This window comes from Clavibacter michiganensis, from assembly GCF_021216655.1.
In the GTDB taxonomy this organism is placed as follows: Bacteria; Actinomycetota; Actinomycetes; order Actinomycetales; family Microbacteriaceae; genus Clavibacter; species Clavibacter michiganensis.
The window spans coordinates 845,484-903,154 of sequence record NZ_CP080437.1 but is presented as its reverse complement, the minus strand read 5'-3'; the positions used below and the strand labels follow the sequence as shown (position 1 = coordinate 903,154).

The following is a 57,671-nucleotide window of genomic DNA, read 5'->3' as shown; positions in this document are numbered from 1 at the left end:
CGCCCCCGACGAGCTCCGCGGCCGCCGCGCGCTCGTCACCGGCTCGTCCCGCGGGATCGGCGCCGACACGGTCGCGTACCTCGCCGAAGCGGGCGCCGACGTGGTCGTCAACTACCGCAACAAGGCCGCGCGCGCCGAGAAGCTCGTCGCGAAGCTGGTCGAGGGCGGCACGAAGGCCATCGCGGTCGGGGCGGACCTCACGGATCACGAGTCCGTCGACCGCCTCATGGAGACCGTCCGCGCCGAGCTCGGCGGCCTCGACGTGCTCGTCCTGAACGCATCCGGCGGCATGGAGAGCGGCATGGCCGAGGACTACGCCATGACGCTCAACCGCGACGCGCAGCTGAACGTCCTGCGCAGCGCGCTGCCGCTCCTGACCGAGGGCGGCCGGGTCGTCTTCGTCACGAGCCACCAGGCCCACTTCATCCGCACCACCGAGACGATGCCCGAGTACGAGGCCGTCGCGCGCAGCAAGCGCGCGGGGGAGGACGCCCTGCGTGAGCTCATCCCGGAGCTCGACGAGCGGGGCATCGGCTTCGTCGTCGTCTCCGGCGACATGATCGAGGGCACCATCACCGCCACGCTCCTCAGCCGCATGAACCCCGAGGCCATCCAGGAGCGCAAGGAGGCGTCCGGGGGTCTCTACAACGTCTCGCAGTTCGCGGCCGAGGTCGCGCGCGCGGTCGTCGACCCGATCCCCGCCGAGCACCTCCGACTCGTCGGCGACACGAGCAGCTTCCGCCCCGAGTGACCCGGGGCCGGGCGACGACCCGGGGCTAGGCTCGATCCGATGAAGACCACGGATCTCGACCTCCTCACCTCCGTCTCCCGCCCCGCCGTATCGCCCGACGGCCGCCTGGCCGTCGTCTCGGTGACGCGCCCGCGGGTGCACGCCGACGCGTACACCGGCCAGCTGTGGGAGGTGACCACCGACGGGTCCGCGCCGCCGCGACGCATCACGCGCGGCTTCCGCGACACTGCGCCGCGGCTCTCGCCGGACGGATCGGTCATCGCGTTCCTCCGCGCGGAGCCGAAGGGGCCGCCGCAGCTGCACGTCGTCCGGTCGACCGGCGGCGAGCCGGTCGCCCTCACCGACGAGCTGCTCGGTGTCGGCGCGTTCGACTGGTCGCCCGACGGCTCGCGCATCGTCTATGCCTCGCGCGTGGCCGAGCCCGGGCGGTACGGGAGCGTCGAGGGCGTGTCGGCCGCGGCGGAGCCCGCCCGCCGCATCGCCACCACGAAGTACCTCGCGAACGGCCTCGGCTGGTCCACGGACCGGCACACGCAGCTCTTCCTCGTGGATCTGCCCGCGCTGGACGCGGAGCCCTTCGTGGCCGCGGTGCCGTCCGGCTACACGGATGCCGCGGATCCCGCCGTGCGCGGCGACGGCGTCGACGCGAAGTCCTCCGCCGCCGAGCGCGCGGGTGTCCCGCCGGTCGTCCGCCTCACCGACGAGCCCGTCGACCACGACGCGCCGCGCTTCTCCGCCGACGGGTCCGAGGTCCTGTTCGTGGCCTCGCGCCACGACGGCCGTGACGACGACCTGCTCTCGGGTGCCTACGCGGTCGCGGTCCCCGCTCGCGGTGAGGCCTCGAGCGGCGTGCCCGAGGTCCGCACCGTGGTGTCGCACGAGGCCGGGCTCGGCATCGCGGAGGTCGCGTCCGTCGAGGGCGGCCGGATCTACCTGCTGGCTCAGGACCTCGGGGAGTCGGGCGTGGACTTCGTCGCCCGCAACACCGCGCTCTACGTCCTCGACGCCGACGACGCCGCGCCGCGCGTCCTCACGGACGCCGAGACCGTCGACCTCGGCGGCAGCGGCATCACGGTGGAGGACCGCGACGCCGTGCTCGTGCTCAACGGATCGCGCGGCACCGTGCAGCTGCTGCGCGTCACCGCGGATGGCGCCGTCGAGGCGCTCGTGGACGACCAGGTCGAGATCACCGGGGTCGGCGTCGGGGGAGGGGCCGTCGTGGTCGCCCTCACCGACCCGCGCACGCACGGCGACCTGGCGCTCGTCCGCGCCGACCGCCCCGCCGACGCCGGTTCCGCGCTCGTCCCGCTCACGGACTTCTCCGCACCGCTGCGCGACGCGGGGATCCGACCGCTGCACGAGCTGGTGGTCGAGGGCCGCGACGGCTACCCGGTGCACGGCTGGGTCGTGCTGCCGGAGGGGGAGGGGCCGCACCCGGTCGTCCTCGTGATCCACGGCGGGCCCTACGCCGCCTACGGCGTGCACCTCTTCGACGAGGCGCAGGTCTACGCCGACGCCAGCTACGCGGTGCTGCTGTGCAACCCGCGCGGCGCCGCCGGCTACGGCCAGGAGCACGGCCGCGTCATCAAGGAGCGCATGGGCACGGTCGACATGCACGACGTGCTCGACTTCCTCGACGGCGCGATCGCGGTGCACGACACCATCGACGGGTCCCGCGCCGGCATCATGGGCGGCTCCTACGGCGGCTACCTCACCGCGTGGACCATCGCGCACGAGCACCGCTTCCAGGGCGCCATCGTCGAACGCGGGTTCCTCGACCCGGAGCTGTTCACCGGCACGTCCGACATCGGCACGTTCTTCGGCGAGGAGTACACGGGCCACGACGAGGAGACGCGTCGCGCGCAGAGCCCGCAGGCGTTCGCGCACCAGGTGCGCACGCCGACGCTCGTCGTCCACTCCGAGGACGACCTCCGCTGCCCGCTGTCGCAGGCCGAGCGGTACCACCTGGCGCTCGTGCGGTCGGGGGTCGAGACCGAGATGCTCGTCTTCCCGGGCGAGGACCACGAGCTCAGCCGATCCGGTCGGCCGCGCCACCGCGTGCAGCGCTTCGAGGCGATCCTCGACTGGTGGGCCCGGCACCTGCCGGTCGACGGCGGCGGGCGATGAGCGACGAGGCCGTTCGCCATGTCCGCGACACCGCGCGCATCCTGCTGGTCGACGAGCGCGAGCGGCTGCTGCTGTTCCTCACGAACTACTCCGTGGACGTGGACCTGCCGCCGCGCTGGCTCACGCCCGGCGGCGGGATCGACCCGGGGGAGTCACCCGCCCAGGCCGCCCGCCGCGAGCTCTTCGAGGAGACCGGCCTGCGCGTCGAGTCCGTCGGCGAGCCGGTCTGGGAGCACGACTACGCGCGACAGCGCATCGACGGCGACCTCGACACCGGCCACTCGACGTTCTACCTGGTGCGCACCACGGCGTTCGCGCCGGTGTCCGACAACTGGATGCCCGACGAGTTCGACGACATCCATGCGCACCGCTGGTTCACGCTCGACGAGCTCGCTGCGACGGCGGATCCGTTAGAGCCGGCGGAGCTCGTGGAGGTCACGCGCGAGGTGCTGTCGCGGAAGCCGTGAGGGCCTTCCATCGGGGCTTCCCTCGACTATCGGCTATGCGCCGATAATCGACGTTATGTCATGTAGCTGATGCGGAGCGGCTCTCGTCGCGCCCCTCCGAGGCCAGGAACTCCGCCAGGCTCACGGGCCGGCGACCGAGGACGCGCTCGACGTCGCCGCTCACGTGCGCCATCTCGCCGGCTGCCATGGCCGTGTACGTGCTGATCCAGGCGTCCAGCTGCCACTCGGGCGCCTGCCACACCGCACGTGACGCGCGCGCCTCCTCGAGGGTCTCGTCCCGGTACGTCACGGTCCGCTGCCGGGCTGCCGCGACCGTCGCCGCGATCTCGGCCATGGTCAGCGCCTCCGGCCCCGTCAGCTCGTAGGTGGCACCCGCGTGGGACTCCGGATCCCGCAGGATCGTCGCCGCCACCTGGGCGACGTCGGCGCGCGTGACGGCGGCCACCCGCCCGTCGCCGGCGGGGCCGCGGATCACGCCGTCGTCGCCGACGAGCTGGCTGACGAAGTCGATGTAGAAGGCGTCGCGGAGGAACGTCCAGGCCATGCCGGACGCGCGGATCCGGTCCTCGGTCGCGTGGTGGTCGCGCGCCAGCGTGAAGGTCGCGTCGGGGGCCGCGCCCTGGAAGGACGTGTACACCACGTGGCGGACGCCGGCTTCCGCCGCCGCGTCGACGAACGCGACGTGCTGCGCGAGCCGGTGCTCGTCCTCGGCGGCCGACACCATCAACAGGATCTCGACGCCCGTGAGCGCCCGGAGAGTCGCCGCGCGATCCCCGTACGTCACCTCGTGCACCGTGGCGTCGGCCAGGTCGGGCGCGCGCGACGGCGTGCGCGCGAGGAGCCGCTGCGGGAGCCCGGCGTCGGCGAGCTGGCGGGCCACCGCTCCCCCGATGGCGCCGGTGACGCCGGTGACGGCGACGAGGCGGGTCTGCGTGGTCATGGTGGTCTCCCTCCGCGCGGCGGCTGCCGGTCCAGGCGGGACACGTGCTGTCGCGCGATCCTCCGACAGTATCCCGGCGCGTGCCGCAGCCCCCCGTCCGGCGAGGTGGCGGGGCCGTCGTGACGTGCGTCAGCCCGTTACGATCCGGCGCGCGTCACGATCAGGTCGAATGCGGTGGTGCGGCTGTTGCCGGCGCGGTCCTTCGCGGTGCAGGTGACCGTCCTCATCTCGCCGGCGGGCAGTGCCCTGCACGCGATGATCCCGGCGTCGAACTGTGACTCGTGCGCCTCGTGGACCGCTCGTGACGCGCGAATCCTCCGAGGAGCTCCTCCCGGTGCGTGACCGTCCACCGTCCACCGTCCACCGTCGGCGTCGGCGTCGGCGTCGGCGTCGGCGACCGCGGCCGCGATGTCCGCCATCGCCAGCGCCTCCGGCCCGGTCGGTTCCTGGTCGGCCCGGCGTGCGGCTCCGGATCCCCGGGGATCCTCGCCGCCACCTCCGCCCCGCTGGCGCGCATGATCACATCCCTCGACCGTCGCCGACGGACCCCACGTCACCTCGCCCACGAGCTGGATTCCGAGTCCCTCCCGATCGTGGTGGCGATCCGATGCTCGGGCCATTCCCTCGTGCTCCCGTTATCTCCCGGTGTCGGTCACGCGCACACCAGCCTCAGGGCTTGTCGGCAGAGTGCCCCGGCTGCTACACATGGGATTCCCATGGGAGGTCCATGGCTCGTCCCTCAGGAGTGCACATGTTCAAAGCGAGCATCTGGAGAACCGCCACCACGCTGGCAGTCGCCGGAGCGTCCATTCTGGCAGGCGGCACCGCCGCGAGCGCCGCCACGATCTCCAGCCCCGATGCCGTCGCGGCCGCGGCCTACACGCCGTATTTCGAGATCTACTACGGTCCCAACTGCGCCTCGGCGTCGCGCGTCTACACGGGGGTCAATCGCGGTGAGGCGTGGATCAACGACACATTCAACAACACGGAGACCGGCACCGCCGGCTATGGCCAGAAGATCCGGAACAACGCGGCGTCGATCAGGACCTGGAACGTTCAGTCAGTGAACATCAAGGGCAATGACGGCACTTACATCGCCTTCTCCAGCCAAGGTGCGTGCGTACCGCTTGACTCTCGTTTCGGAAATCGCCGGAACAACAACATCGGGTGGCAGACCGTTCCGCTGGGTGGATTCAGCAACTAGTACGCGCACATCCGTCGTCTCGATGTCGAGAGTGCCCCGACATTCATGTCGGGGCACTCTCGGTCCACGTCGCAGCCCAGTCCGTCGTCTCCGCCAGCGGAAGCGCCGTGTGGCCGCTCGGCCTCACGTCCCCAGCCCGCGGCCTCATCTCCACGCGCGACGCTCATGTCTTAGCACCCAGCAGTGCGGCTTTCCGAATACCGAGGATCATCGTCAGCTCCTCGAGGTGCCGTCCGGCAGGATGCGCAGTTCGACGAGTGCGCGCTCGTCGCGACAGCAGAACCCACGCCTGAGTGGAGGGGCGCTGGCCCTTCGTATGCCGAGCGCACCCGACCAGACGCTGCATCTCGCAAAGAGCGTCCCGTTCGCTCGAGCCCCACGACTCGTGACGTATCGGAATGCGATCGCCACGTGCGACGCAACTGGGGCCGGGTCTCGTCGTCGGAGCCCAGCAGCCGATTCTCATCGCGATGCAGGGAGTGCCACTCGAGTCGGGTGCTGCGCTTCGCCGGATCGACGTGCTGTCGCGGGCGGCCCTGCTGATGGATCGGCGATGGATGGAATGGTCTCCGGGCGATCGGCATCGCGGGTACGTCCATGCGATCGCGATTCCGGTCGCCTTGGGTCGGCTACCGGATGCCCTGCCCGCCTTCGGGTGGCTCGGTCACGTGAACCGGCCGGTCTCTCCTTCGGCGCCATCACGACGACGGCGGCCGAGGCGGTGCCGTCCTCTCGCTTCAGCGCCGCAGCATGGTCAGCATTCTCCCCTGATGGTCGCCGGCGAGCTGCTGGCTCCCACCCGAGCGCGGAAGCGAAGAGCGGATCTGACGCCCTGGGGGTGCCAACCCGAGCGACACGAGGTGACGTGCACCTCATCCCCCACGTGACGTCCGACACGGCCCGCCACTCGACGCGGCCCCCGTCTCGCGAGGAGGCGGGGGCCGCGTCGGGCCGGCGTCAGCGCATCACGAGCCGGCGCGCGTCACGATCACGTCGAAGGTGCTCGTCCGGACGTTGCCGGCGCGGTCCTTCGCGGTGCAGGTGACCGTCGTGGTGCCGACGGGGAAGATCCCGCTGCGGGGCGGCGCGCAGACGACCCGCACGTTCCCGTCCCGGGTGTCGATGGCCGAAGGCAGCGCGTACGGCACGCGCACGCCCGCGGCCCTCGTCGCGACCGCCGTGATGTCATCCACGTCCGCGATGCGCGGCGCCGAGAGGTCCGCGGGACGCGCCGGGAGCTGCCTCGGATCCACGATGCCCCAGTAGGCGGGAGCCGCCTGCAGGTCGTCGTCGAACGGCAGCGGCTGCTCCCACGGACGCGCGATCGGCCACGTGCGCAGCCAGCTGCGCGCGTTGCTCACTCCCCAGAAGGTGACCGAGTCGATGGATGCCGCCTGCTGGCGGATCATCTGGAAGAGGTCGCGGTAGTAATAGCCGACCTCGGCTCCCGCCTGCGCATCGTCCGCGTAGACCGGCGTGTACGGATCCTGCGGCGCGCCGCTCACGTCGGCGCCCTCGTTCTGGTTCGACGCGTTCACGTCGAGCTCGGTGATCGCCTGCAGCAGGCGCGGGTCGATGCGCTCGACCGCGCGGATCGAGTCGCGCAGCCACGAGACCGGCCGGGCGAAGTCGACGTGCGCCTGGTGGCCCACCCCGTCGATCGGCACGCCGCGGGCGACGAGCGCGGCGATCAGCTCGAGGTAGTCGGCGCGCTTGGTGGGCAGCTCCGTGTTGTAGTCGTTGATGAACAGCTTGACGCCCGGGAAGTGCGCGCGGGCGAGGCGGAAGCCCTCGTCGACGAACCCCTCCCCCAGCACCTGGTACCAGCGGCTGTCGCGCATGTCGTGCGCATTGTCGTTGGGACCGTCGTCGATGACCTCGTTGACGACGTCCATCGCCCAGATCGGGCTGTTCCCGTCGGGGTAGCGCGCGGCGATGTGGTCGGCGATCCCCGTCACGTGCGCCTCCATGCGCGCCTTCAGCAGCGCCTGATCCGCGGGGCTGTCGGTGAGGGGGCGGTCGCCGTCGAGGAAGAACCACGCGGGCGTCTGCGAGTGCCAGAACAGCACGTGGTAGTACACCTCCGTGCCGGTGCGGTCGGCGAAGTCGAGCAGCTGGTCGAGCTGCGTGAAGGTGAAGCGCCCCTCCTCCGGCTGGACGCTCTCGGGCTTGCCGGCGTTCTCCGGCGTGAACGCGTCGAACTGGCGGCTCACCAGATCCGCTCCCGCGCCCACGGTCTCGCGACCGTCGATGGCGACGCCCACGTGCTCGATGCCGCGGGCGCCGAGGACGTCCTTGAGCGCCGGGATGTCGGTCTGCACGGGCGTGGCCACCGCCTCGCCGAGCTGGAAGTCGTCGAGGAGGAAGTCGGCGCCGACGGTGCCCTCGACGTAGACCTGCGCCCTGTCGACCGGGCCGCCGAGCGTGTACGTGCCGGTGAGCTCGGTCCACGCGTCGGCGGTGACCCGCGCCGCGGCTCCCGCCACCCCGTCGTATCCGCTGCCGCCGCCGGTGTCGCGCTGCACGGAGACCTTGAGGGACGCGGGCTCCTCCCCCGCGGCCAGGCGCGCCCACACCGTCACCTCGACCTGCTGGCCCACGGCGAGGGCGCTCGTCACGTCGAGGGCTGCCCCGTGCCACTCCTGCGTGCGGTCGGTCACGAGCAGGCTGCCGGATCCGGTGCGCGCGATCGTGCTGGGCGCGATCGCGACGCCGTCGCCGCGCGGGGCCCAGCCGTCCGTGCCGGACTCGAAGTCGGATCCGATGCGTGCGGGAGCGGCGGCGTCGGCGGCCTGTGCGGACGGCGCGGCGAGGGCGCCTGCGCCCACGACGAGGCCGAGCGCCGTGATCGCCGCCATGCCCCGGCGGCGGGCGGGACGGGCGCCGACGGCGCGGCTGCCGGCGGACCTGCTGCGGTCCAGGCGGGGCGGGCTGACGTCCGCGGACGCGGACGCGCTGGTGCGGGGAATGCTCATCGTCGAACACCTCTCATGTGTTCCGACTTCGGTGTCGGATGCTCGCACCGTAGGCACCCTCCCCTACGGCGGGCAAGGTATTCGAAAACCTTTGTTGTGTGTGGCAACGAACGCAGAGCGGCCCCCATCCTCGAGGAGGACGGGGGCCGCGGTGGTCGCTCGGGCGGTGATCAGCCCTTCGGCAGCGGCGGACGCGGCGGGAGCAGGTCGGGCCTCACGATGCCCCAGTACGCGGGCATGGCCTCCTGATGGGTCCCGAACGGGAGCGGCTGGTCCCACGGCTGGTCGATCGACGGGCTGTGCAGCCAGGTGCGCGAGTTGTCGGAGCCCCAGAAGGTGACCGACTCGAGGTTGCCGGCCTCCTGCCGGATCATCGTGAACAGGTCCTTGTAGACCCAGCCCACGGCCGCGGCGGTGTCGTCCGGGTTCGAGTAGATCGGCGCCGTGTGGTTCCGGTTCTCGCTGTTGCCCGTCGCGGCGGCCTGCAACGCACCGACGTCCAGCTCGGAGATGGCCTGGAGGAGGTTCGGGTCGAGGGCCTTCACCGCGTGGATCGTGTTCCTCAGCTCTTCGATGTCGCTGCGGAGCCCGATGTGGCTCTGCTGCGACACGCCCTCGACCGGGATGTGCCGCTTCAGGAGGTCGGAGACGAGCCCGAGGTAGTCGGCGCGCTTGCTCGGCGAGTCGGTGTTGTACTCGTTGATGAAGAGCTTGACGCCCGGGAAGTACTTCTTCGCGAGCTGGAAGGCCTCGTCGACGAAGCCCTCGCCGAGCACCCGGAAGAAGGGCGTGTCCTTCATGTCGTGCGGGTTGCCGTTGGGGCCGTCGTCGATGACCTCGTTGACGACGTCCATGGCCCAGATGGGGCTGTTCCCCTTCGGGTAGCGGGACGCGACGTGGTCGGCGATCGCCTTCATGTGGGCTTCCATGCGCGCCTTGAGCAGCGCCTGGTCGGCCGGGCTGTTCGTCAGCGGTCGGCCGTTGTCGAGGAAGAACCACGCGGGCGTCTGCGGCTTCCAGTAGGGGACGTGGAAGTACATCTTCATGCCGTGGGCGTCGGCGAAGTCGAGCAGCTTGTCGATGCCCGAGAAGTCGAATCGGCCCTCGACGGGCTGGATGGCGTCGGCCTTGCCCTCGTTCTCCGGGGTCATGGCGTTGAAGTGACGGGCGATGAGGTCGGCCGAGGTGCCCTGCACCTCGCCGCTGCCCATGGCCACGCCGACGTGCTCGATGCCGGCGTCGCCGAGGACGTCCTTGAGAGCGGGGACCTGCATGCCGGGGACGGGCGTGCTGGGCGCGGCGGCGGATGCCGAACCCGCGGGGACGCCGATGGCGACCGCGGTGAGGACGGCGGCGGCCGATGCGAGGGCGGCGAGGCCGCGACGGGGGCGACGGCGGGCGTCGCGGTCCGGGAGGGACGGCGCCGTGCGGACGGACGCGCGGGGACGGCGTGGGATGAGGGTCATTGGTGGCTCTCGTAGGTGGATGGGACACCGCGACCCTAGGGAGGACCGTCCGGCCGCCGAGCGGGTTGTGGACAGGAGACAACGAGGTCCGCGGCCGGTTGCCGGACGGTCCGCGCGTCATCGGGCCTCGGGACATCGGGCCGATAGCTCAGCGCGGATGTCGGCCGGTCACGACCCGTGTGCCGTCGTCCTCGTCGTCCTGCACGGGTGCTGCGAGCGGGTCGGCTCGCGCCTCGAGGCCGGCGGTCGCGAGCGCGTCGAGGGCCGCGGCGAGCTGTTCGTCCGCGACCTCGACGAGGAGGAGCCCGTCGGGGGCGAGCCAGGATCCGCTCCCCCGTGCCACGCGTCGCAGCACGTCGAGCCCGTCGGCCCCGCCGTCCCGCGTGGCCTCCGGCTCGTGGAGACGCGCCTCCGGCGGCATGAGCGCGAGGCCCGCGCTCGGTACGTAGGGCACGTTGGCGACGAGGACGTCGATCCGGCCGCGCAGCGCCGTGGGCAGCGCCTCCATCAGGTCGCCCCGATGCACCGCGACGCCGCGCGGGATGAGGTTGGCGGCGGCGCAGGCGACCGCGACCGCGTCCACGTCGGCGGCGTGCACGACCGCGCCGGGCACGTCGTCCGCGACCACGGCGGCGATGGCGCCCGATCCGCAGCACAGGTCGACGACGGTAGGGGCATCCACCTCCCGCGCCGCGTCGACGGCGGCCCGGGCCAGGCGCTCGGTGCGTCGGCGCGGCACGAAGACCCCGGGTCGCACGATGATCCGCCGCCCCGCGAACGCCGCCCAACCGAGGACGACCTCGAGGGGCGCCCCGTCGATGCGGGCCGCCGTCATCCGCTCGAGCTCGTCGGCGCGGTGCGCTCCCCCGTCGCCGGGGCCGGCGTCGGGCTGGCGGTCCGCCGCCTCCGCGACGAGCAGCGCGGCCTCCTCCTCGGCGAAGACGCAGCCGGCCGCCCGCAGGCGCGCGACGATGTCGTCATCGAGGCCGTCGCGGGTCGGCCCATGCCCGCTCAGATGTCGTCCGTGGCGCGCAGGTGCTCGAGCAGCGCGGCGGCGCGCAGGAGGTCGTCGCCGTGCACGGGCGGCCGGGCCTGCCTCGCCGCCTGCTCGAGCCACTCGGCGCGGGCCGTCCGGACGCCCAGGAGGAGCGCCCGTCCTCCGTCGGAGAGGTGCAGGTAGGGCCCGGTGGGGTCCTCGGACTCCAGCACGAGGCCCTTCTGCATGAGCGACGCGAGGCTCGGCACGGTGGCGGCGCGAGCGGTGCGGGTGTCGAGCGCGAGGGACGCCCTGTCCATCCGCTCGGTGCCGGAGAGCCGCCGGAGGATGAGGATCTGGACTCCGGTGAGCCCGTCCCAGCTCGCGTCGACGGACGCGTCGATGCGCTCGGACACGGAGCTGAGCGCATCGGCGAGGCGGGAAGGCGGGACGGTGGGATCGATCACGATGCTCCTGACGGTGAGGCCGGCTCCGGCGGGCTCCGGCGGGTCCGAGGCTCTCGCCTCCGGCCTGAGGGAGCGTCGTGCCGCTCACGCTAGACCCCTCGCGCCCCCGATACGAGCGCGATGTCATGCGGCGGTGCCGACGCGACGACGCCCGCCGCGGCGAGGAGCCGGGCGGGCGTCGTGCTGCCGGCACGTCGGCGGGTGGGTCAGGACGGGAACTGCGTGAAGTCCGCCGTCGCCGGGTCGGCGCCGAGGCGCGTGCCGGTCTCCAGGGTGTCGATCTCGGCGAGCTCCTCGACCGTGAGCTCCACCTCGATGCTCTGGAAGTTCTGCACGATGCGCTCCGGCGTGACCGACTTCGGGATGACGATGCGACCCTGCGCGAGGTGCCACGCGAGCACGACCTGCGCGGGGGTGGCGTCGTGCTCCTTCGCGAGGCGCGTCACGATCTCCGACTCCAGGTCGGCGCCCTGGCCGAGCGGGCTGTACGCCTCGACCTCGATGCCGCGCTCGACCGAGAAGGTGGAGAGGTCGTGCTGCTGGAACGTCGGGTGCACCTCGATCTGGTTCACCGCGGGCACGACGTCGCTCTCGGCGGCCAGCTTCTCCAGGTGCTCCGGGAGGAAGTTGGAGACGCCGATCGCGCGGATGAGGCCCTCGGCGTGCAGCGCCTCGAAGGTCTTCCAGGTCTCGACGTACAGGCCGTGCTTCGGGTAGGGCCAGTGGATCAGGTAGAGGTCCACCGCGTCGACGCCGAGCTTGCGCCGGCTGTCCTCGAAGGCGCTGCGGGCGCTGTCCGCGCCCTGGTCGCCGTTGCGGAGCTTCGTGGTGATGAAGAGCTCCTCGCGCGGGATGCCCGTCGCCTTGATGGCGGCGCCCACGCCCTCCTCGTTGTAGTAGCCGGCGGCGGTGTCGATGTGGCGATAGCCGGCCTCGAACGCGCGCTCCACGGCCTGCTGCGTCTCGGCGGGCGGGGTCTGGAAGACGCCGAAGCCCAGCTGCGGGATGGTGACGCCGTTGTTCAGGGTGATGAGGGGGGATGCCATGTGCTCTCGTCTTCTTCGTCTCGATGGTCACGGGGTGCGGCGGCGCCGAGGTGCGCGCCCTACCGCTGCCTCCCACCGTACGCCGGGGCCGACACCGTGCCGCCCGTCGGGGACGGCTCTCCGCGGAGGGCGAACAGCCGTTCGGCGGACGGACCTCCGGCCGGCCGCGCGACCGCCGCCCGGACGACGGACGGGCGCCGCCCTCTCGCGAGGTGCGGCGCCCGTCGTGGTCGAACCGGTGGAGCGGGTCAGCGGCCGGAGGTCTCCAGCACGTAGCCCTCCTCGCCGTGGACGATCGTGTCGATGCCCGCGATCTCGTCCTCGTTCTTCACCCGGAAGCCCATGGTCTTCTGGATGATCGTGCCGATGACGTACGAGAGCACGAACGAGTAGATCAGCACCGCGAACGCGGCGAGGGCCTGCTTGCCGAGCTGCTCGAGCGAGCCCGAGTAGATGAGGCCGACGTTCGTGGCGAAGATGCCGATGTACAGCGTGCCGATGAGGCCGCCGATGAGGTGGATGCCCACCACGTCGAGCGAGTCGTCGAAGCCGAGCTTGAACTTCAGCTCGATCGCGACGGCGCAGACGGCACCGGCGATGAGGCCGAGGACGATGGCCCAGGTCGGCGAGAGCGCGGCGCACGCCGGGGTGATCGCGACGAGTCCCGCGACCGCGCCGGAGGCGGCGCCCACCGAGGTCGGCTTGCCGTCGCGGATCTTCTCGACCACGAGCCAGCCGAGGATCGCGGCGGCCGGGGCGGCGATGGTGTTGAGGAACGCGATGGCCGCGATGCCGTCGGCCGCGAGCTCGGAGCCGGCGTTGAAGCCGAACCAGCCGAACCAGAGGAGGCCGGCGCCGAGGAGCACGAACGGCGGGTTGTGCGGCACGTGCATGCCCTTGGCGAACCCGACGCGCTTGCCGAGCACCAGCGAGAGGGCGAGCGCCGCGGCACCCGCGTTGATGTGGACCGCCGTGCCGCCCGCGAAGTCGATGGCACCGACGTTGTAGGCGATCCACCCGCCGTCGACGGTGGCGCCGTCGGCGAGCGTGAAGTTGAAGACCCAGCTGGCGACCGGGAAGTAGACGACCGTGGCCCAGACGCCCGCGAACACCATCCACGCGCCGAACTTGGCGCGGTCGGCGATGGCCCCGGAGATGAGGGCGACCGTGATGATGGCGAACGTGGCCTGGAAGGCGGCGAAGGCGAGCGTGGGGTACGCCGACGTCTGGTCGCCGAGGGCCGCGGTGTACGCGTCGCCGAGGCCGAGCTGGCCGAGGTCGATGCCGAGGACGCCGTCGATGCCGACGAAGCGCGGGTTGCCCGCCGCGCCGTCTGGCCCGTTGCCGAACGCGATGGCGTAGCCGTACAGGACCCAGAGGAGCCCGATGAGGCCCATGGCCCCGAAGCTCATCATCATCATGCTGATGACGCTCTTGGCCTTGACGAGCCCGCCGTAGAAGAACGCCAGACCCGGCGTCATCAGGAGGACCAGCGCCGCGGCGATCAGGAGGAAGGCGGTGTTGCCTTGATCCATGGTGTTTCACCTCTCGTAGATCGTGCAGGGGGTCGCACCGGACTGGAGGCGAGCGGCCGCCCGTGTGGTCGGGTGGTTCGGCGCGAGCCGGATGCCGGGTACGCGTCCAGTGTCGGGGGGCGAGGTTTCGCCGGCTCGCCGGACGTGTTTCCGGCGCGTTACACGGGTGGCGCGCGTGTGAACATCGTGTTTCCGCGCGCGGCGGGGATGCCCGCGACGGCCCCCGATCCAGGGACGTCGGAGCGCGGTGGGCTAGATGTCGCGTCCGGCCGCGGTGAGCGAGATGAGCCGCGAGATCGCGCGCAGGTACTTCTTGCGGTAACCGCCCGCGAGCATCTCGGCCGAGAACGCCTCGTCGAACGGCGTGCCCGACGCGAGCAGCGGGATCTGCGCGTCGTAGACCCGGTCCACGAAGGCGACGAAGCGGAGCGCGTCGGTCTGGCCCTGCAGCTGGGTCACGTCGCGGAGCGCGATGGCGTCGACGCCCTCGATGACCTTCACGTACTTCGAGGGGTGCAGCCGCGAGAGGTGCGCGACCAGCTCGGGGAAGGCGTCGACGGTCACGGCCCGGCCGCCGGCCTGCGCGGCATCGGCCCGTGCGTCGAGGTCGTCGGCGTCGACGGTGACCGCGTGGCCTTCGAAGGCGCGGCGCCGGTAGTCGAGGCCGTCGATGCGGATGGTGTCGAACCGGTCGCTCATGGCCTGGATCTCGCGGAGGAAGTCGGCCGCCGCGAAGCGCCCCTCCCCCAGGGCGTTCGGCGGCGTGTTGCTCGTCGCGGCGATGCGCGTGCCGTCGGCCACGAGGTCGGACAGCAGGCGCGTCATCATCATCGTGTCGCCCGGGTCGTCGAGCTCGAACTCGTCGATGGCCACGAGCGTCGCTCCGCGGAGGATGCCGACGGCGCCCTGGTAGCCGAGAGCCCCGACGAGCGCCGTGTACTCGATGAAGGTGCCGAAGTACTTCGGTCCCGGCATGGCGTGCCAGAGCGACGCGAGGAGGTGCGTCTTGCCGACGCCGAACCCGCCGTCGAGGTAGACGCCGGGCTTCAGGGCGGGCGCCTTCTTGCGCGAGAACAGGCCGCCGCGGGATCCGGCCCTGTCGCCCGAGAACGCGCGCAGCACCTCGACGGCCTGCGCCTGAGTGTCGTACTCGGGGTCGGGCCGGTAGGTGTCGAACCGCGCGTCGTCGAACTGGCGTGGCGGCACGAGGTGCGCGGCGATCTCCTGGCCGGTGATGCTCGGCGAGCGGCCGACGAGCGCACCCGGTGCCGTGCCCTCCGCGTCGTGGCTCGGCGATCCGATCTCGGCGTTCGTCACAGGTGGGTCTCCGGCTGTCATGTGGCGGTGCAGGGAAGTCCCGCGCGGGCCGAACCGTTACCGTTGACGGTGGTCGACGCGCGGCGCTTGGTGCCCGCGGAACACCCACCAGACTAATCCGCGTCCCACCCAGCGCGGCCCCTCCGGCCGCGAGATCAGGAGAGCCCCATGGCCGTCGAGCCGGACACCACCCCCAGGTTCGCCGAGTACGCCCACCCGGAGCGACTCGTCAGCGGCGACTGGCTCCAGGAGCGCCTCGCAGACGGCGCCCTGACGCCCGGTCTGGTGGTCGTCGAGTCCGACGAGGACGTGCTGCTCTACGAGACCGGCCACATCCCCGGCGCGGTCAAGCTCGACTGGCACACCGACCTCAACGACCCCGTGCAGCGCGACTACGTCGACGGCGAGCGGTTCGCGCAGCTCATGTCCGAGCGCGGCATCGCGCGCGACAGCACGGTCGTCATCTACGGCGACAAGAGCAACTGGTGGGCCGCGTACGCCCTCTGGGTATTCACGCTGTTCGGGCACGAGGACGTGCGCCTGCTCGACGGCGGCCGCGACAAGTGGATCGCCGAGGGCCGCCCGACCACGACCGACCGGCCGGCGGTCACCCCCGTCGAGTACCCCGTCGTCGAGCGCCGCGACGAGGAGATCCGCGCGTTCAAGGACGACGTGCTCGCGCACCTCGGCAACCCGCTCATCGACGTCCGCAGCCCCGAGGAGTACACCGGCCAGCGCACGACCGCGCCGGCATACCCCGAGGAGGGCTCGCTCCGCGCCGGCCACATCCCCTCGTCGAAGAACGTCCCGTGGGCGAAGGCCGCGGCCGAGGACGGGTCCTTCAAGACGCGCGCCGAGCTCGACGCGGTCTACCGCGACGGTGCGGGCCTCGGCGACGGCGATGACGTGGTGGTGCTGTGCCGCATCGGCGAGCGCTCGAGCCACACGTGGTTCGTCCTGACGCACCTGCTGGGCTTCGAAGGCGTCCGCAACTACGACGGCTCCTGGACCGAGTGGGGCTCCGCCGTGCGCGTCCCCATCGTCCAGGGCGCCGAGCCCGGGGAGCTGCCCGCCCGATGACCGGCACGCCCGAGCTGCCCGCGGCGCTCGCCGAGATCCGCGACGACTTCCTCGCGCTGGAGCAGCGGGACCGGCTCCTCCTCCTGCTCGACTTCAGCAACGAGCTGCCCGAGCTGCCGGCACGGTACGCCGACCACCCGGACCTCCTCGAGCGCGTGGAGGAGTGCCAGTCGCCCGTGTTCATGTTCGTGGAGGTCGTGGACGGCGACGTGCACGTGCACGCGCAGGCGCCGGCCGAGGCCCCGACGAGCCGCGGGTTCGCGTCGATCCTCGCGCAGGGCCTCGACGGGCTCCCCGCCGACGTGGTGCTCGCCGTGCCCGACGACTACCCGTCCACCATCGGGCTCGACGCCGCCGTGTCGCCGCTGCGCATGCGCGGCATGACGGCCATGCTCGGGCGGGTCAAGCGGCAGGTGCGCGAGCGGCTCGCCGGATGAGGATCACGCGGGTCCTCCCCGTCGCCGGTCCGGCCGACGCTGCTTCCTCGCACGTGCTGGACGACGCCGGCACGAGGACGTGGCTGGAGGACCTCTACCGTCCGGGATCCGCCGACCACGTCCGCCTCAACTTCGTGGCGTCGGTCGACGGCAGCGTGGTCGGCGCCGACGGCACGTCCGACAGCCTGTCGAGCGTCGTCGACCGGCGGATCCTCGGCGTCATCCGCGAGCTCGCCGACGTCGTCCTCGTCGGCGCGGGCACGGTGCGCGCCGAGCGCTACGTCCTCCCCCGTCGGACGCCGCTGGCAGTCGCCACCTCGTCGGGCGACCTGGAGGGTCACCGCTTCGACCCGGACGCCGCGCAGGGCCGCCTCCTCGTGCTCTGCCCGCCGGAGGCGCGCGACCGCGCCGTCGCGACGCTCGACGGCGTGCCGGCGGAGATCGTGACCGTGCCCCTGGGCGCTGCGGCCGACGGGCGGATGTCCGGCGACGTCGTCGTCGACGCGCTCCGCGGACGCGGCCTGACGCACGTGGTGTGCGAGGGCGGGCCGGCGCTCGCCGCGTCCCTCGTCTCCGCGGGCCGGGTCGACGAGCTCTGCCTGACCACGTCGCCCGAGCTCGCGACGCCGCTGACGCCGCTCGTCCCGGCGGGCTCCGGCATCCACGCGCCGATGCGGCTCGACCAGCTGCTCGTCGACGACGACCACCGCACCTACGCGCGCTGGGCGATGCGGCGGGGCTGATCCCCTGATCGCGCGGTCATCGAGGGCGGCGCCCGCGCGTCGACGCCGCGGCGTGGCTCCCGGCGCGTCGACCGGCGGACCATAGTCTGCACACGTGGTAGAGACCCGTGACAGTGCCGAGGATCCACCCGAGTTCCGCGCGGCGCTGGACGCGCTGCGGCGCGCGACCACGAGGTCCGAGCTCGTGCTGACGGAGATCCCCTCGCCCTCGAGCAACCTGGCGCCGTACGCCGTGGCGCTCGCCGCGGACGTCTCGCCCTCGGGCCATGCCTCCGACTCGGAGCTCGGCACCGGCCGCTTCATCCTGCTGCACGACCCCGAGGAGCCGGAGGCGTGGGGCGGCGCCTTCCGCGTCGTCTGCTTCGCGCAGGCACCGCTCGAGACCGACATGGGGACGGATCCGTTCCTCGCCGACGTCGCCTGGTCATGGCTCGTCGACGGCCTGGCATCGCGCGGCGCCCGCTACTCCTCGCCCTCCGGGACCGCCACCCGGATCATCTCGACCGGCTACGGCGAGCTGGCCCGCCAGGGCAGCGGCGCCAAGATCGAGCTGCGCGCCTCGTGGACGCCGGCGGACGCCGACGTGACCGCCCATGTGGAAGGCTGGGGGGAACTACTGTGCATGCTCGCAGGGCTCCCTCCCGCGGGCGAAGGAGTGACACTGCTATCAGCGCGACGCACCCGGACGTGAACGCCCCGTCCGACACCCCCGACCCCGACGCGACCGGCGGCGATGCTCCCGTCCCGTCGACTCCCGCCGGCCTGAGCCGCCCGGCCATGGGCCCGTCCCTGTTCTCCGACGTGCCAGGATCAACCGCCACCGACGCGGTCGTCGCCCGGAGCCGGACGGGCACCCGGCGGACCGCGGCCGCCCCGGCGGCCCAGTCGGCGCCCGGCTCCGCGTCCGGCGACACGCCCGCCCTGGCGCGGGTCGCGGAGACCGACGCCCCCGCGCCCAAGCCCCTCCGTGAGGCCGCCGCGACAGGCGACCTCACCGTCATCGACACCCGGGAGGAGTACCTCCGCGCCGTCGAGGCGATCGCGGCCGGCACCGGTCCCATCGCGGTCGACGCCGAGCGCGCGTCGGGCTTCCGCTACAGCCAGCGTGCGTACCTCATCCAGGTGTTCCGCCGCGGGGCCGGCACGTTCCTCTTCGACCCGCCCGCGGTGGGCGGCTTCTCGGAGCTCGACGCCGTGATCCGCGACGTCGAGTGGGTGCTGCACGCCGCGAGCCAGGACCTCGCCTGCCTCCGCGAGGTGGGCCTCGACCCGCAGCGCATCTTCGACACCGAGCTCGCCTCGCGACTCCTCGGCCTGCCCCGCGTGGGCCTGGGCACGGTCGTGGAGGAGCTGCTCGGGATCCACCTGGCCAAGGAGCACTCGGCCGCCGACTGGTCGACCCGCCCGCTCCCCCGCGCCTGGCTCGTCTACGCCGCGCTCGACGTGGAGCTGCTCGTCGACGTGCGCGACGAGATCGCCCGCCGCCTCGAGGAGCAGGGCAAGACCGGCATCGCCGAGCAGGAGTTCGCCGCGACCATCGCCAAGGAGGCGAAGCCCGCGCGGGTGGAGCCGTGGCGTCGTCTGAGCGGCCTGCACGGGGTCCGCGGCGGACGCAACCTCGCGGTCGCGAAGGAGCTGTGGGAGGCCCGCGACGCCTACGCGCGCGAGGTCGACACGAGCCCCGGACGCCTCGTCCCCGACGGGTCGCTCGTCGCGGTCGCGCGCGTCCTGCCGCAGACCAAGCGCGACCTCGCCGCGGTGCGCGAGTTCTCGGGCCGCGCGAGCCGCAGCGAGATCGACCGCTGGTGGGCCGCCGTGGAGCGGGGCCTCGCCGCGACCGAGTTCCCGCAGCTGCGCGGCACGGGCGAGACCATGCCGCCGCCGAAGGCGTGGGCCGACAAGGACCCCGCCGCCGACCGCCGACTCAAGCGCGCCCGCGTCGCCGTCCAGGAGGTCGCGACCGCGATGGGCGTGCCGCAGGAGAACCTGCTCACGCCCGAGGTGCTGCGTCGCGTCGCGTGGACGCCGCCCGACGACCTCGCGCCCGAGGCCGTCGCGACGGCCCTCGAGTCCTGGGGTGCGCGCCCCTGGCAGGTCGAGGCGACGGCCGCTCCGGTGGCGGCGGCCTTTGTCGATGCCGGCCAAGCCGACGACGTGACCGACGACGGGGCCTCGTAGGAACAGTCAACGGATTCGGCTCCCGTCCGGCTTCTTCCTAGGGTGGGGGAAATCGATGCGAGGAGGCGTCAGTGGTCGAGAGAGCCGAAGTCCATTTCGTGGACGGGGTACGCACCCCGTTCGGACGAGCGGGTGAGAAGGGCATGTACTGGCGGACCCGCGCCGACGACCTGGTGGTCAAGGCCATGATCGGGTTGCTCGAGCGGAACCCGCAGGTGCCGAAGGACCGGATCGACGAGGTCGCCATCGCGGCCACGACCCAGACGGGCGACCAGGGCCTGACCCTGGGCCGCACGGCCGCGCTCCTGGCCGGCCTCCCGCGCTCGGTGCCCGGCTACGCCATCGACCGGATGTGCGCCGGCGCCATGACGAGCGTCACCGCCACCGCGGGCGGCATCGCGTTCGGCGCCTACGACCTCGCGATCGCGGGCGGCGTCGAGCACATGGGCCGCCACCCCATGGGCTTCGACGCGGACCCGAACCCGCGCTTCCTCGCCGAGCGCCTCGTGAGCCAGGACGCCCTCAACATGGGCAACACGGCCGAGCGGATCCACGACCGGTTCCCCGCGCTCACCCGCGAACGCGCCGACCGCTACGCGCTCGCGAGCCAGCAGAAGACCGCCCTCGCGTACGCGAACGGCGAGATCCAGCCGGACCTCGTGCCCGTCGCGACCCGCTCCGAGAGCGGCTGGGGGCTGGCGACGCGCGACGAGGCCATGCGCCCCGAGACGACGCTGGAGGGACTCGCCGGGCTCCGCACCCCGTTCCGCCCGCACGGCCGCGTCACGGCCGGCAACTCGTCGGGCCTCAACGACGGCGCCACGGCCGCCCTGCTCGCGAGCGGCGATGCCGTGAAGGAGCTCGGCCTCGCGCCGAAGATGACCCTGGTGTCCTTCGCGTTCGCAGGCGTCGAGCCCGAGATCATGGGCATCGGCCCCGTGCCGAGCACGGAGAAGGCGCTCCGCAAGGCCGGCCTCTCGATCGACGACATCGGGCTCTTCGAGCTCAACGAGGCGTTCGCCATCCAGGTGCTCAGCCTCCTCGACCACTTCGGCATCGACGACGACGACCCGCGCGTCAACGAGTACGGCGGCGCCATCGCCGTCGGCCATCCGCTCGCGTCCAGCGGCGTGCGGCTGATGAACCAGCTCGCGCGCCAGTTCGAGCAGCACCCCGAGGTCCGCTACGGCCTCACGGCGATGTGCGTCGGCCTCGGCCAGGGCGGCAGCGTCATCTGGGAGAACCCGCACTTCACCGGCAAGAGGAAGAGGACCAAGTGACCGACACCAGCCGCTTCCGGGAGCTCGTGGCGCTCGATCCCGACGAGGTCGTCACGCACTCGCTCGTCCGCGACGTGCCGCTGCCCTCCGGCGGCGTGCTCGCGCTCGTCACGCTCGACAACGGCCGCGACCACACGCGGCCCTCCACCCTCGGGCCGGCCACCCTCCTGGAGCTCGCGGACGCGCTCGACGGCCTCGCCGCCCGGGCGGCCGCCGGGGAGATCCGCGGCGTCGCGATCACCGGCAAGCCGTTCATCCTCGCCGCCGGCGCGGACCTCAGCAAGGTCGGCGAGATCCCCAGCCGCGAGGTCGGCCGCCAGATGGCGCAGCTCGGGCACGACACCCTGGGCCGCCTGCACCGCCTCGGCGTGCCGTCGTTCACCTTCATCAACGGGCTCGCGCTCGGCGGCGGGCTCGAGATCGGCCTGAACTCCGACTACCGCACGGTCGACGAGTCCGTGCCCGCCGTGGCGCTGCCCGAGGTCTTCCTCGGCATCATCCCCGGCTGGGGCGGGGCGTGGCTGCTGCCGAACCTCATCGGCATCGAGAACGCGCTCAAGGTGATCATCGAGAACCCGCTCAAGAACAACCGCACGATCAAGGCGGCCGACGTGATGGAGCTCGGCATCGCCGACGCGTCGTTCCCGTCCGCGTCGTTCCTCGAGCAGTCGATCCGCTGGGCCGACGGCGTCATCTCCGGCGCGGTCGAGGTGAAGCGCCCCAACGCTCCGGGCCGCCTCGAGCGCATCGCCAAGTGGGACATCGCCATCGGCATCGCGCGGAAGTCGCTCGAGCAGCGGATCGGCACGGTCGCCCAGTCGCCGTACCGCGCGCTCGACCTGCTGAAGGCGGCCAGGAACACGACGCGCGAGGAGGGCTTCGCCGCCGAGGACGAGGCCCTCGCGGACCTCATCTCGGGCGACCAGTTCCGCGCCAGCATCTACGCGTTCGACCTGGTGCAGAAGCGCGCGAAGCGGCCAGCGGGAGCGCCCGACAAGGCGCTCGCCCGCAAGGTCACCAAGGTCGGGGTCGTCGGCGCCGGCCTCATGGCGTCGCAGTTCGCCCTGCTGTTCGTGCGCAGGCTCCAGGTGCCCGTGGTCATCACGGACCTCGACCAGACACGCGTCGACGCGGGGGTCGCCGGCATCCATGGCGAGATCCGGAAGCTCGCCGAGAAGGGGCGCATCTCCCCCGACGAGGCCAACCGGCTGACGGCGCTCGTCACGGGCACGACCGACAAGGCCGACTTCGCCGACGCGGACTGGGTCATCGAGGCCGTGTTCGAGGAGCTGAGCGTGAAGCAGCAGGTGTTCGCCGAGATCGAGCAGCACGTCTCCGCGACGGCCATCCTGGCGACCAACACGTCGAGCCTGTCCGTCGAGCGCATCGGGGAGCGGCTCGCGAACCCGGAGCGCCTCGTCGGGTTCCACTTCTTCAACCCCGTGGCCGTGATGCCGCTCATCGAGGTCGTGCGCACGCCGCAGACGACGGACGAGACGCTCGCGACGGCGATGCAGGTCGCGAAGACGCTGAAGAAGAACGCCGTCATCACGCGGGACACGCCCGGCTTCGTGGTGAACCGGATCCTGGCCAAGGTGCTGGGCGAGGCCATGCACGCGGTGGACACGGGCACGCCCTTCGAGGTCGTCGACCGCTCGCTCGCCCCGTTCGGCCTGCCGATGACGCCGTTCGAGCTGCTCGAGCTCGTGGGACTCAAGGTGGGTGCGCACGTGCTCGACACGCACCACGCCGCGTTCCCCGACCGCTTCTTCGAGAGCCCCAACCTGCACCGGCTCGCCGAGCTCGGGCGGATCTACTCCCGCGACGCCAAGGGCCGCCCCACGGGATTCGACAAGGAGGCCGTCCGCATCGTGAAGGGCGGCACCGATCCGATGACCGGCGACGAGATCCGCGAGCGCGTCGAGACGGGCCTCGCGGACGAGGTGCACCGCATGCTCGAGGACGACGTGGTGCACGCGGCCGAGGACATCGACCTGTGCCTCATCCTCGGCGCCGGCTACCCGTTCCAGATGGGCGGCCTGACGCCGTACCTCGATCGCGTCGGGGCGAGCGATCGCGCCTTCGGCGACACGTTCCACCACCCGCCGATCCGCGGCGTGGAGTAGCACCGTCCGCGCATGAGGAGGGCCCGGCCGCATCGGCCGGGCCCTCCTCATGCGCGACGGGCGCTCAGGCCTGCTCGTCGTCCTCCGCGCGCATGGCGACGCGGTCGACGTCCTCGGGCAGCGGCCGGGCCGACGGCACCCGGCTCCCGAGCACCTGGGCGACGACGTCGCGCGCGATGTGCTGCGGGGTGAGCCCGACGCGCTCGAGGATCTCCGAGCGCGTGCCGTGGTCGAGGAACTCGTCCGGCAGGCCCAGCTCGGTCACGCCGGTGTCGATGCCCGCCTCGCGGAGGTCCTGGCGGATCCGAGTGCCGATGCCGCCGACCACCACGCCGTCCTCGATCGTCACGACGAGGCGGTGGCTGCCGCCGAGCTCGACGACGCTGCGCGGCACGGGCACGACCCAGCGGGGATCCACGACGGTCGCGCCGATGCCCTGCGCGGCGAGGCGCTCGGCGACCTCGATGCCCATGGCCGCCATCGGACCCACGGTGACGATGAGCACGTCCTGCGACGCCGACTCGTGCAGCACGTCGACCCCGTCGTCGAGACGGCGCAGCGCCTCTATCTCGTCCCCGACGTTGCCCTTGGAGAAGCGCACGACCGTGGGCCCGTCATCGACCTTGACCGCCTCGCCCAGCTCCTCGCGGAGACGCGTGGCGTCGCGCGGGGCGCTGAGGCGGATGTGGGGCACGATCTGCAGCAGCGCCAGGTCCCACATGCCGTGATGGCTCGGCCCGTCGGGACCGGTGACGCCCGCGCGATCGAGCACGAATGTCACGCCGGCACGGTGCAGCGCGACGTCCATGAGCACCTGGTCGAAGGCGCGGTTGACGAAGGTCGCGTAGAGGGCGACGACCGGGTGGAGGCCGCCGTAGGCGAGGCCCGCGGCGCTCGTCACGGCGTGCTGCTCGGCGATGCCCACGTCGTGCACGCGATCCGGGTGCTTCGCGGCGAACCTGTGCAGGCCCACCGGACGCAGCATCGCCGCGGTGATGCCGACGATGCGCGGGTCCTCGTCGGCGAGGGCCAGGATCTCGTCCGCGAAGACGCTCGTCCAGCTGACGGCCTGCGACGGGTCGATCGGCTCCCCCGTCTCCGGGTCGATCTGCCCGACGGCGTGGAACTGGTCGGCGACGTCCCGGCGCGCGGGCGCGTAGCCGCGGCCCTTCTCCGTGATCGCGTGCACGATGACGGGCGCACCGTAGTCGCGGGCCTGCTCGAGCGCCTCCTCCATCGCCTGCTGGTCGTGCCCGTCGATGGGCCCGAGGTACTTGATGTCGAGGTTGGAGTACAGCGCCTCGTTGTCGGTGACGCGCGTGAGGAACCCGTGCAGCCCGCCGCGGAGGCCGCGGTAGAGGCTGTCGCCCGGCGCACCGAAGACGCCGAACACGCGCTGGCTCGTCTCGTAGAGGCCCCGGTAGGTGCGGCGCGTGCGCACGGTGTTGAGGAAGCGCGCCATGCCGCCGATGGTCGGCGCGTAGGAGCGGCCATTGTCGTTGACGACGATGATGAGCTTCCGCGTGTTGTCGTCGGAGATGTTGTTGAGCGCCTCCCACGTCATGCCGCCCGTGAGGGCACCGTCGCCCACGACCGCGACCACGTGCCGGTCGGTCTGGCCGGTGATCTCGAACGCGCGCGAGATGCCGTCCGCCCAGCTCAGCGAGCTCGACGCGTGCGAGCTCTCGACGATGTCGTGCTCCGACTCCGCGCGCTGCGGGTAGCCGGCGAGGCCGCCCGACTCGCGGAGCCGGGAGAAGTCCTGCCGTCCCGTGAGCAGCTTGTGCACGTAGGACTGGTGGCCGGTGTCGAAGACGATGGGGTCCTTCGGCGAGTCGAAGACCCGGTGGATGGCGAGCGTCGTCTCGACGACGCCGAGGTTCGGCCCGAGGTGGCCGCCCGTCTTGGAGACCTCGGCGACGAGGAACTGCCGGATCTCGGTGGCGAGCTCGAGCATCTGCTCCCGGCTCAGCCGGTCGAGGTCCCGGGGTCCCGTGATCGTCTCGAGGATTCCCATGCTGACCGCCTTCCATCGGGCGCCATGTGCAGGCACCCGCCTCTTCGAGTGTACGCAGGGCCCTGCATGCACGAAGGAGGCCGGGCGTCGCCGCCCGGCCTCCTCAGGTCGCCGTTACGCGACCAGGCTGCGCAGCACGTACTGCAGGATGCCGCCGTTGCGGTAGTAGTCCGCCTCGCCGGGGGTGTCGATGCGGACGACCGCGTCGAACTCGACCGTCCCCTTGCCCGCGGGCGAGTCGGCCGTGGGTGCCGCGACGACGTGGACCGTGCGCGGCGTCGTGCCCGAGTTCAGCTCCTCGAGCCCGGTGATGCTGATCTCCTCGGTGCCGTCGAGCCCGAGCGACGCCCAGGTCTCGCCGGCCGGGAACTGCAGCGGGACGACGCCCATGCCGATGAGGTTGGAGCGGTGGATCCGCTCGAAGCTCTCGGTGATGACGGCCTTGACGCCCAGCAGGCTCGTGCCCTTGGCCGCCCAGTCGCGCGACGAGCCGGAGCCGTACTCCTTGCCGCCGAGGATCACGAGCGGGGTGCCCGCCGCCTGGTAGTTCTCCGACGCGTCGTAGATGAACGACTGCGGGCCGCCCTCCTGCGTGAAGTCGCGCGTGTAGCCGCCCTCGACGCCGTCGAGCAGCTGGTTGCGGAGGCGGATGTTCGCGAACGTGCCGCGGATCATGACCTCGTGGTTGCCGCGGCGCGATCCGTAGGAGTTGTAGTCCTTTCGGCCGACGCCGTGCTCGTCGAGGTAGCGGCCCGCGGGGCTGTCCGCCTTGATCGAGCCGGCCGGGCTGATGTGGTCGGTCGTGACCGAGTCGCCCAGCTTCGCGAGGACGCGGGCCCCCGCGATGTCCGAGACCGGCGTGATCTCCATGGTGAGGCCCTCGAAGTACGGGGGCTTCCGCACGTACGTGGACTCCGCGTCCCACTCGAACGTCGCGCCCGTGGGGGTGGGGAGCGAGCGCCAGCGCTCGTCGCCGTCGAAGACGCCGGCGTACTGGTGCGTGAACATGCCCGTGTCGATGGAGCTGTCGATCGTCGACTGGACCTCGTCCGCGTCCGGCCAGATGTCCTTGAGGAACACGTCGTTGCCCTCGGTGTCGGTGCCGAGCGCGTCGGAGTCGAAGTCGAAGTTCATCGACCCGGCCAGCGCGTACGCGATCACCAGCGGCGGGCTCGCGAGGTAGTTCATCTTCACGTCGGGGTTGATGCGGCCCTCGAAGTTCCGGTTGCCCGAGAGGACGGCGGTGACGGCGAGGTCGTTGTCCTGCACCGCGGTGGAGATCTCGTCGATCAGCGGGCCCGAGTTGCCGATGCAGGTGGTGCAGCCGTACCCGACCGTGTAGAAGCCGAGGTCCTCGAGGTACGTGGTGAGGCCGGACTTCTCGTAGTAGTCCGTGACGACCTTGGATCCGGGCGCCAGCGTGGTCTTCACCCACGGCTTGGCCTTGAGGCCCTTCTTGCTGGCGTTGCGGGCCAGCAGGCCGGCCGCGAGCATGACCGACGGGTTCGACGTGTTGGTGCACGAGGTGATGGCCGCGATGGCGACCGCGCCGTGGTCCAGCGTGAAGTCGCTGCCGTCCTCGAGGGTGACGTGCGTGGGCTTCGAGACCGAGGAGGGGCTCTGCGACGCGTGGTGGTGCTCGTGCGACGAGTGCTCGTCCTCCGGCTGCAGCTCGCCCGGGTCGGACGCGGGGAAGCTCATGGCCGTCGTGAGGTCGACGATGTCGTGGTCGACCTGCGCGTAGTCGTTGAGGTCGCGCTCGAACTGCGACTTCGCGTCGGTCAGCTCGATGCGGTCCTGCGGGCGCTTCGGGCCGGCGATGGACGGGACGACCGTGGAGAGGTCGAGCTCGAGGTACTCGCTGAACGCCGGCTCGACGTCCGCGTCGTGCCAGAGCCCCTGCTCCTTGGCATACGCCTCCACGAGCGCGACCTGCTCCTCGCTGCGGCCGGTGAGGCGCAGGTACTCGAGGGTGACGTCGTCGATGGGGAAGACGGCGGCGGTGGAGCCGAACTCGGGGCTCATGTTGCCGATGGTGGCGCGGTTGGCGAGCGGGACGGCGCCGACGCCGGTGCCGTAGAACTCGACGAACTTGCCGACGACGCCGTGCTTGCGCAGCATCTGCGTGATCGTGAGCACCACGTCTGTGGCGGTGACGCCCGTGGGGATCTCGCCGGAGAGCTTGAAGCCGACGACCTTGGGGATGAGCATCGACACGGGCTGGCCGAGCATGGCCGCCTCCGCCTCGATGCCGCCGACGCCCCAGCCCAGCACGCCCAGGCCGTTGACCATGGTGGTGTGCGAGTCGGTGCCGACGCAGGTGTCGGGGTAGGCCTGGAGGACGCCGCCCACCTCGCGCGTCATGGTGACGCGGGCGAGGTGCTCGATGTTGACCTGGTGGACGATGCCGGTGCCGGGCGGGACGACCTTGAAGTCCTCGAACGCCGTCTGGCCCCAGCGGAGGAACTGGTACCGCTCGCCGTTGCGCTCGTACTCGATGTCGACGTTGCGCTCGAGCGCGTCCTCGGAGCCGAAGAGGTCGGCGATGACCGAGTGGTCGATCACGAGCTCGGCGGGCGCCAGCGGGTTGATCTTCGTCGGGTCGCCGCCCAGCTCGCCGACCGCCTCCCGCATGGTGGCGAGGTCGACGATGCAGGGGACGCCGGTGAAGTCCTGCATCACGACGCGCGCGGGCGTGAACTGGATCTCGGTGTCGGGCTCGGAGTCCGGCGCCCAGTCGCCGAGGGCGCTGATCTGGCTGCCGGTGACGTTCTTGCCGTCCTCGGTGCGGAGGAGGTTCTCGAGCAGCACCTTGAGGCTGAACGGGAGACGCTCGTGGCCCGCCACGGTGTCGATGCGGTAGATCTCGTAGTCGGTGTCCCCGACGCGGAGTGTGTCCTTCGCGCCGAAGCTGTTGATTGCAGACACGTGGCCCTCTTCCCTCGCTGGATGGGCGCGGAAGTCGATTCCGCCCGTCATCCGATCTTGGTCGCCCGCCGCGGCCGGGTCCAGTAAGGCGACCCTGATCGGGCGCGCCGACGCGAGGCGGGACGGCGCCGATGTATCTCGACGTCGAGATGAATCTAGCATCGCGACGCCGTCCGGGACGCCGCGGCGCGCGGGATCGCGCGCGTCGCGGGCGACGGCGAGGAGGGGCGACGGTTCAGCCGGCGACCGGTGCCGTCGGGTCCTTCGCGTACACGGCGCGCACGAAGAGCCACGACAGGACGAGGAGCACGCCGTACAGGGGCGTGCCCATCACGAGGCGCGCGACGCCGAGCGCGTCGATCGCGTCGGCGAGGTAGAGCGGGAGCTGCACCGCGAGGCGGAGCGCGAAGAAGCCGACCCACACGAGGGTGAGCAGGCGGAGCGCCCTGGCCTTCCTGCGGTCCTGCCGCCAGGCCGTGCCGTCGCCCATGAGGAAGCCGACGGCCACCCCGACGAGCGGCCAGCCGACCACGACGGAGACCAGGAGCACGGCGAAGTAGGCGCCGTTGGTCCAGAGCCCGAGCGCGTAGAAGTCGCGGCCCTCCCCCGAGCGGAGCGCCAGGAACGCGGAGATGACGATGCCGACGAGGCCGCCCACGGCGGGCGCGACGGGCGACCGCTGCACGAGGCGGGCCACGACGGCCACGACCGCGACGGCGACCGGCACCGCGACGGAGAGCACGACGTCGCGCGTGATCGTGAATGCCACGAGGAAGAGGAGCCCGGGGACGATCGCCTCGAGGACGCCGCGGACGCCGCCCATCGCGGTGAGCAGGGCCGAGGCCGTCATCGTCTCGCCGCGCGCCGCCTGCCCGAGGCCCGCGCGCTCCGCGGCCTGGGCCATGCTCGCGCCGATCGCCTCACCAGGCGCGGACGCGGATGCGGCCGGGGCGTCGTCGGTCACGGACGCGTCGTCCCCCGACGCCGGGCGCTGGGGATCCCGCTCGAGCGGACCCTCGCCCGACACGGTCAGGAGCCCAGCGCGGGTGCCGGGCTCTCGCCGGCCGGAGCCGCGCCCGGGGTGGTGCCGACCTGGGCGGCCGGCATCTTGAGCGGGATGAGGTCGCGCGGCGGCATGGGCGAGGATCCGCGCACGACGACGACGCTGCGGAACAGGTCTTCGACGGCGGCAGCGGCCTCGGGATCCGTCACGGCGCGGCCGGTGATGACGCCGCGCAGGAACCAGCGCGGGCCGTCGACCCCGATGAAGCGCGCGTCCCGGGTGCTGGCCGCGGGCTGGCCCGGCTGCTGCACGACGGGGATGACGGCGTGGAGCTCGGGGCCGAACGGGCCGTCGGCGAGGCGCGTGGTGCCGCCCTGCCGCTGGATCTGCTCCCCGATCGTCGTGCGGATCTCGTGCCACAGGCCGCTCGAGCGCGGCGCCGCGAACGGCTGCACCTGGAGGCTGGACTCGGCGAAGTCGAGGCCGATGGCGACGACCTGCTGCGTGCCCTCGGCGACCTCGAGGCGGAGGTGGAGGCCCTCGCGCGGCAGGATCTTGATCCCGCCGAGGTCGACGTAGGGACGGACGGGGTTGGCCTCGGTCTCGTCGAGAGGCCCTTCGTCGGCCCGGTCGTCGGGCGCGGACTTGGCGTCCAGGGCGTGCTCGGCGTCGTCCGCGAGGGCGGCGTCGTCCGGCTGGTTCGCGTTCACGTCGGTCATGTTCGGTCTCCTGGGTCTCGGGCGGGGAGGGCGCCGGTCCCCGTGGAGCCGAAGCCCCCCGCGCCGCGGTGGCTCCCGGGCAGCTTCTCGACGGGCACGAAGCGCACCCGGCTGACCGGCATGACGACGACCTGCGCGATGCGGTCGCCGACCGCGACATCGTACGCGGCGTCGGCGTCGGTGTTGAGGAGGGTGACGCGGATCTCCCCGCGGTATCCGGCGTCGACGGTGCCGGGCGCGTTCACGATCGTGATGCCGTGGCGCGCGGCCAGGCCGCTCCGGGGCAGCACGAACGCGGCGTACCCGTCCGGGAGGGCGATCGAGACGCCCGTGCCGACGGTGGCGCGCCGGCCCGGTTCGAGGCGGACGGCCTCCGCGGCCGTGAGGTCGGCACCGGCGTCACCGGGATGCGCGTAGGCCGGGATCGGGGCGTCGCCCGCGATGAGGACGTCGACGGGATCGGGCACGGTCCGAGGCTAGTGCAGGAATCTGATCGAATAGGCGCATGCCCGCATCCCCCTACAGCGAGCGGCTGTGGCCGGCTCCCTGGCTCTTCGTCGCCACCGCCCTGGTCATCCCCGCGAGCCTGCTCGTGTTCCTCCCCATCAGCGTCATCGCCGGGGTGATCGTCGCGATCGTGCTGTACGCGGGCGTCGTCGCCACGCTCGTGCTCACCAGCCCGGTCATCGAGGTGGTGGACGGGCGGCTGCGGGCCGGCCGCGCGTCCATCGACGTCGTCCAGCTCGGCGAGCCCGAGGGGTTCCGGGGCGCTCAGGCGACGGCCGAGCGCGGCACGCGCCTCCACGCGCGGGCGTACCTCGTCATCCGCGGGTGGGTGGATCCGGTGGTCAAGGTGCCGCTCCTGGACGCGGCGGACCCGGCCCCCTACTGGCTGCTGTCCACGCGCACCCCGGAACGACTGATCGCCGCGATCCGGGGATCGCGGCGATCATGACGTCCGGTCAGGCGCGGGGCCTGTAGGGGCTCTCGCCCGGCGTCGCCCTAGGCGGCGCACTCCTGGCAGATGGGCCCGAGCTTCTCCTGGTGGTCGATCTGCGAGCGGTGCTTCACGAGGAAGCAGCTCACGCAGGTGAACTCGTCCGCCTGGGGCGGGAGCACCACCGTCTCGAGCTCGAGGTCGGAGAGGTCGGCTCCGGCGAGGTCGAAGCTCCCGGGGTTGTCGGCATCGTCGACGTCCACGACCCCGGACATGCGGTCCGGGACGCGCTCCTTCAGAGCCTCGATCGAGTCGGAGTCGTCCTCCGTCTTGCGCGGGGCGTCGTAATCAGTTGCCATTCCTGTCCACTTCTCGAATAACCGCCGAACGGAATCGGCGGGCATAGTTTGCATGAATCGCATCCGGATAGCAAACCGTCCTGAGGCCCCTGTCGGGGCTCCTGATCGGCGGTTTGGATGCGGGGAGCCGGCCCGTCCCCGGGCCGCGGATGCGGACTCACACGGTACACCGTTCGCGCACGAACGACCTGCGCTCGGGGCCCGCGATCTCGCCTTCCGGCGCTCTCGTCGGACCCAAGTCGCGGCGCGCCACGCGTATTCCCCGGAAGAGGGGCCGAGTCGTGCGATCGTGAATCGTCCAGTGAGCGCGAGAGGCGTGGAACCCATGCAGGATCTGAAAATCGTCGGAGTCGAGGACGGCGCCCTCGTCGTCGAGGCCGCAGGCGGTGAACGGCACCGTCTCGTGATGGACGACTCCTTCCGCTCCGCGCTGCGCCGGCAGTCCGCCGACGGCGGTGCGACGCGCAAGGCCGCGCCGCGCATCATCCAGTCCTTCATCCGCCAGGGCATGAGCGCCGAGGACGTCGCACGGGAGACCGGCGCGTCCGTGGAGTACGTGCGCAAGTTCGAGGGGCCCGTCGTCGCCGAGCGCGAGCACGTCGTGCGCAGCGCGATGAAGGTGCCCGTGCACACCGCCATCGAGGTCGATCCGATGGGCCAGGGGACGCTGTTCGGGCAGGTCATCGAGGAGCGCCTCGAGTCGCTCGGCGCGCAGGAGGTGCGCTGGAGCAGCTGGAAGGAGCAGCTCGGCGGTTGGGTCGTGAAGGTCGCCTTCACGAGCGAGGAGATCGAGCACGACGCGCGCTGGTCCTACGACGCCAAGAAGCACGCGCTCTCCCCCGCCAACAACGAGGCGATCACGCTCTCGCAGCAGGGCGAGATCCGCGGTGCCCTCATCCCCCGGCTCCGGGCGCTGCCGCCCGAGGCCGCGGACACGCACGAGGAGGCCGGCGTCACCCGCTTCGACAGCGGGGCGTTCCGCCTGCCCGAGCCGACCGCGTCCAGCACGCAGGACACCGCTCCCCAGCCGTGGGAGGCGCCGCGCCGCGATGAGGGGGCGTCCGTCTCGCACCTCGGGCGGCAGGGCAACCACCCCGCCGGCAGCCAGCAGCCTGCGCGCGTCGCGCAGGTCGAGCTGAACGAGACCGCCGACCTCCTCGAGGCCCTCCGCCGCCGCCGGGGCGAGCGCGAGTCCGTGCCGCGCGTGGACGAGGGCGACGATCAGGTCGAGGACGCTCCCGCTCCCGTCGCCCGGCGCGAGGAGCCGCTGTCCCGCCCGCGCGGCGGCCAGCGCTCCGTGCCGCCGCTGCGGTCCGCGGTGATCCCCGGCATCGGCCGCGTCGACACGGGCCGCGACCGCCCGCGCGACGAGGACGAGGACGAGGGCCTGCGCGCGCCCGGCACCGGCGAGGCCCGCGGATCCGGGAAGCCGTCCGGCCGACGCGGGCGGACGGCGATGCCGAGCTGGGACGAGATCGTGTTCGGCGCGCGCAGCGACGACGACCACCTGGCCTGATCCCGCCCGTCGTCCGACGGGTCGCCCCGGAGGCGGCCCGCGGTCATCGGGTGGGTCAGCCGCGGGCGAAGGCTCCGGCGCGGATGAGGGGCACCAGCCGCTCCTCGTCGGAGAAGGACCCGTGCTGTCCGATCATGCGACGGGCGCCCTGGTCCCGCGGTCGGCCGTCGTAGTACGCGATGAGCGAGCGCGTCGCGACGACCACGTCGCCGATGCGCGCCGCCACGTCGTCCCGGACCGGCCCGTACCAGTCGGCGGCCATCGCCTCCGAGCGCGTCGCGACATGGGCGCGCGTCCCCTCCGACGCGCGCCACGCGTCGGCGAGGGCGTCGGCGTCCGTGCCCGGCTCGAGGTGCAGGTGCAGGCAGCGCGGCTCCCCCGCGACGTGCCGCACGCCCGCGACCAGCTCCGGCACCCGGTCGAACAGCACCTGGGATCCTGCGGGCACGTCGACGATGCCGTGGTCGGCCGTGATGAGCGCGCCCTCCCGGGAGCCGAGGCGGTCGAGGAACGGACCCGCCGCCTGGTCGAGCTCCTCGAGGAGGCGGAGCCAGCGGTCCGACTCCCAGCCGTGCGAGTGGGCGGCCTGGTCGAGCTCGGGCACGTAGAGGTAGACGAGCGCGCGCGGCTCCCTGTCCATGAGCGCTCGCGTGGTCGCGAAGCGGTCCGCGATCGACTCGGCCGCGACGTAGGTCGCCCCGCGCAGCGCCGCGCGCGAGAAGCCCGACCCGGCGTAGCGGGCGGATGCGACCACGAAGGCGGGGATGCCCACGGAGACCGCGCGCTCGAACGCGGTCGGGACGGGCTGCCACTCCTCGGGCACGCTCCGGGTGTCCCATCCGGACAGCAGCTTGAGGACACGGTCGTGCGCGGGATCGAGCGCGCTGTACCCGACGAGACCGTGCTCGCCCGCGCGGACGCCGGTGGTGAGCGAGGTGATGCTGGCGGCGGTCGTGGTCGGGAACCCCACGTCGACGACGTCCTTCTTCCGCCAGCCCTGCACCAGGTGCCGGGCGTGCCCGGCCCGGGCTCGGAGTGCCGCGGAGCCGAGCCCGTCGACGAGGACGACCACGGCCCGGTCGACGGCAGGGAGGCCGGCTTCGGACTCCTCCCCCGCGAGGGCGGCGAGGCAGCCGGGCATGACCGCGGTGAGGCTCATCCGGCTGGATCCGGGCGCCGGTAGCATGGGGGCCATCCGGCCCAGTCTGCCACAGCAGCCCGGCGCGCATCCGCGTCACGACGCCGATCGACGCAGCGCCGATCCCGACCCAGAGAGTCCATGAGTCCCTCCACCACGAACACCACGCCCGACGAGCCCGCCGAGCGGATCGAGGACGTCGACGTCTCCACCGAGATGGAGAACTCGTTCCTCGAGTACGCGTACTCGGTCATCTACTCCCGGGCCCTGCCCGACGCGCGCGACGGCCTCAAGCCCGTGCAGCGCCGCATCCTGTACCAGATGAGCGAGATGGGCCTCCGCCCCGACCGCGGCCACGTGAAGTCGGCCCGCGTCACGGGCGAGGTGATGGGCAAGCTCCACCCCCACGGCGACTCCGCCATCTACGACGCGATGGTGCGCATGGCGCAGTCGTTCACGCTGCGGGTGCCGCTCATCGACGGGCACGGCAACTTCGGATCGCTCGACGACGGTCCGGCAGCCCCCCGCTACACGGAGGCCCGGCTCGCCGCGTCCGCGCTCGCGATGGTCGAGGGCCTCGACGAGGACGTCGTCGACTTCGTACCGAACTACGACAACGCGTTCATGCAGCCGGCCGTGCTCCCCGCGGCCTTCCCGAACCTGCTCGTCAACGGCGCGAGCGGCATCGCGGTCGGCATGGCGACGAACATGGTGCCGCACAACCTCATCGAGGTCGTGGGCGCCGCACGTCACCTCATCGACCACCCGGACGCCTCGCTCGACGACCTCATGTCGTTCGTCCCGGGTCCGGATCTCCCCACGGGCGGCACGATCATCGGCCTGTCGGGCGTCAAGGACGCGTACCTCACCGGCCGCGGCAGCTTCAAGACCCGCGCGCGCGTCTCCGTCGAGAGCCTCACGCCGCGGAAGTCGGGGCTCGTCGTCACCGAGCTGCCGTACCTCGTCGGCCCCGAGAAGGTCATCGAGAAGATCAAGGACGGCGTCCAGAACAAGAAGCTCTCGGGCATCACGAACGTCACCGACCTCACGGACCGGACGCACGGGCTGCGGCTCGTGATCGAGATCAAGACGGGCTTCAACCCCGAGGCGGTGCTCGAGCAGCTGTACCGATACACGCCGCTCGAGGACGGCTTCAGCGTCAACAACGTCGCGCTCGTCGACGGCAGCCCGCAGACGCTCGGGCTGAAGGAGCTGCTGCAGGTCTACGTGGCGCACCGGCTCGAGGTGGTCACGCGCCGCACGCGCTACCGGCTCGCCCGCCGGCAGGAGCGGCTGCACCTCGTGCTCGGGCTGTTGATCGCGATCCTCGACATCGACGAGGTGATCCAGGTCATCCGCGGCAGCGACGATACCGAGCAGGCGCGCGCCCGCCTCATGGACGTCTTCGACCTCTCGACGCTGCAGGCCGACTACATCCTGGAGCTCCGCCTCCGCCGGCTCACGCGGTTCAGCCGCATCGAGCTCGAGGAGGAGCGGGACAGGCTGCAGGCCGAGATCGCCGAGCTCGAGGCGATCCTCGCCGATCCCCGCCGGCTCCGGGCCCTCGTCTCGACCGAGCTGCAGGAGGTCGCCGACCGCTTCGGCACGCCGCGCCGCACCCTGCTCACCGAGGCCGCGCCGAGCGTCGCCGGGGCGTCGAGCCGCCGGGCCGCGCCCGTGCTCGAGATCGCGGACGTGCCCTGCCGGGTGCTCCTGTCGACGACGGGTCGCGCCGTGCGCGTCGACCTGCCGACGGACGCGCCGGGCACGCCCCTGCAGACGGTCCGCCGCAGTTCCCACGACGCCGTCCTCACGGCCATCGAGACCACGAGCCGCACGCGCATCGGCGCGATCACGAACACCGGCCGGCTCATCACGATGACGCCCGTCGACCTCCCCGTCGTCCCGGTCGCGAGCGTGCAGCTGGGCGCCGGCGTCCGGATCCGCGACTACCTGGGTCTCGCCGACAGGAAGGAGCGCGTCGTCGCGCTCGTGGCGCTCGGCACGGACGAGGCCATCGCGCTCGGCACGCGCCAGGGCGTCGTCAAGCGCATCGCCCCGTCGGCCCTGCCCGCGAAGCCCGAGTTCGAGGTCATCGCGCTGAAGAAGGGCGACGAGGTCGTCGGCGCGCGGCAGGGCGCGGAGACGGACGAGCTCGTCTTCGTCACCAGCGAGGCGCAGCTGCTGCACTTCCCCGCGGTGTCCGTGCGACCCCAGGGGATCCAGGCGGGCGGCGTCGCCGGCGTCAACCTCGGCGCCGGCGCGCGCGTGCTGTTCTTCTCCTCCGTCGCGCCCGAGGGCGCCGAGGTCGTCACGATCTCGGCGTCGTCCGCCACCATCGCGGGCGTGGATCCCGGGCGCGCCAAGGTGTCCGCGTTCGGCGACTTCCCGCGCAAGGGCCGTGCCACGGGAGGGGTGCGCGCGCACGCCTACCTCAAGGGCGAGGACCACCTCGCCCTCGCCTGGGTCGGCCCCGGGCCCGCCCTCGCGGTCGGGTCGGCCGGCGAGGTCAGGCAGCTGCCGCCCACGGGCATGAAGCGCGACGGATCGGGCATCCCGCTCGAGAAGGCCATCGGGAGCGTCGGCCAGGCGGTCACCCCGGCCGATGCGCCGGACGCCGCGTCCGGCGCCGCCGCGGGCATCGTCGAGCCGTCCGCCGAGGACGGCTCGGCTCCGCTCGAGACGTAGGCGCATCGGTGCCACGCACGCGGACGGCCGCGGACCCGTGGGGTCCGCGGCCGTCCGCGCATCCGGCTCGCAGCCGGTGGATCACACGTCGATCCGGTCCCGTACGGATCCGGCGCCGTCGATGATGAACTCCTTGCGGGGCGCGACGTCGTTGCCCATGAGCAGCTCGAACATGCGCGTGGCGGCCTCGGCGTCGTCGACGCGCACGCGCCGCAGCGTGCGGTTGCGGCGGTCCATCGTGGTGGTCGCGAGCTGGTCGGCGTCCATCTCGCCCAGGCCCTTGTATCGCTGGATGGGGTCCTGGTAGCGCTTGCCCTGCCGCTTCGCCTGGGCGAGCACGGCCGCGAGCTCGCGCTCCGAGTACGTGTAGATCACGTCGTTGGGCTTCGAGCCCGGGTTCATCACCACGACGCGGTGCAGCGGCGGCACGGCGGCGAACACGCGGCCCTCGTCGATCATCGGCCGCATGTAGCGGAAGAAGAGCGTGAGCAGCAGCGTGCGGATGTGGGCGCCGTCGACGTCGGCGTCGCTCATGATGATGATCTTCCCGTAGCGCGCCGCCGACAGGTCGAACGTGCGCCCGGATCCCGCACCCAGCACCTGGATGATCGAGGCGCACTCGGTGTTGGAGAGCATGTCGGGCAGCGACGCCTTCTGGACGTTGAGGATCTTGCCGCGGATGGGCAGCAGCGCCTGGTACTCGCTGTCGCGCGCGAGCTTCGCCGTCCCGAGGGCGGAGTCGCCCTCCACGATGAACAGCTCGCTGTTGGCGACGTCGTTCGACCGGCAGTCGACGAGCTTCGCAGGCAGCGACGAGCTCTCGAGGGCGTTCTTCCGCCGCTGCGTCTCCTTGTGCGTGCGGGCCGAGATGCGCGACTTCATCTCGCCGACGACCTTCTCGAGGAGCACGGCGGTCTGCGCCTTGTCCTCGCGCCGGGTCGACGCGAACCGCTCGGCCATGGCCTTCTGCACGACCTGCGACACGATGGCGCGCACGGCCGGCGTGCCCAGCACCTCCTTCGTCTGGCCCTCGAACTGCGGCTCGGGGAAGCGGACCGTGAGCACGGCGGTGAGACCGGCGAGCACGTCGTCCTTCTCGAGCTTGTCGGTGCCGACCTTGAGCTTCCGCGCGTTGGCCTCGACCTGCGCGCGCACGAACTTGAGGAGGCCCGCCTCGAAGCCCGCCTGGTGGGTGCCGCCCTTGGGCGTCGCGATGATGTTGACGAACGACTTGAACCGGGTGTCGTAGCCCGTGCCCCAGCGGAGCGCGATGTCGACGGCGCACTCGCGCGTGAGCTCCGTCGGGACCATGGCGCCGCCGGCGGTGAGGACGGGCACGGTCTCGGTGAACGTGCCGGATCCCTCGAGCCGCCACGTGTCCGTCAGCGGCGCGTCGACCGCGAGGTGGTCCACGAACTCGGCGATGCCCCCGTCGAAGCGGAAGGACTCGCGCACGGGCTGCTCGCCGCGGAGGTCCTCGATGTCGATGCTGAGCCCGGGCACGAGGAAGGCGGTCTGGCGCGCGCGGCCGAGGAGCTCCTCGGTGAGGAAGGACGCTCCGCGGGTGAAGATCTGCCGGTCGGCCCAGTAGCGGATCCGCGTACCGGTGACGCCCTTGCGCACCTTGCCCACGACCCGCAGCTCGCTGCCGGACGTGAACGGGCGGAACGGAGCGTCGGGGCTCGCCTCCCCCTCGTCCTCGAAGATGCCCGGCTCGCCGCGCCGGAACGACATGGCGTGCGTCTTGCCGCCGCGATCCACCTCGACGTCGAGGCGCTCCGACAGCGCGTTCACGACGGAAGCGCCCACGCCGTGCAGTCCGCCCGATGACGCGTAGGAGCCGGATCCGAACTTGCCGCCCGCGTGCAGCTTGGTGAAGACGACCTCGACGCCGGAGAGCCCGGTCTTCGGCTCGATGTCGACCGGCACGCCCCGTGCGGTGTCGCGCACCTCGACGCTGCCGTCGGGGTGGAGCCGTACGTCGATGCGGTCGCCGTGGCCGCCGAGCGCCTCGTCGACGCTGTTGTCGATGATCTCCCAGAGGCAGTGCATGAGGCCGCGCGAGTCGGTGGATCCGATGTACATGCCGGGCCGCTTGCGCACCGCCTCGAGGCCCTCGAGGACGGAGAGATGGCGGGCGGAATAATTGGATGCTGCCACGTGCTGTCCTCCATGTACGTCCGGCATTCGCCGGACGCGAGCCGCATCGATCTTAACCGCCGCCCGCCGCCTCCCCCTCCGAATCGCCGTCCCCCGCACCGCGCCCTACGCGCAGAGCGAAACAGGCGCCCGCGGTCGGGTCGACTGCCGGGAGCTCGTGGTCTACTTGATCCATTCGGCTCGACCAGACCCGACCCGGAGGGGAGCATCACATGACACCGACCGCGACCGAGCGTCCCGTGGACGAGCTCGACAACCACCAGCTCACCGCCAACGACCGCTGCGACAGCTGCGGAGCCCAGGCGTACATCCGCGTCGAGGTGAACAGCAGCGAGCTCCTCTTCTGCGCCCACCACGGCAAGAAGTACCAGGAGAAGCTGTCGGCCATCGCCACGAGCTGGCACGACGAGTCGAGCCGCCTGCTCGACGAGCGCGCCTAGGACGACCAGCGCCGATCACATCGGCGGACGACGGAGGGCGCATCCCCGTGGGGATGCGCCCTTCGTCATGTGCGGATGCGGCCGGTCCACAGCCGCGACAAGTCAGTAGTGCGCCGGCCGGGCCATCACGGTGGACCGCGCTTCGCGCGCCCAGGCGTCCAGCCGGTCGAGCGTCCCCGAGATGTCGGCGGGCAGCTCGCGGCCATGCCGCGCGAGGGCTGCGGACAGCAGCTCGTCCGCGAGGCGCGGGTTGAGCGCGAGGACGGGCCCGCCGAGATGGGTGCCGAGGGACGAGCCGACGCGCACGCCCTCCCCGCCGCCCTGGCCGCCGTTGCCGAAGCCCGCGCGCACCGTGCCGAGCGGAGCGTGCTCGCCGATGTCGAGCGTGGATCCGTGGTTCTCGTAGCCGACGACCTCTCCGTCCGGCGTGTCGAGCACGAGGTCGCCCACGCGTCGCTCGGCCGTCAGCGTGGTGCGCACCGGCAGGACGCCGGCGCCGACGAGCTCGCCGCCGTCGATGAGCCGCACGGACTCCCCCAGGAGCTGCAGGCCGCCGCCCACCGCGAGGAGCGGGACACCGGCCTCCTGCAGCGCGACGAGGTGCGGGGCGTGCGCGACGAGGTCGGGCAGCACGGCGCGCTGGGCCGTGAGCGGTCCGGACCCCACGACCACCAGGTCGGCATCGCCCGGGTCCCCGCCACCGGGGGCGTGCCGGACGACCTCGGTGACGATCCCGCGGATGCGCGCGCGCTCGACGAGCACGGTGACGTTGCCGCGGTCGCCGTTGATGCCGAGCTCCTCGGGGTAGAGGTGCAGGATGCGCAGGGCGTCGCTCACGCGGGTCCTCCCTCGAGGTCCGTGTACCCGAGGATGCGGCGGATCGCCATCATCTGCTCGTAGTTGACGATCATGGTCTTGACGCCGCGGGACGGCTTCTCCATCGCGAGGAACGCCTGGACGGCGCGGCGCAGGTCGGGCTCGACGCGGCCGACCTCGAGGCCCTCGTACCCGAAGCGCACGGCGAGCTGGTAGCCCTTCGTGCCGGAGACGACGTCGGCGTGCGTGAGCGCGGAGAGGTCGGTGTCGTAGATCCAGGAGGGGTCGGGGGTGCCGTCGTCGACGGCGAGCAGCACCTGCTCGGGCGGGTCGCCGAGCGCGTCGAGGTTCATCTGCAGGCTCGCCGGGTTCTTCATCATGATGATCTCGATGTCCTCGTCGCCCGCGCGCAGCATCTCCCCGCGCCCGTACACCGCGGCCACGGACCCCAGGCCCTCGGCTGCGCGAGCGGGGTCGAAGCGGTCGCCGAGGACCCGGCGGGCGGTGGCCAGCGCGCCCGCAGCGTCGACGGCGTAGTGCAGGCCGCGCGACGGGAGAGTCACGGGGAGGTCCCCGGACGGCAGGCGGAAGATCGCATCGCGACCCGACAGCGCCACGGCCTCGACGCCGGCCGCCACGTGCACCGGGTCGGGATCCTCGGATCCGAACCGCGGGGCGGACGCCAGGCCGTGCTTGCTGTCGACCAGGAGCTCCTCGGAGACGCCGAACCAGTCGACGTCGGCCCGGCCGGCGCGCCCGGTGTGCGCGGCGATGGCGTTGACGTGCGCGTCGTCCCGGTTGGCGACCACGGCCTCGGTCGCCGTGGCGGCGATCCGCTCGAGCATGCCCACCACGCGGTCCGGCTCGTGGAACCGGTTGAGCTGGTCGATCTGGATGTTGAGCAGCAGCACCGTGCGCGGCGTGAGCAGCGCGGAGAGCGCGACGCCGTAGGCCTCGTCGATCTCGAGGACCGCGACGTCGGCGTCCAGGCGCCCCGAGGCGTCGGCGTCCGCGAGCACGGCGGAGGCGATGCCCTGCGGCAGGTTCCCGCCGGACGGGTTCGTGAAGACGCGGAGACCATGCGCGCGGAGCACGGCGGTGAGCATGTGGGTGGTCGTCGACTTGCCGTTCGAGCCGGTCACGGCGACCACGCCGTGCGGCAGGTCGGCGATCGTCCGCTCCAGGAAGCGGGGCTCGAGGCGGAGGGCGACGACGCCGGGCACGGCGGAACCGCCGCCACGGAGACGGGCGGCCCAGCGGGCGGCCCGTCCCCCGGCGACGGCGAGGCGCAGCGGCACGGCCTACTCGAGGTAGTCGCGCAGCGACTGCGAGCGCGACGGGTGGCGGAGCTTGGCCATGGTCTTCGACTCGATCTGGCGGATCCGCTCGCGCGTGACGCCGAACGTGTCGCCGATCTGGTCGAGGGTCTTCGGCATGCCGTCGCCGAGGCCGAAGCGCATGCGGATCACGCCGGCCTCGCGCTCCGAGAGCGAGTCGAGCAGCGACTCCAGCTGCTTCTGCAGCATGGTGAAGCCCACGGCGTCCGCGGGGACGACAGCCTCGGTGTCCTCGATGAGGTCGCCGAACTCGCTGTCGCCGTCCTCGCCGAGGGGCGTGTGCAGCGAGATGGGCTCGCGGCCGTACTTCTGGACCTCGATGACCTTCTCGGGCGTCATGTCGAGCTCGCGCGACAGCTCCTCGGGCGTGGGCTCGCGGCCCAGGTCCTGCAGCATCTGGCGCTGGACGCGGGCGAGCTTGTTGATGACCTCGACCATGTGCACCGGGATGCGGATGGTGCGCGCCTGGTCGGCCATGGCGCGCGTGATGGCCTGGCGGATCCACCACGTGGCGTACGTGGAGAACTTGAAGCCCTTGGTGTAGTCGAACTTCTCGACCGCGCGGATGAGGCCCAGGTTGCCCTCCTGGATGAGGTCCAGGAACTGCATGCCACGACCGGTGTAGCGCTTCGCGAGGCTCACCACGAGGCGCAGGTTCGCGCCCAGCAGGTGGCTCTTCGCGCGCTGGCCGTCTCGTGCGACCCAGCGCAGCTCGCGCTCGAGCTCGCGGGAGATGCCGGGCGTGTTCGCCAGCTTGTCCTCCGCGAAGAGGCCCGCCTCGATGCGCATGGCGAGCTCGACCTCCTCGGCGGCGTTGAGCAGCGCGACCTTGCCGATCTGCTTGAGGTAGTCCTTGACGGGATCCGCCGTGGCACCGGTGATGGTCGTCGAGTAGACGGGGACGTCCTCGTCCTCCTCCTTGTTCGACAGCACCATGGCGCCTGTCGGGAGCGGCTCGAGCACGACGGGCGGCTTGGCGGCGCCGTCCTCGACGGCCTCGTCGTCCGCGTCGTCCTCGGCGACGGGGACCACGACCTCGTCGGCATCGTCGTCGGACGCCTCTCCGGAGCCCTGGGCCGCCGTCTTCTTCGCTGCGGTCTTGCGCGGGGCCTTCGCCGGTGCGGCCTCACCCGACGCGGCCGCGGCCTTCTTCGCGGCGGCGGCCTTGGCCCGCGCGGTGGGCGCCTTGGCGGGAGCCGCGGGAGCGGCGGCGGAGTCGGTCTCGGCTGCTGCTGCCTCAGCTGCCGCCGCCTTCGCGGCGGCGGCCTTGGTGGGGGCCTTCGCCGCCGTCGCGGTCTTGGTAGCGGGTGCCTTCGCGGCCGCGGTCTTGCGGGCGGGGGCGCGCTTCGCGGGTGCCTTCGCCTCACCCGTCGCGGCGTCGTCGGCCGTGCCGGTCGCGGAAGCCGCGTCCAGGGTGGCGGACGGGGTGGAGGGGGTGGCCATGCGAACACCTTTCGTCCCCACGACGACCGGTCGCGCGCTCCGCGATGCTGCTGCGGGGTGACCTGCCGGAGGTGGGTCGGGGTTGTTTTCGGACATTGCTAGGACCCATGTCAAGTCCGCTGCTCGTGCGCCACCGAGATGACGCCACCACCGAGGTGGTGCGAGATGCAGGACATGAACGGGTCCGTACCTGATTATTGCACGGATGCGCGCACGGGCGAGCCAATGCGATCCGTGTGCGGGCCGACGTCACGCGCGGCGTCGGCGTCGCCTGTCGAGGTAGGCAACCCAGAGCGGCCCCACCCGTATTCCCTCGTCGGCCAGCAGGCGTCGCGTCCGGTGCCTCGTCCGCACCAGCATCAGCGTCCCGAACCCGACTACGAGGTACTGCACGGCGAAGGCGACGCGGAAGGAGTCGAGCGCGTAGAGGTCGCTCGGCGCTCCGCCCGCGACCCGGATCCCGTCTTGCACGTCGAGCGCGACCCCGATGAGCAGCATCATCGTGAAGCTCGCGGTGAATCCACCGACGTTCACGATCCCGGACGCGGCGCCGAGGCTGCGCGGCGGGTTGAACGTGCGCGCGAAGTCCAGCCCGACCTGCGAGCCGGGCCCGCCGATCCCGATGGCCACGACCACGAGCACCACCACCGCGAGCGGCGGCACGCCCGGCCAGAGGAGCAGCACCGCCCAGGCCGCGCCCATCATCGCGACGAGACCGAGGACGAGGTTGGAGCGCCGGAACGGGAAGCGCCCGGTGAGGATCCCGATCACGGGACCCACGATCATCCCCGAGGCCACGATCACGATGAGGAGCCCGGACGCGAGCGCCGGGCCGTACCCCAGGCCGTCGACGAGGAACGGGAAACCCCAGAGCAGGCTGAAGACCGCGCCGGACGACTGGGTCACGAAGTGCGACCAGAAGCCGAGCTGCGTGCCCGGTCGACGCAGGCTCCGGCCGAGCTCCCGCATCGAGTCGCCCCACGCCATGCACGGGGGCGGTGCCTCCCCGGTCGGCCGGTCGCGCGCTGCCGCGACGACCGCGACGAACGCCACCACGGCGACGGACGCCGAGCCGAGGAACGCGGGCGTCCACCCCGCCGTGTGCAGCACGAGCGAGAGCGGGATCGCTGAGAGCACCTGCCCCAGCTGGCCCACGTTGGCGAACCACTGCGACAGGACCGGGACGCGCGGACCGGAGAACCAGGAGTTGATGAGGCGCAGGCCCGAGACGAACGTCATGGCGTCCCCGGCGCCGACCAGCACGCGTCCCAGGATCGCGACCTCGAGCGAGGTGGAGAGCGCCAGCGTGACCTGTCCGGCCACCATCAGCAGCGCGCCGGTCGCGAGCAGCGCGCGCGGGCCGATCCGGTCGATCAGCACCCCGACCGGGACCTGCAGCGCCGCGTACACGACGAGCTGCGTGACCGCGAGCGTGGAGAGCAGCGACGCCGAGACGTGGAACCGGTCCCCCGCCTCGACGGACGCGATGCCGAGCGAGCCGCGCTGCAGCACGGACGAGAGGTACGCCACCATGGCGACGCCGAGGACGAGGCGGGCGCGGCGGGTGCTCATCGGGACGACGATACCGACGGCGCCGGGTTCCGGCGGTCGCTCGATGGGCCCGCGCGCGGATCAGCTCGCGGGCGTCAGGCCGCGTCGCCGTCGCCGGGGCGACGGCGTGCCAGGAACTTCTCCAGCTCGGCGGCGATCTCGTCGGCGGTCGGCAGGGCGCCGTCCTCGTCCGTGAGCGGCGACTTGAGCGGCGTATCCTCCATGTAGCTGTCGTAGCGCTCCTCGAGCGTCGTGACGAGGCGGGCCAGCTCCTGGTTGCCCGCGACCTGCTCGTCGATGCGCCCCACGAAGTCGCGCCCCTCCTCGCGGAGGCGGTCGGTCGGGAAGATGAGGCCCGTCGCCGCGCTGATGCTCTCCAGGGCGGCGACCGCGGCGAGGGGGAACTCGGTGTCCGCGAGGTAGTGCGGGACGAGGAGCACGAAGCCCGCGACGGGATGGCCGGCGTCGTGCAGGCGGTGCTCCACCAGGTGCAGCGCGTTCGCCGGCACCTGGGTGTGCGGCTTCCACACGCTGAGCGCGTCGATGAGCTCGGTGCGGTTGCCGCTCACGGTGACGTTGATGTCTCGCGTGTGCGGCACCGGCATGGGGATGGCGTGCACCCACGTCGTCGTGGAGACGCGGTACCGGTCGACGATGCCGAGGACGGCCGCGGTGAAGGCCTCCCACCGGAAGTCGGGCTCGAAGCCCGTGAGGAGGAGGAACGGCTGCCCGATCTCGTCGTGCGCGAGGTAGAGCGCCAGGCGGGCCGGACGGTAGTCGGCGAGGTGGTCCTGGTCGAAGTAGATGGTGGGTCGGCGCGCGCGGTAGTCGAGCAGGGTGTCCGTGTCGAACCGCAGGACGTCGCGGTGGCTCAGGGTGCTCAGCAGGTACTCGCTGACCTGGGACACGCCGGATCCCGCGTCGGAGAAGCCGGTGAGCCCGGCGACCAGGGGCAGTCCGGTCGGGACCTCGCCGATGTCGGTGTCGATCTCGTACAGTCCGTCCGCATCTGCCATGGATCCACTCTAAGCCGCGCCTCCGACGGGCCCTCCCCGTCGGCGACCGCCATGTGCCGCCGAGAGCGAACACGGTCGCCGACGACGCCCGGACGCGCCGATCCGCGCGGATCTCACGGCCCCGCGCTCCGGGCTGGGGTGCATGCGCACGTCGGTAGGCTCGTCGCCCATGACCCTCCCCCTTCTCTCCGTGTCCTCCGACCGTGCCGTCGACGTGGAGGCGGACGCGCTCGTCGTCGCCGTCTCCAGCGAGAAGGAGGGGCTCCGGGTGCACGCGCCCGAGGGCCTCGAGTTCGACGCGGACGGCCTGTCCGACATCGGCGTCACCGGCGGCCGCGACGAGGTCGTCCGCATCGCCGGGACGGGGACGGCCGCCCGCACCATCGCGTTCGTGGGCGTGGGATCCGGGCCCGTGGACGCGGTCGCGCTCCGTTACGCCGTCGGCAGCGCGACCCGCCAGCTGCGCGGAGTCGCCCACGTCGCCGTGGCCGTCCCCGTGTCCTCGCTCGTCGATCTGACCGCCGTGCTCGAGGGCGCGGCCCTCGGGACCTACTCCTTCGACGCGTACCGCCGGGACTCGCTCGCGGGCCAGAAGCCGCGGGCCACCGCCGTCACGGTGCTCGCGCAGGGCGACTCCTGGACCGCCGATGACGCCGACGAGGCCGTGGCGCGTGCCACCGCGGTCGCCGGCGCGGTGGCGGGCACCAAGGACCTCGTCAACACCCCGCCGCTCGACCTCTATCCCGCGACGTTCGTCGACGCGGTCCACGAGCGCACGGCCGGGCTGCCCGTGGACGTCCGCGTCTGGGACGAGGTGGCGCTCGCGGCCGACGGCTTCGGCGGGATCCTCGGTGTCGGTCAGGGCTCGACCCGCCCGCCCCGACTCGTCAAGGTCGCCTACTCCCCCGCGGGTGCGACGCGCCACCTGGCGCTCGTCGGCAAGGGCATCACGTACGACACGGGCGGCATCTCGCTCAAGCCCGCCGTGCCGATGATCGGCATGAAGTACGACATGACCGGCGCCGCCACGATCCTCGAGGTCGTGGTGGCGGCGGCACGGCTCGAGCTGCCCGTGCGCCTCACGGCGTGGCTCTGCATCGCCGAGAACATGCCCTCCGGCTCCGCGATCCGCCCGGACGACGTCCTGCGCATGCGCGGGGGCACGACCGTCGAGGTCCTCAACACCGACGCCGAGGGCCGGCTCGTCATGGCGGACGGCATCGTCGCCGCCAGCGAGGAGCACCCGGACGCCATCGTCGACATCGCGACTCTGACGGGCGCGCAGGTCGTCGCGCTCGGCGAGCGGTACTCCGCCGTCATGGGCGAGGACGCGCTCGTCGCCCGCCTCCTCGACGCCGCCCGCGAGCAGGGCGAGAGCATGTGGGGCATGCCGCTCCCGGAGGAGATGCGCGCGCTCCTCAACTCCGACATCGCGGACATCGCCAACGTCAAGCCGGGCAACCCGGCGGGCGGCATGCTCGTCGCGGGCGTGTTCCTCAAGGAGTTCGTCGGCCGGACCGGCGACGAGGACGACGCTCCGCGGATCCCGTGGGCGCACGTCGACATCGCGGGGCCGTCGCACAACAAGGGCGGTGGTCATGGCTTCACGGGGAAGGGCCCGACGGGCGTCGCGGTCCGCACGCTCCTGGCCCTGGCCGCGGGTTTTTCACGCGCGTAGTAGGCTCGGAGAGGCCTCCTGAGGGGGTCCCGCGCCTGCCCGGTCGGGCGGTCGCATGAGACGACCTTGATGCATACGAGGGAGATCCTGGGTGTCGGAACAGAACTTTGACGTGGTGGTGCTCGGCGGCGGGAGCGGTGGCTATGCAGCCGCCCTCCGAGCGGTGCAGCTGGGCAAGACCGTGGGCCTCGTGGAGAAGGGCAAGCTGGGCGGCACGTGCCTGCACCGCGGCTGCATCCCCACGAAGGCGCTCCTGCACTCGGCCGAGGTCGCCGACGTCTCGCGGGAGTCGGAGAAGTACGGCGTCAACGTCACCTTCGACGGGGTCGACATCGCGCGTGTCAACGCGTACCGCGAGGCGATCGTCGCGAGCAAGTACAAGGGCCTCCAGGGGCTCATCAAGGCCCGTGGCATCACCGTCATCGAAGGCGAGGGCCGCCTGACCTCCGCCACGACCGTGCAGGTCGGCGACCAGACCGTCACCGGGAAGAGCATCGTCCTCGCGACCGGCTCCTACTCCCGGACGCTCCCCGGCCTCGAGATCGGCGGCCGCGTCATCACGAGCGAGCAGGCGCTCGAGCTCGACTACATCCCGAAGAAGGTCGCGATCCTGGGCGGCGGCGTCATCGGCGTCGAGTTCGCCTCCGTCTGGCGCTCCTTCGGCGTGGACGTGCAGATCATCGAGGCCCTCCCCCACCTCGTGCCCAACGAGGAGGAGTCGATCAGCAAGCAGTTCGAGCGGGCGTTCCGCAAGCGCGGCATCGCGTTCTCGCTCGGTGTGCGCTTCAAGTCGGTCACCCAGGACGACCAGGGGGTCCAGGTCGCCCTCGAGGACGGCACGACCTACGACGCGGACCTCCTGCTCGTCGCCGTGGGCCGCGGCCCGGCGACCCAGGGGCTCGGCTTCGAGGAGGCGGGCGTGAAGACCGACCGCGGCTTCGTCCTGACGGACGAGCGGCTCCAGACCAGCGTTCCCGGCGTCTACGCGGTCGGCGACATCGTCCCCGGCCTGCAGCTCGCGCACCGCGGTTTCCAGCAGGGCATCTTCGTCGCCGAGGAGATCGCGGGCAACAAGCCCGTCGTCGTCGAGGACATCAACATCCCCAAGGTCACCTACTCCGACCCCGAGGTCGCGAGCGTCGGCTACAGCGAGGCCAAGGCCGCCGAGAAGTTCGGCGCCGACAAGGTCTCCAGCTACGAGTACAACCTCGGCGGCAACGGCAAGAGCTCCATCCTCGGCACGGCCGGTTCCATCAAGGTCGTCCGCGTGCAGGATGGGCCCGTCGTCGGCATCCACATGATCGGCGCCCGTGTCGGCGAGCTCATCGGCGAGGGCCAGCTCATCGTGAACTGGGAGGCCTACCCCGAGGACGTCGCCGACCTGGTGCACGCCCACCCCACCCAGAACGAGGCGCTCGGCGAGGCGCACCTGGCTCTCGCCGGAACCCCTCTGCACGCCCTGTAGCACCCTGCCATCACCGACATACAAGCCGGGTCCGGAGTCGGGCCTGAAGGAGACAACCCCATGAGCGAATCCGTCAACCTCCCCGCACTCGGCGAGAGCGTCACCGAGGGCACGGTGACCCGTTGGCTCAAGAACGTCGGCGACCACGTCGAGGTCGACGAGCCCCTGCTCGAGGTGTCGACCGACAAGGTCGACACCGAGATCCCCTCGCCGGTCGCCGGCGTGATCGAGGAGATCCTCGTCCAGGAGGACGAGACCGTCGAGGTGGGCGCCGTGCTGGTGCGCATCGGCGACGGCTCCGGTGGCGGCGACGCGCCCGCGGAGGAGCACGCCGCCGCAGCGGAGCCGGAGACGGCGACCGAGGAGCCCGCCGAGGACACCGTGATCCCCTCCACCGAGGCGGACGACGACGCCGAGGCGCCTGCTCCCGTCGAGCCCGAGCCGGCCCCGGCCGCTGAGGCGGAGACGCCCGCTCCCGCGACGCCCCCGGCACCCGCTCCCGCCGCTCCTGCTCCTGTCGCCGCTGCTCCGGCGCCCGCTCCTGCAGCTCCGACGCCCGCCGCCGCCCCGGCTCCTGCTGCGTCCGGCAACGCGGGCTACGTCACCCCGCTGGTGCGCAAGCTCGCCAACGAGCGGGGGGTCGACATCGGCTCCGTGACCGGCACCGGTGTGGGAGGGCGCATCCGCAAGGAGGACGTGCTCGCCGCTGCCGAGGCCGCCGCGTCGAAGAGCGCCCCGACCGCCTCGGCTCCCGCGGCGCCCGCCGCCGCTCCGCTCGAGACGTCGCCGCTCCGTGGCACGACCGCGAAGATGTCCCGCATGCGCAAGCTCATCGCCGACCGCGCTGTGGTCTCGATGCAGTCCACCGCGCAGCTCACCTCGGTGGTCGAGGTCGACGTCACGAAGGTGGCCCGCTTCCGCGACCGCGTGAAGGGCGACTTCCTCGAGAAGACGGGCGTCAAGCTCTCGTTCCTGCCCTTCTTCGCACTCGCCGCCGCTGAGGCGCTCAAGGCGTACCCCGTCGTCAACGCGACGGTCGACGGCGACAGCATCGTGTACCCCGACCACGAGAACATCAGCATCGCGGTCGACACGGAGCGTGGCCTCCTGACCCCGGTCGTGAAGAACGCCGAGGGCAAGAACCTGGCGCAGTTCGCGTCGGAGATCTCCGACCTGGCCGCCCGCACGCGCGACAACAAGCTGTCACCGGACGAGCTGGCCGGCGGCACCTTCACGCTGACCAACACCGGGTCGCGCGGAGCGCTCTTCGACACCCCTGTGGTGTTCCTGCCGCAGTCCGCGATCCTCGGCACGGGCATCGTCACCAAGCGGCCCGTGGTCATCACGGCGGACGGGCAGGACACGATCGCCATCCGCTCCACCGTCTACCTGGCGCTGTCCTACGATCACCGCATCGTCGACGGGGCTGACGCATCCCGGTTCCTCGTCGCCGTGAAGAACCGACTCGAAGCGGGTGCGTTCGACGCCGACCTCGGCATCTAGGCCTGACCCGGACCCGATGGTGACCGTCACCGGTCGTCCATCAGGTCCCTGATCCGCCACCCGGCCTCCCCCCTGACGATCAGGAGGGAGGCCGGTCGGCGTTCCGGTGCCGACTCGGCTGCGCGCGCCGCCGGGGTGTCCGATCCGGGACGCAGCTCGAAGAGCGCGGTGTCTCCGAGCCTCCGAGCGGGGCCGAGGGCGTCGTCGACATGGAGTGCGGCGCCCTCGGGGGATGCGCTCCCACCGCTGGCGATGGTGCTCCGATCCGCGTCATCCACCGCGGAGCCGGCCTCATCGACATCGCTCACGCAGGCGGCATCGGCGTTGTGCAAGCAGGCCGCTCGGAGGCGGAGGAGCGCGGGAGCGGCGATGTCAGGATCCGGGGACCTCGCAGCGTCGGCGTCTGGCCCCGGTGACGCGTCCCCGTCTGGCACCGCTGACGCGTCCACGTCGAAGCCGGCGTCCGCCGGCGCCGCGGTGCTCGGTGTGCTCGTGCGCACTTCCGTGGCTCCCCGGTCGGGTCCGGTGAGGAGGGGGACGGCGACGACGCCGGCGATCAGCAGCAGGAGCGCGGACGCCCCGAGCGCCCAGATGCGCGGGCGGACCGACACGAGCTCGCTCCTCACCGAGGTGAGCCGAGCATCGACGTCGTGCGCCCACGCAGCGCGCGCCGCCCGATGCCGGCGATGAGCGCTCCCACGTGAGCGCGAGAAGGGCCGCGGCGCGCGACGGGGTCCCGTGGCATGCCCAGCGCGGCCGCTGACGGTGTCGGAACGGGCATCGAGGGGGATCGCTCCGTGCGACAGGGCGCGATCCGCGTCCTCCTCGTGGCGGGCTGCGCCGGCATCGGCCAGCGGTGCCGCATCCGCGACGTCGAGCAGTCGGTCAGCGAGGTCGTGGGCGCTGAGATCGGACTCGCCGTGGATCGTTCCGTCGAGGAGCGCCAACCATGCCTCCCACCGGTCGTTCGATGCTCGTCCGTGCGCGTCCCCCGGGTCGCGTAGCGCCTGCACGATGCGCGCGACCCGCCCCAGGTCCTGATCGACGGGGTCGACGCCCCGGATGCCCTCTTCGCCCGCCTCTCCCGCGACGAGGCGGGAGGACCCCAGCCCGCCCAGCAGCGGACGGCCCGTGGCGTCGATGACCACGTGGGTCAGATCCACGGCTCCGTGCGCGATGCCCACGTCGTGCAGGTCACCCAGGCCTCGGAGGACGGAGGCCACGAGGGTCACTGTCTCCCCGGGCGTGAGGCTGCCTCGCCGGCCGAGCAGGGCCGCCGCGGTGCCGCGGGTGCCGAGCGACTGCACGATGCACAGGCTGCCGTCGGACAGCGTGGCGACATCCCGCAGCTCGACGACGTGGTCGGAGGTGACGGCCTGCAGCGCGAGTATCTCCGCCTCTCCTCGGCTGCGCTCCGTCCGCGGCACGATCTTGACGGCGACGTTGTCCGTCACTCCGGCTGAGGCATCCGCGGCGCGGCAGGGCCGTGCGAGGTGCACCTCGCAGCGCATGCCCTTCCCGATGAGCCGGACAAGCCGGTACCCGGCGACCGTGCTGCCGGCCGTCGCCGTGTCCGCGGCTCTGCTCCTCGTCCTCCGCGGTATGAGAGCGGTCGAGGCTCCCGACCCGCCGTCGATCGTCTCGCGTCGGGGTCCCTCCCCGCGGCCTCGCCCCCTGAGCGGTCCGACATGCGGCTGAGCGCTTCCGTCCGGCATCGCGTCGCGTCCTCTCCTCGGCCCGGCTCCATGGACGTGAGTCGTCGAGGACCGGGTGCCCGTCCCGGGAGTGTGCGGGGAGGCGGGCAGCGAGGGGCTACGAGCGCTGCCCCTGAGGATCACGGCCGTCACACGGGCCTGTGAGGGGCAGGACGAGGCGCGATCGCCGTCGGCCGTTCCGGCTGCCTCTCGCGCACCGGTATCCTGGGCACCATGGCCCGCAAGACAGCCTCTCCGAAGGCACCCAAGGAACCCGGCCGCATCAAGCAGATGTGGCAGGTCTTCCAGATGACCCGGCGGTACGACAAGAGCTCGGTCTGGTGGATGCTGCTCGCGCTGCTGGGCCCCATCGTCGTCGGCGTCCTGCTCGCGATCTTCGCGACCGGTGGCAACTGGCTCACCGCCATACTCTTCGTGATCGCGGGCGTGTTCGCGGGCATCCTCGCCTTCCTCATCGTCCTGGGACGCAAGGCCGAGCGCGCGGCGTACCTGCAGATCAAGGGCCAGCCGGGCGCGGTCGGCGTGGTCCTGCGCAGCTCCCTGAAGCGCGGGTGGGTCGGCAGCGAGATGCCGGTCGCCGTCAACGGCAAGTCGCAGGACGCCGTGTACCGCGCCGTGGGGCGTCCCGGCGTCGCCCTCATCGGCGAGGGTCCCAAGAGCCGCACCACGCGCATGCTCGAGGACGAGCGACGCAAGATCGCCCGCGTGCTCCCCAACGTGCCCGTGCACTTCGTGTTCGTCGGGCCCGACGCGGACTCCGTCGAGCTGCACAAGCTGGCCGGTCGCCTGCAGCGGTTCCCCCGCACGATCACCAAGGCCGAGGTCCTGGCGGTCAACAACCGCCTCACCTCGCTGGGGCAGAACAGCATGCCCATCCCCAAGGGCGTCGACCCGTTCAAGGTCCGTCCGTCCCGGGCACGCTGATCCCGCGGACGCGGGTCGTTTGCGCGGCCCACGTGCCCGGCGCAGACTGAGGCCATGGATCCGGCCTCCGCTGCGGCGCTGCTCGGCGTCGACGTCGACGCCGACCGGCCGGCCATCAGCCGCGCCTACCTCCGGCAGGCGCGTGGGACGCATCCCGACCTCCTCCCCGGCGCGACGCCGCAGCGGCTGCGCGCAGCCCACGAGCGCTTCGTGCAGCTGACCCTCGCGCGGGACGTGCTCCTCCTCCGACAGCGCACGGGCGGCGATGATGCCCGGCCTTCCACCCCGGGCCACGGGTCAGCGCACCCCGGATGGACGCACCCGAGCCCGCCGCGCCCCGCAGCGACGTCGGAACGGCTGTCGCCCTACGGCCGTTCCCGACGGGAGCGGGCCCGCCGCGGTCTGGGGCCCTCCATCGCCGCGGTCTGCGCGCTCGCCGGGGTGCTGGTCGTCCTGGTCAGCTTCCAGGACTCGACGCGCGCGCGCTTCACGACGATCGGCGCGGACCTGACCCAGGGCGCGACCGTCGTGCCCGTCGACGATCCCGCGTCCCGCGCGAGCGAGTGCGTCGACACGACGTCGTGCACGCTCCTCGACATGATCGCGCCGGAGGACTGCAGCGCCGCGCTCGTCCGCTTCGAGGTCACCACCGGGCGTTCCGACGACGGGCGGGAGACCGAGAGCCGCGAGCTCGGCGCCGTCCGCGCCGGATCCCCCGCCCGGGTCGTGCTCGGCGGCGTCGACCCGGAGCTCGTGTACCTCGGGTGCGAGCCCGGCTGACGCTCCTCGCTGCACGGCGAAGCGGTCAGGACGTGCGGACCAGCACCGTGCCCGAGAACACGTCGTGGAGGCCCCGCTGGTCGGCGTTCCACACGACCGCCGGGACGACCAGGCACAGCAGCAGGGTGCGCAGGGCCGGCCGCCACAGCGACACGTACCCGCCCGAGAGCGGCCGCACGCGCATGCCGAGCACGACGTGGCCGACGCTCCCGCCGAGCGTGACGATGAGGACGTACTGCATCACGGCGAAGATCGCGAGCGTGGCCGTCGGGTCGTAGGCGAAGAAGGCCCAGGAGACCAGCACGGCGAGGGCCCAGTCGATGCAGATGCCCACGATGCGCCGGCCCGCGCGGGCGATGGAGCCCCGCCCGCGCTCCGGGAGCCCGAGGCGCTCCCCCGGCCAGCGGTTGCGGCCGGGATCGCCGAGGTCGGGGTTCGTGGGAGTCGCGGGCACCCTACGATCCTAGGCGCGCGTCACGCGGATCCCCTGGTCGGACCGACCGGGAGCAGTCGCCGACTCGCCCGGGACAGCCCGCGTAACATCGCGGAAACACGGCGGTTATGGCGAGGTAACCCCTTCCCCCTAGGGTCGGAGAGGCTGAAACCGTCAGTCTCATCCGCTCCGGCCCCCTTTTGGAGACACCACATGTTCAGAGACTCATCCGAGGTGCTCGCGTTCATCAAGGACACCGACGTCAAGTTCCTCGATATCCGGTTCACCGACCTTCCCGGGGTGCAGCAGCACTTCAACATCCCCGCATCCACCGTCGACGAGGAGTTCTTCTCCGTCGGCCAGCTGTTCGACGGCTCGTCCATCCGCGGCTTCGCGAGCATCCACGAGTCGGACATGCAGCTCATCCCCGACGTGACGACGGCGTACATCGACCCGTTCCGCATCGAGCGCACCCTCATCATGGTGTTCGACATCTACAACCCCCGCAACGGCGAGATCTACGCCCGTGACCCGCGCCAGGTGGCCAAGAAGGCCGAGAAGTTCCTCGCCGCGTCCGGCATCGCCGACACCGCGTTCTTCGCGCCCGAGGCCGAGTTCTACATCTTCGACGACGTCCGCTACGAGGTGAACCAGCACACGAGCTTCTACTCGGTCGACTCCGAGGAGGGCGCCTGGAACTCGGGACGCGAGGAGGAGGGCGGCAACCTCGGCAACAAGACGCCGTACAAGGGCGGCTACTTCCCCGTCAGCCCGGTCGACAAGCAGGCCGACCTCCGCGACGACATCAGCCTCAAGCTGATCGACGCCGGTCTAATCCTCGAGCGCGCGCACCACGAGGTGGGCACGGGCGGACAGGCCGAGATCAACTACCGCTTCGACACGATGGTGCACGCGGCGGACGACATCCTGAAGTTCAAGTACATCGTCAAGAACACGGCCGAGCAGTGGGGCAAGACGGCCACGTTCATGCCGAAGCCGCTCTTCGGCGACAACGGCTCGGGCATGCACACGCACCAGTCGCTGTGGAACGACGGCAAGCCGCTGTTCTACGACGAGGCCGGCTACGGCGGCCTGTCGGACGTCGCGCGCTGGTACATCGGCGGCATCCTCAAGCACGCGCCCGCGATCCTCGCCTTCACGAACCCGACGGTGAACTCGTACCACCGCCTCGTGCCCGGCTTCGAGGCGCCCGTCAACCTCGTCTACTCGGCGGGCAACCGCTCGGCGTCGATCCGCATCCCGATCACGGGCACGAACCCGAAGGCGAAGCGCATCGAGTTCCGCGCGCCCGACGCGTCGAGCAACCCGTACCTCGCGTTCGCGGCCCAGCTCATGGCCGGCATCGACGGCATCAAGAACCGCATCGAGCCGCACGAGCCCGTCGACAAGGACCTCTACGAGCTCCCGCCCGAGGAGGCGAAGGGCATCCCGCAGGTCCCCGCGTCGCTCGGCGCGGCCCTCGAGGCGCTCGAGGCCGACCACGAGTTCCTCACCGCCGGCAACGTGTTCACGCCCGACCTCATCGAGACGTGGATCGAGTACAAGCGCGAGATGGAGATCAAGCCCCTCGCGCAGCGTCCGCACCCGTTCGAGTTCGAGCTGTACTACGGCGTCTGATCCCACCGGCACCCGCATCGGGTGCCCGATGCACGGGCCGTCCTCCTCCGGGAGGGCGGCCCGTCATCGTCCGCGCCGCCGCATGGAGCGGCGTCAGGCACCGCGCGGATCCAGCTGCTCGTCGATGCCGTAGAAGAGGCGCTCGAAGACCGCGCGGGCGCGGCGGGTCACGCCGAGGTACTCCTCCTCGAGCACGGAAGCGGAGCCGGGCGGGTACTCGAGGAGCCGCGCGATGGCGTCGAGCGCGGCGCGCTCGGCGGGGAGGACGTCGGCCGTGCGGTTCGTCCAGAGCGTCATCGCGGAGCGGACCCGGGACGCGAGGAGCCAGGCATCCCGCAGACGCGCCGCGTCGTCCTCGGCCACGAGGCGCGAATCCACGGCCGCGTCGAGCGCGCCGAGGGTGGTCGGCGTGCGCAGGGCGGGATGAGCGTGCGCGTGCTGCAGCTGGATCACCTGCACCAGCCACTCCACGTCGCTGAGCGATCCGCGGCCGAGCTTCAGGTGCCGGGTGGGGTCCGCAGCCTGCGGGAGCCGCTCGTTCTCCACGCGCGCCTTGATGCGCTTGATCTCGCGTACGTCCGCGTCGCCGATGGCGTCCGGGTAGCGGGTGCGGTCGGCCAGCGACGTGAAGTCGACGATGAGGCCGCTGTCGCCGACGACTCCGCGTGCGCGCAGCAGCGCCTGCGCCTCCCACGTGAGGGACCAGCGCTCGTAGTAGGCGCGGTAGGACGCGAACGAGCGCACCACGGGACCGTTGCGTCCCTCCGGTCGGAGGCCGGTGTCGAGGTCGAGCGGGAGGCGCGAGTCCTCCGTGAGGCGCGTCAGCTCGGAGACGATGAGCTGGGCGCGGCGTTGGGCCAGCTCGGGATCCATGCCGGCGATCGGGCGGAACACGTACATGACGTCGGCGTCGGAGCCGAAGCCGAGCTCGGCGCCGCCGTAGCGCCCCATCGCGACCACGGCGAACTCGGGCCAGGGGCCGTCCTCGCGGCGGATGGCGCGCATGACGCCACGAAGCGTCGCCGTGGTGATGTCGGCCAGGGAGGGTCCGAGGGTCTCGACGTGCGTGACGCCCACGATGGCGCCGATGGCGAGGCGGAGGATCTCGCGGCGGCGGAGGGTGCGCAACGCGGCCGCGGCGGCGTCGGCTGTGGGATGCCGGTTCACCGTGGCGACGGCCTCCTCCTCGAGGGCCGCCCAGGTGCGGGGGCGCAGGTCCTCGTCGCGCGCGAGCCACGCGGCGGTCTCGGGGACGCGGTCGAGCAGCTCCGACACGAAGCGTGATCCCGAGAGCACCTGGGCGAGGCGCTGCGCGGCGCCGGCCGAGTCCCGGAGCATCCGGAGGAACCAGTTCGACTCCCCCAGCGCCTCGCTGAGCCGGCGGAACGCGAGCAGGCCGTGGTCGGGATCCGGGCCGTCCGCGAACCACTGCAGGAGCACGGGGAGCAGGTGGCGCTGGATGGCGGAGCTGCGCGAGACCCCCTGCGTCAGCGCGCGGATGTGCGCGAGCGCCCCACGCGCGTCGACGAATCCGATGGCGGACAGGCGCGCGGCGGCCTGGTCGCTGGTGAGCGCGAGCGACTCCTCGGGCAGCGACGCGACCGCGGCGAGGAGCGGCCGGTAGAACAGCCGCTCGTGCAGCGTGCGGACGGCGGTCTTCGTGGCGGTCCACCGGGCCGTGAGCTCCTCCGCGCGCCCGTCCAGGCCCGTGCTGCGCGCGAGGATCCGCAACCGCTCCTCGTCGGTGGGCATCAGGTGCGTGCGCCGCAGCTGCTCCAGCTGCAGCCGGTGCTCGAGGAGCCGGAGGTAGCGGTAGTCCTTCGCGAACTCGCCGGCCTCCGTGCGCCCGATGTAGCCGGCGTCCGCGAGGGCCACCAGCGCCGCGAGCGTGCTGCGGTCCCGGACGGCCTCGTCGCCCTGGCCGTGCACGAGCTGGAGGAGCTGCACCGTGAACTCGATGTCGCGGATCCCACCCGGCCCGAGCTTGATCTGCTGGTGCAGCTGGTCGGTCGGGATGTTGTCCGTGACGCGCGTGCGCATCCGCTGCACCTGCCCGACGAAGCCCTCGCGTGACGCGCTCGACCACACGAGCGGCGCGACGGCATCGGCGTACCGCCCGCCCAGCTCGGCGTCGCCCGCGAGCGGCCTGGCCTTGAGCAGCGCCTGGAACTCCCAGTCCTTCGCCCATCGTTCGTAGTACGCGAGGTGCGAGTCGAGCGTGCGGACGAGCGCGCCGGCCTTCCCCTCGGGCCGGAGGTTGGCGTCCACCTCCCAGAGGGCCGGCTCGATCTCCTGCTCGTCGATGCCGCGCATGGCCAGCACGGCGAGGCGCGTCGCGAGCTCGACCGCCCG

46 protein-coding genes (2 of these 46 cut by a window edge) are annotated in these 57,671 nt (G+C 72.1%); 21 read left to right on the top strand and 25 right to left on the bottom strand.

Annotation, left to right across the window (positions count from 1 at the left end):
* The 3 genes in view from K0V08_RS04175 to K0V08_RS04165 are tightly spaced (at most 39 nt apart) and all read left to right on the top strand, a layout consistent with a single transcriptional unit that may run on beyond the window.
* Window positions 1–751, top strand: partial view of an SDR family oxidoreductase gene (locus K0V08_RS04175; protein ID WP_079533223.1) — the 3' portion only. The gene continues 29 nt to the left of window position 1, outside the view; the window shows 751 of its 780 coding nt (coding positions 30–780); its start codon lies off the left edge, out of view; the stop codon is at window positions 749–751.
* Window positions 752–790: 39 nt separating this feature from the next.
* Window positions 791–2,878 (top strand): S9 family peptidase, encoded by a 2,088-nt coding sequence (locus K0V08_RS04170; protein WP_079533220.1) that lies wholly within the window; start codon window positions 791–793, stop codon window positions 2,876–2,878.
* A complete protein-coding gene (locus tag K0V08_RS04165; protein ID WP_012038366.1) occupies window positions 2,875–3,345 on the top strand; it encodes an NUDIX hydrolase in 471 nt (156 codons plus the stop codon). Before K0V08_RS04170 ends, K0V08_RS04165 begins: the two co-directional genes overlap by 4 nt.
* Before the next feature lie 58 nt (window positions 3,346–3,403).
* Here the strand turns inward: K0V08_RS04165 and K0V08_RS04160 are convergent, their stop codons facing one another.
* Entirely contained in the window at window positions 3,404–4,285 is an 882-nt protein-coding gene (locus K0V08_RS04160; RefSeq protein WP_079533218.1) for an SDR family oxidoreductase, read from the bottom strand.
* Window positions 4,286–4,422: 137 nt separating this feature from the next.
* The gene (locus tag K0V08_RS04155) at window positions 4,423–4,704 is read right to left on the bottom strand and encodes a hypothetical protein (protein WP_079533215.1); all 282 of its coding nucleotides are present in this window, start codon (window positions 4,702–4,704) and stop codon (window positions 4,423–4,425) included.
* Window positions 4,705–5,036: 332 nt separating this feature from the next.
* Here K0V08_RS04155 and K0V08_RS04150 point away from each other — a divergent pair, with 332 nt between their 5' ends.
* Window positions 5,037–5,489 (top strand): hypothetical protein, encoded by a 453-nt coding sequence (locus K0V08_RS04150; protein ID WP_128516980.1) that lies wholly within the window; start codon window positions 5,037–5,039, stop codon window positions 5,487–5,489.
* A 965-nt stretch (window positions 5,490–6,454) separates the two neighbouring features.
* On the opposite strand, the gene K0V08_RS04145 is transcribed toward K0V08_RS04150, so the two are convergent.
* The 7 genes from K0V08_RS04145 to zapE all read right to left on the bottom strand — a co-directional run bounded on the left by K0V08_RS04145 (window position 6,455) and on the right by zapE (window position 15,271).
* The gene (locus tag K0V08_RS04145; RefSeq protein WP_079533213.1) at window positions 6,455–8,464 is read right to left on the bottom strand and encodes an endo-1,4-beta-xylanase; all 2,010 of its coding nucleotides are present in this window, start codon (window positions 8,462–8,464) and stop codon (window positions 6,455–6,457) included.
* Between the two features lie 170 nt (window positions 8,465–8,634).
* Window positions 8,635–9,930, bottom strand: coding sequence for an endo-1,4-beta-xylanase (locus K0V08_RS04140; protein ID WP_079533212.1), 1,296 nt, complete (start codon window positions 9,928–9,930; stop codon window positions 8,635–8,637).
* Between the two features lie 148 nt (window positions 9,931–10,078).
* Window positions 10,079–10,849, bottom strand: a complete 771-nt coding sequence (locus K0V08_RS04135; RefSeq protein ID WP_336513119.1) for a putative protein N(5)-glutamine methyltransferase — start codon at window positions 10,847–10,849, stop codon at window positions 10,079–10,081.
* A gap of 92 nt (window positions 10,850–10,941) precedes the next feature.
* Entirely contained in the window at window positions 10,942–11,373 is a 432-nt protein-coding gene (locus K0V08_RS04130) for a helix-turn-helix domain-containing protein (protein WP_012038359.1), read from the bottom strand.
* A gap of 206 nt (window positions 11,374–11,579) precedes the next feature.
* Entirely contained in the window at window positions 11,580–12,419 is an 840-nt protein-coding gene (locus K0V08_RS04125; protein ID WP_012038358.1) for an aldo/keto reductase, read from the bottom strand.
* A 248-nt stretch (window positions 12,420–12,667) separates the two neighbouring features.
* Window positions 12,668–13,954 carry an ammonium transporter gene (locus K0V08_RS04120; RefSeq protein ID WP_012038357.1) on the bottom strand — a complete coding sequence of 429 codons (1,287 nt, stop codon included), beginning with the start codon at window positions 13,952–13,954 and terminating at the stop codon, window positions 12,668–12,670.
* A gap of 252 nt (window positions 13,955–14,206) precedes the next feature.
* A complete protein-coding gene (zapE, locus tag K0V08_RS04115) occupies window positions 14,207–15,271 on the bottom strand; it encodes a cell division protein ZapE (RefSeq protein WP_079533209.1) in 1,065 nt (354 codons plus the stop codon).
* A 168-nt stretch (window positions 15,272–15,439) separates the two neighbouring features.
* Between zapE and K0V08_RS04110 the strand changes: the two genes are divergently transcribed.
* From K0V08_RS04110 to K0V08_RS04080, 7 genes are all read left to right on the top strand, one after another.
* On the top strand, window positions 15,440–16,351 hold the full coding sequence (locus K0V08_RS04110) for a sulfurtransferase (protein ID WP_079533207.1): 912 nt from the start codon (window positions 15,440–15,442) through the stop codon (window positions 16,349–16,351).
* The gene (locus K0V08_RS04105) at window positions 16,348–16,788 is read left to right on the top strand and encodes a SufE family protein (RefSeq protein WP_079533204.1); all 441 of its coding nucleotides are present in this window, start codon (window positions 16,348–16,350) and stop codon (window positions 16,786–16,788) included. The genes K0V08_RS04110 and K0V08_RS04105 overlap by 4 nt, the downstream gene beginning before the upstream one ends.
* Window positions 16,785–17,531 carry a dihydrofolate reductase family protein gene (locus tag K0V08_RS04100; RefSeq protein ID WP_079533201.1) on the top strand — a complete coding sequence of 249 codons (747 nt, stop codon included), beginning with the start codon at window positions 16,785–16,787 and terminating at the stop codon, window positions 17,529–17,531. The genes K0V08_RS04105 and K0V08_RS04100 overlap by 4 nt, the downstream gene beginning before the upstream one ends.
* A gap of 94 nt (window positions 17,532–17,625) precedes the next feature.
* Complete coding sequence (locus tag K0V08_RS04095; protein WP_012038352.1) at window positions 17,626–18,222, top strand: DUF3000 domain-containing protein; 597 nt, start codon at window positions 17,626–17,628, stop codon at window positions 18,220–18,222.
* Window positions 18,219–19,709, top strand: a complete 1,491-nt coding sequence (locus K0V08_RS04090) for a ribonuclease D (protein WP_183130587.1) — start codon at window positions 18,219–18,221, stop codon at window positions 19,707–19,709. The genes K0V08_RS04095 and K0V08_RS04090 overlap by 4 nt, the downstream gene beginning before the upstream one ends.
* Before the next feature lie 143 nt (window positions 19,710–19,852).
* On the top strand, window positions 19,853–20,989 hold the full coding sequence (locus tag K0V08_RS04085) for a thiolase family protein (protein WP_228510690.1): 1,137 nt from the start codon (window positions 19,853–19,855) through the stop codon (window positions 20,987–20,989).
* Complete coding sequence (locus tag K0V08_RS04080) at window positions 20,986–23,115, top strand: 3-hydroxyacyl-CoA dehydrogenase NAD-binding domain-containing protein (protein ID WP_079533198.1); 2,130 nt, start codon at window positions 20,986–20,988, stop codon at window positions 23,113–23,115. Before K0V08_RS04085 ends, K0V08_RS04080 begins: the two co-directional genes overlap by 4 nt.
* 64 nt (window positions 23,116–23,179) lie before the next feature.
* Here K0V08_RS04080 and dxs read toward each other — a convergent pair whose 3' ends face one another.
* The 5 genes from dxs to dut all read right to left on the bottom strand — a co-directional run bounded on the left by dxs (window position 23,180) and on the right by dut (window position 30,249).
* The gene (gene dxs, locus K0V08_RS04075) at window positions 23,180–25,132 is read right to left on the bottom strand and encodes a 1-deoxy-D-xylulose-5-phosphate synthase (RefSeq protein ID WP_079533195.1); all 1,953 of its coding nucleotides are present in this window, start codon (window positions 25,130–25,132) and stop codon (window positions 23,180–23,182) included.
* Window positions 25,133–25,246: 114 nt separating this feature from the next.
* The gene (gene acnA, locus K0V08_RS04070; protein WP_079533192.1) at window positions 25,247–28,060 is read right to left on the bottom strand and encodes an aconitate hydratase AcnA; all 2,814 of its coding nucleotides are present in this window, start codon (window positions 28,058–28,060) and stop codon (window positions 25,247–25,249) included.
* A gap of 235 nt (window positions 28,061–28,295) precedes the next feature.
* A complete protein-coding gene (locus tag K0V08_RS04065) occupies window positions 28,296–29,024 on the bottom strand; it encodes a DUF3159 domain-containing protein (RefSeq protein ID WP_227266372.1) in 729 nt (242 codons plus the stop codon).
* Window positions 29,025–29,089: 65 nt separating this feature from the next.
* Window positions 29,090–29,782: a DUF3710 domain-containing protein gene (locus K0V08_RS04060; RefSeq protein WP_012038345.1), complete on the bottom strand. Its 693-nt coding sequence runs from the start codon at window positions 29,780–29,782 to the stop codon at window positions 29,090–29,092.
* Window positions 29,779–30,249, bottom strand: coding sequence for a dUTP diphosphatase (gene dut, locus K0V08_RS04055; RefSeq protein WP_079533189.1), 471 nt, complete (start codon window positions 30,247–30,249; stop codon window positions 29,779–29,781). Before dut ends, K0V08_RS04060 begins: the two co-directional genes overlap by 4 nt.
* Window positions 30,250–30,287: 38 nt before the next feature.
* Between dut and K0V08_RS04050 the strand changes: the two genes are divergently transcribed.
* Complete coding sequence (locus K0V08_RS04050; RefSeq protein ID WP_012038343.1) at window positions 30,288–30,737, top strand: DUF3093 domain-containing protein; 450 nt, start codon at window positions 30,288–30,290, stop codon at window positions 30,735–30,737.
* Window positions 30,738–30,784: 47 nt separating this feature from the next.
* Here the strand turns inward: K0V08_RS04050 and K0V08_RS04045 are convergent, their stop codons facing one another.
* Window positions 30,785–31,078, bottom strand: coding sequence for a DUF4193 domain-containing protein (locus tag K0V08_RS04045; protein ID WP_012038342.1), 294 nt, complete (start codon window positions 31,076–31,078; stop codon window positions 30,785–30,787).
* 325 nt (window positions 31,079–31,403) lie between these two features.
* On the opposite strand from K0V08_RS04045, the gene sepH reads away from it, so the two are divergent.
* A complete protein-coding gene (gene sepH, locus K0V08_RS04040) occupies window positions 31,404–32,594 on the top strand; it encodes a septation protein SepH (protein WP_079533186.1) in 1,191 nt (396 codons plus the stop codon).
* 55 nt (window positions 32,595–32,649) lie between these two features.
* On the opposite strand, the gene K0V08_RS04035 is transcribed toward sepH, so the two are convergent.
* Window positions 32,650–33,789: an alkaline phosphatase family protein gene (locus tag K0V08_RS04035; RefSeq protein WP_079533184.1), complete on the bottom strand. Its 1,140-nt coding sequence runs from the start codon at window positions 33,787–33,789 to the stop codon at window positions 32,650–32,652.
* A gap of 84 nt (window positions 33,790–33,873) precedes the next feature.
* Here K0V08_RS04035 and K0V08_RS04030 point away from each other — a divergent pair, with 84 nt between their 5' ends.
* The gene (locus K0V08_RS04030; RefSeq protein ID WP_012038339.1) at window positions 33,874–36,420 is read left to right on the top strand and encodes a DNA gyrase/topoisomerase IV subunit A; all 2,547 of its coding nucleotides are present in this window, start codon (window positions 33,874–33,876) and stop codon (window positions 36,418–36,420) included.
* A gap of 81 nt (window positions 36,421–36,501) precedes the next feature.
* On the opposite strand, the gene K0V08_RS04025 is transcribed toward K0V08_RS04030, so the two are convergent.
* Window positions 36,502–38,580 carry a DNA gyrase/topoisomerase IV subunit B gene (locus K0V08_RS04025; protein WP_012038338.1) on the bottom strand — a complete coding sequence of 693 codons (2,079 nt, stop codon included), beginning with the start codon at window positions 38,578–38,580 and terminating at the stop codon, window positions 36,502–36,504.
* Window positions 38,581–38,792: 212 nt separating this feature from the next.
* On the opposite strand from K0V08_RS04025, the gene K0V08_RS04020 reads away from it, so the two are divergent.
* On the top strand, window positions 38,793–39,020 hold the full coding sequence (locus K0V08_RS04020) for a DUF7455 domain-containing protein (RefSeq protein ID WP_012038337.1): 228 nt from the start codon (window positions 38,793–38,795) through the stop codon (window positions 39,018–39,020).
* 102 nt (window positions 39,021–39,122) lie between these two features.
* On the opposite strand, the gene K0V08_RS04015 is transcribed toward K0V08_RS04020, so the two are convergent.
* The 5 genes from K0V08_RS04015 to K0V08_RS03995 form a co-directional block, all read right to left on the bottom strand.
* The gene (locus K0V08_RS04015) at window positions 39,123–39,857 is read right to left on the bottom strand and encodes a type 1 glutamine amidotransferase (RefSeq protein WP_079533181.1); all 735 of its coding nucleotides are present in this window, start codon (window positions 39,855–39,857) and stop codon (window positions 39,123–39,125) included.
* Window positions 39,854–41,134 carry a Mur ligase family protein gene (locus K0V08_RS04010; RefSeq protein ID WP_079533178.1) on the bottom strand — a complete coding sequence of 427 codons (1,281 nt, stop codon included), beginning with the start codon at window positions 41,132–41,134 and terminating at the stop codon, window positions 39,854–39,856. The genes K0V08_RS04015 and K0V08_RS04010 overlap by 4 nt, the downstream gene beginning before the upstream one ends.
* A gap of 3 nt (window positions 41,135–41,137) precedes the next feature.
* Window positions 41,138–42,616 carry an RNA polymerase sigma factor gene (locus K0V08_RS04005; RefSeq protein WP_079533175.1) on the bottom strand — a complete coding sequence of 493 codons (1,479 nt, stop codon included), beginning with the start codon at window positions 42,614–42,616 and terminating at the stop codon, window positions 41,138–41,140.
* 249 nt (window positions 42,617–42,865) lie between these two features.
* Window positions 42,866–44,188 (bottom strand): MFS transporter, encoded by a 1,323-nt coding sequence (locus K0V08_RS04000; protein ID WP_079533172.1) that lies wholly within the window; start codon window positions 44,186–44,188, stop codon window positions 42,866–42,868.
* A 74-nt stretch (window positions 44,189–44,262) separates the two neighbouring features.
* Complete coding sequence (locus tag K0V08_RS03995) at window positions 44,263–45,183, bottom strand: proteasome assembly chaperone family protein (RefSeq protein WP_012038332.1); 921 nt, start codon at window positions 45,181–45,183, stop codon at window positions 44,263–44,265.
* A 169-nt stretch (window positions 45,184–45,352) separates the two neighbouring features.
* On the opposite strand from K0V08_RS03995, the gene K0V08_RS03990 reads away from it, so the two are divergent.
* From K0V08_RS03990 to sucB, 3 genes are all read left to right on the top strand, one after another.
* Window positions 45,353–46,861 (top strand): leucyl aminopeptidase, encoded by a 1,509-nt coding sequence (locus K0V08_RS03990; protein WP_079533763.1) that lies wholly within the window; start codon window positions 45,353–45,355, stop codon window positions 46,859–46,861.
* A 91-nt stretch (window positions 46,862–46,952) separates the two neighbouring features.
* Entirely contained in the window at window positions 46,953–48,326 is a 1,374-nt protein-coding gene (gene lpdA, locus K0V08_RS03985) for a dihydrolipoyl dehydrogenase (protein ID WP_079533169.1), read from the top strand.
* A 60-nt stretch (window positions 48,327–48,386) separates the two neighbouring features.
* Entirely contained in the window at window positions 48,387–49,829 is a 1,443-nt protein-coding gene (sucB, locus tag K0V08_RS03980) for a 2-oxoglutarate dehydrogenase, E2 component, dihydrolipoamide succinyltransferase (RefSeq protein ID WP_079533166.1), read from the top strand.
* Window positions 49,830–49,855: 26 nt separating this feature from the next.
* Here sucB and K0V08_RS03975 read toward each other — a convergent pair whose 3' ends face one another.
* The gene (locus K0V08_RS03975) at window positions 49,856–51,283 is read right to left on the bottom strand and encodes a protein kinase family protein (protein WP_231689054.1); all 1,428 of its coding nucleotides are present in this window, start codon (window positions 51,281–51,283) and stop codon (window positions 49,856–49,858) included.
* 474 nt (window positions 51,284–51,757) lie between these two features.
* Between K0V08_RS03975 and K0V08_RS03970 the strand changes: the two genes are divergently transcribed.
* Complete coding sequence (locus tag K0V08_RS03970) at window positions 51,758–52,468, top strand: DUF4191 domain-containing protein (RefSeq protein WP_012038327.1); 711 nt, start codon at window positions 51,758–51,760, stop codon at window positions 52,466–52,468.
* A gap of 54 nt (window positions 52,469–52,522) precedes the next feature.
* Window positions 52,523–53,248 carry a J domain-containing protein gene (locus tag K0V08_RS03965; protein ID WP_079533161.1) on the top strand — a complete coding sequence of 242 codons (726 nt, stop codon included), beginning with the start codon at window positions 52,523–52,525 and terminating at the stop codon, window positions 53,246–53,248.
* Between the two features lie 25 nt (window positions 53,249–53,273).
* On the opposite strand, the gene K0V08_RS03960 is transcribed toward K0V08_RS03965, so the two are convergent.
* A complete protein-coding gene (locus K0V08_RS03960; protein ID WP_079533158.1) occupies window positions 53,274–53,702 on the bottom strand; it encodes an RDD family protein in 429 nt (142 codons plus the stop codon).
* 192 nt (window positions 53,703–53,894) lie between these two features.
* Between K0V08_RS03960 and glnA the strand changes: the two genes are divergently transcribed.
* Window positions 53,895–55,319: a type I glutamate--ammonia ligase gene (gene glnA, locus K0V08_RS03955; RefSeq protein ID WP_079533154.1), complete on the top strand. Its 1,425-nt coding sequence runs from the start codon at window positions 53,895–53,897 to the stop codon at window positions 55,317–55,319.
* Window positions 55,320–55,412: 93 nt separating this feature from the next.
* Here glnA and K0V08_RS03950 read toward each other — a convergent pair whose 3' ends face one another.
* Window positions 55,413–57,671 carry the 3' portion of a bifunctional [glutamine synthetase] adenylyltransferase/[glutamine synthetase]-adenylyl-L-tyrosine phosphorylase gene (locus tag K0V08_RS03950; RefSeq protein ID WP_079533150.1) on the bottom strand. Its footprint extends 762 nt past the window's final position, so the window shows 2,259 of its 3,021 coding nt (coding positions 763–3,021); its start codon lies beyond the right edge, outside the window; it ends in the stop codon at window positions 55,413–55,415.

Excerpts from the sequence above, each read along its gene's own strand:
- K0V08_RS04170 (WP_079533220.1), top strand. The coding sequence starts at position 791 with ATGAAGACCACGGATCTCGACCTCCTCACCTCCGTCTCCCGCCCCGCC.
- K0V08_RS04165 (WP_012038366.1), top strand. The coding sequence starts at position 2,875 with ATGAGCGACGAGGCCGTTCGCCATGTCCGCGACACCGCGCGCATCCTG.
- K0V08_RS04160 (WP_079533218.1), bottom strand. The coding sequence starts at position 4,285 with ATGACCACGCAGACCCGCCTCGTCGCCGTCACCGGCGTCACCGGCGCC.
- K0V08_RS04155 (WP_079533215.1), bottom strand. The coding sequence starts at position 4,704 with ATGGCGGACATCGCGGCCGCGGTCGCCGACGCCGACGCCGACGCCGAC.
- K0V08_RS04150 (WP_128516980.1), top strand. The coding sequence starts at position 5,037 with ATGTTCAAAGCGAGCATCTGGAGAACCGCCACCACGCTGGCAGTCGCC.
- K0V08_RS04145 (WP_079533213.1), bottom strand. The coding sequence starts at position 8,464 with ATGAGCATTCCCCGCACCAGCGCGTCCGCGTCCGCGGACGTCAGCCCG.
- K0V08_RS04140 (WP_079533212.1), bottom strand. The coding sequence starts at position 9,930 with ATGACCCTCATCCCACGCCGTCCCCGCGCGTCCGTCCGCACGGCGCCG.
- K0V08_RS04125 (WP_012038358.1), bottom strand. The coding sequence starts at position 12,419 with ATGGCATCCCCCCTCATCACCCTGAACAACGGCGTCACCATCCCGCAG.
- K0V08_RS04120 (WP_012038357.1), bottom strand. The coding sequence starts at position 13,954 with ATGGATCAAGGCAACACCGCCTTCCTCCTGATCGCCGCGGCGCTGGTC.
- K0V08_RS04110 (WP_079533207.1), top strand. The coding sequence starts at position 15,440 with ATGGCCGTCGAGCCGGACACCACCCCCAGGTTCGCCGAGTACGCCCAC.
- K0V08_RS04105 (WP_079533204.1), top strand. The coding sequence starts at position 16,348 with ATGACCGGCACGCCCGAGCTGCCCGCGGCGCTCGCCGAGATCCGCGAC.
- K0V08_RS04100 (WP_079533201.1), top strand. The coding sequence starts at position 16,785 with ATGAGGATCACGCGGGTCCTCCCCGTCGCCGGTCCGGCCGACGCTGCT.
- K0V08_RS04085 (WP_228510690.1), top strand. The coding sequence starts at position 19,853 with ATGTACTGGCGGACCCGCGCCGACGACCTGGTGGTCAAGGCCATGATC.
- dxs (WP_079533195.1), bottom strand. The coding sequence starts at position 25,132 with ATGGGAATCCTCGAGACGATCACGGGACCCCGGGACCTCGACCGGCTG.
- K0V08_RS04060 (WP_012038345.1), bottom strand. The coding sequence starts at position 29,782 with ATGACCGACGTGAACGCGAACCAGCCGGACGACGCCGCCCTCGCGGAC.
- K0V08_RS04050 (WP_012038343.1), top strand. The coding sequence starts at position 30,288 with ATGCCCGCATCCCCCTACAGCGAGCGGCTGTGGCCGGCTCCCTGGCTC.
- K0V08_RS04045 (WP_012038342.1), bottom strand. The coding sequence starts at position 31,078 with ATGGCAACTGATTACGACGCCCCGCGCAAGACGGAGGACGACTCCGAC.
- sepH (WP_079533186.1), top strand. The coding sequence starts at position 31,404 with ATGCAGGATCTGAAAATCGTCGGAGTCGAGGACGGCGCCCTCGTCGTC.
- K0V08_RS04035 (WP_079533184.1), bottom strand. The coding sequence starts at position 33,789 with ATGGCCCCCATGCTACCGGCGCCCGGATCCAGCCGGATGAGCCTCACC.
- K0V08_RS04030 (WP_012038339.1), top strand. The coding sequence starts at position 33,874 with ATGAGTCCCTCCACCACGAACACCACGCCCGACGAGCCCGCCGAGCGG.
- K0V08_RS04020 (WP_012038337.1), top strand. The coding sequence starts at position 38,793 with ATGACACCGACCGCGACCGAGCGTCCCGTGGACGAGCTCGACAACCAC.
- K0V08_RS04005 (WP_079533175.1), bottom strand. The coding sequence starts at position 42,616 with ATGGCCACCCCCTCCACCCCGTCCGCCACCCTGGACGCGGCTTCCGCG.
- K0V08_RS04000 (WP_079533172.1), bottom strand. The coding sequence starts at position 44,188 with ATGAGCACCCGCCGCGCCCGCCTCGTCCTCGGCGTCGCCATGGTGGCG.
- K0V08_RS03995 (WP_012038332.1), bottom strand. The coding sequence starts at position 45,183 with ATGGCAGATGCGGACGGACTGTACGAGATCGACACCGACATCGGCGAG.
- K0V08_RS03990 (WP_079533763.1), top strand. The coding sequence starts at position 45,353 with ATGACCCTCCCCCTTCTCTCCGTGTCCTCCGACCGTGCCGTCGACGTG.
- sucB (WP_079533166.1), top strand. The coding sequence starts at position 48,387 with ATGAGCGAATCCGTCAACCTCCCCGCACTCGGCGAGAGCGTCACCGAG.
- K0V08_RS03970 (WP_012038327.1), top strand. The coding sequence starts at position 51,758 with ATGGCCCGCAAGACAGCCTCTCCGAAGGCACCCAAGGAACCCGGCCGC.
- K0V08_RS03965 (WP_079533161.1), top strand. The coding sequence starts at position 52,523 with ATGGATCCGGCCTCCGCTGCGGCGCTGCTCGGCGTCGACGTCGACGCC.
- glnA (WP_079533154.1), top strand. The coding sequence starts at position 53,895 with ATGTTCAGAGACTCATCCGAGGTGCTCGCGTTCATCAAGGACACCGAC.